Consider the following 57671-nt stretch of genomic DNA (forward strand, 5'->3'; position numbering starts at 1 on the left):
GCACGACCGAGGAACCCGACGTGGAAGGGCCGGCACAGACCGGCAGCCCCGCCATGCCCACGACCTCATCCCGACCCCAGCGACCGCCAGACCAACGGGCTCCGCTCAGCGTCGGTGGATCAGGGCTGACCCGGCGCGGCCCGGCGCGGGTGCGGGCGCTTGATCGCCACCGCTCCCCGTCGCACCGCCCCCAGGCACGACGCAGGGGCCCGGCGGAAGGCCCGAGCCCCTGCGTGCTGCGGGGCGCGCCTGACGGGCGCCGTCGTCAGCCGGCGATCTCGCCGAACTCCACCCGCTGGAAGGAGTTGTTGTTCTCGCCGTCGAACAGGTAGATGCCGATGTTCGCCGCCGACGGGTCGTTCTCGGCGTTGAACGGGCCGACGCCGGAGACCGCCTTGTACGTGATGTCCTTGCCGTCCTTGAGGAGCTTGGCGCACTCCTCGAAGCCGGTGCACTCGTCGCCGCCGTTGGCGCCGGAGACGGCGGCCATGTTCGCCTGGATGGTCGGGCCGTCGTTGCCCTTGCCACGCACCGCCGCCAGGGCGATGATCATGGCCGCGTCGTACGACTCCGCCGCGTAGTTGAAGTCCTTCAGGCTCGCGTCGACCTCCTTGAGCCGGCCGCGGAACTCCTCGCTCGGGAACACGCCGGGCTGGGTGCCCTGCGCACCCTCGAGGGTGCCGGGGTCGAAGTCCTCGCCGTAGTTCTGCATGTTGCCGTCGACGAAGTATGTCTTGGACATATCGAAGCCCTGGTTGACGAGCTCCTGGAGGATGAGCGGCGTCTGCGTGGTGAAGGCGATGATGGCGATGGCGTCCGGCTGGGTCGCCAGCACGTTGCCGACGATGGTGGAGAAGTTCTGCTCGGTGGGGTCGAACTCCTGCCCCACCTTGCCGTAGGTGACCGTGCCGCCGCCCTCCTCAACCACCTTCAGCACGACGTCGCGCAGCCCGGTGCCGTAGTCGTCGTTGAACACGAGGATGCCCACGTTGGCGGCGCCGTCGCTGATGATGAGGTTGCCGAGGACGTCGCCCTGGATGGTGTCCGGCGGGGCCGTGCGGAAGTAGAACTTGTCGTACCCCGACAGCTTCGCGACGGTGTTCGCCGGCGAGACCATGACGATCTGCGCGCCGACCACGTCGTCGATGACGTTCAGGGTGACCAGCGAGGAGGCCGCGCCGACGATGGCGTTGACCTTCTCACTAATCATCTCGGTGACTGACTGGGTGGACACCTGCGCGTTATCGGCGTCGGAGGAGTCCTTGTGGCTGACCTTCACATCGGCGCCGTTGACGCCCCCGGCCGCGTTGATCTCCTTGACGGCGAGGTCCACGCCGGCGATCTCGGGCGGGCCGAGCTGCGAGAGGGACCCGGTCTGCGGCAGCAGGGTGCCGATCAACAGCCCCCCGCCGGCCGGGTCGCCGCCGCCAGCATTGCCGCCGCCACCGGACCCGCACGCCGCGAGCGTCAGCGACACGGCCGCGACCACGGCCAGCGAGCGGAGGCCCGTCTTCGTCTGAGTCATGCCGTCTCCTTCGTCTCCCGAGTGCGGCGCGCGCCCGCGAGGCCCCTGCGCCCGTGCCGGGCCGGTTCGCCCGTGCGCGTCAACGTATTGACGACGCGTCCCCTTGTCAGGGGGATCCGGTCCGGTAATGTCACAGAACGGTCACGATTGTGACGCGCGTCACACGCGCGCCGGGTCGGAGCGATGAGGGAACGGCTTCGGTGCCGCTCGGTGCGACGGGGCGCGGAGAGGGGCGGCGTGGGCTCGGGTGGACGGCGTGGGGCAGGGACGCCTGGGGCCGGGGAGGCACGGCGACGGCCCGGTTCCGTGGGGAACCGGGCCGCGCGGGGGGACGCCGGGAGGCGTCCGGCCGTTACTTGGCGCCGACCTGCTCGATGACGGCGTCGGCGACCTCGCGCATCGTCAGGCGGCGGTCCATCGAGGTCTTCTGGATCCACCGGAAGGCCTCGGGCTCGCTGAGCCCCATCTTGGTCATGAGCAGACCCTTGGCGCGGTCCACGCGCTTGCGGGTCTCGAACTGCTCGGCGAGCGAGGCGACCTCGGCCTCGAGCGAGGTGATCTCCTGGTGGCGGGAGATGGCGATCTCCACCGCGGGCAGCAGGTCGGCGGGGGTGAACGGCTTGACCACGTAGGCCATCGCGCCGGCGTCGCGGGCCCGCTCGACGAGCTCCTTCTGCGAGAAGGCGGTGAGCATGACCACGGCGCAGGTGCGGTTGCCGATGATCCGCTCGGCGGCGGTGATGCCGTCCATGACCGGCATCTTGACGTCCATGACCACGACGTCGGGCTCGAGCTCGGTGGCCAGCGCGACAGCCTGCTCACCGTTGGCGGCCTCGCCCACGACGTCGAAGCCGGCCTCGGTCAGGCTCTCGACGATGTCCAGCCGGATGAGGGTCTCGTCCTCCGCGACGACCACGCGCCGGCGGACAGCCGGCTCCTCCTCGGCGCCAGCGGCCTCGGGGCCGGGCAGGTCGATGGGGACGGTGCCACCGTCGGGGGCGGTCGTCGTCTCGTCAGGGGCCTCGCTGCGCTTCTTCGTCGTCACGTGGGTCAGCCTATAGCGCCGGTCCCCGCGCGGGCCTGCGCGGACGCCGCCACGTGACGCGTTCAACAACGGCCGTGTGACGGGCGCGACAAGGTCGCGGTGCTCCCGGCGGGACTCGAACCCGCACGCCTCGCGGCGCCGCATTTTGAGTGCGGTGTGTCTGCCAGTTTCACCACAGGAGCTTCAGGCGGGCATCAGGTTACCGTGCCCGCGCGGGCGCCCCGGACGCCGTCCGGCGCAGCCTCGCGCGGCGCGCCGCGCGGGTCGTCGCGACTCAGGCGGGTGGTCCACCAGCCGCCCGTGACGGCAACACCCGCCCGCGGCGCGAGCGGTCGCTCGGCGGCCCGGAGGCGCGACGGCCGCCGTGGGCACCTCACCTACCCGGACGCGCAGCGGCGGGCGGCGCACCCGCGCCGCCCGCCGCCGGGACCGTCAGGCCTTGGTGTACGTCTCGCCGATCTTGTGCACGCGGATGGAGTTGGTCGAGCCGACCTTACCCGGGGGCATGCCGGCGACGATGACGACCCGGTCGCCCTCCTCGGCCAGCCCGGTGGTCTGCAGGAGCTGGTCGACCTGGTTGACCATGTCGTCGGTGTGGCTCACCGGGGGCACGGTGTAGGTCTGCACGCCCCAGCTGACCGCCAGCTGGTTGCGCACGTCGGTCGACGGCGTGAAGGCCAGCAGCGGGATGGGCGAGCGCAGCCGGGACATCCGGCGGGCGGAGTCGCCGGACTGGGTGAAGGTCACCAGGTACTTCGTCTCGAGCATCTCCCCGATGTCCGAGGCGGCCTTGGTGATGACGCCGCCACGGGTGTGCGGGCTCGAGCCCAGCGGGGCGATCCGCTCCCCGCCGTTCTCCTCGGTGTTCTCCACGATGCGGGCCATGGTGCGCACCGTCTCGATCGGGAAGTCCCCGACGGAGGTCTCGCCGGAGAGCATGACCGCGTCCGCGCCGTCGAGGATGGCGTTGGCGACGTCGGAGGCCTCGGCGCGGGTGGGCCGCGGGCTGTTGATCATCGACTCGAGCATCTGGGTGGCGACGATGACCGGCTTGGCGTTGCGCCGCGCGAGCTCGATGGCCCGCTTCTGCACCAGCGGCACCTGCTCGAGCGGCAGCTCGACGCCGAGGTCGCCGCGGGCGACCATGACGCCGTCGAACGCGTCCACCACCTCGACGAGGTTCTCCACGGCCTGGGGCTTCTCGATCTTGGCGATTACCGGGACCCGGCGCCCCTCCTCGTCCATGATCGCGTGGACGTCCTCGACGTCGGCGGCGGAGCGGACGAAGGACAGCGCGATCATGTCCGCGCCGATGTTCAGGGCCCAGCGCAGGTCCTCCTTGTCCTTCTCGGACAGGGCGGGCACCGACACGGCCACGCCGGGCAGGTTCAGCCCCTTGTGGTTGGACACCGGGCCGGGCACCTCGACCCTGGTGACGACGCGCGGGCCGTCCACCTCGAGGACGCGGACGGCGACCTTGCCGTCGTCGATGAGGATGCGGTCGCCGGGGTTGGCGTCGCCGGGCAGACCCTTGTAGGTCGTCGAGGCGATCTCGGCGTTCCCGGGGACCTCCTCGGTGGTGATCGTGAAGGTGTCGCCCTCGCGGAGGTTGACCTTGCCGTCGGCGAAGTTGCCCAGGCGGATCTTCGGGCCCTGGAGGTCGACGAGGACGGCGACGGCGCGGCCCGAGGCCTGTGCGGCGGCGCGGACGTTGCGGTAGACCGCCTCGTGCTCCTCGACGGCGCCGTGGGAGCGGTTGATCCGGGCGACGTCCATGCCGGCGTCCACCAGCTCCTGGACCTTCTCGGGGGACTCGGTGGCGGGGCCGATGGTGCACACGATCTTCGCTCTACGCATGGGCCCCAGCCTAGGGCCTGGCGGTCCCGGGCCGCCCGCGCGGGGTCCCAGTGGTGCCGCTCACCGGTGTGCTGCGCGGCACGGACGCCGACGGCCCGGCGACCCCGGATGACCGGGTGGCCGGGCCGTGGCGGGCGGCGCCGCGCGGGCGTCGCTCAGACCGAGACCGACACCGTCGAGGGCAGGATCGGGGCCGGAAGCTCCGTCTCCCCGCGCAGGTAGGCGTCGACGGCGGAGGCCGCCGACCGACCCTCGGCGATGGCCCACACGATGAGCGACTGGCCGCGTCCGGCGTCGCCGGCGACGTACACCCCCGGCACCGAGGTGGCGAAGGTCTCATCGCGCACGATGCGCCCGCGGGCGTCCCGCTCGACACCCAGCTGCTCGACCAGCCCGCCGGCCGGGACCCCGGAGAAGCCGAGCGCGAGCAGGACCAGCTGGGCGGGGATGATCCGCTCGGTGCCCTCGATGGGCACGGCCTGCCCCGAGGTGCGGTCGACGTCGACGAGGCGCAGGTGCGTGACCTGCCCCTCCCCCGCCGAGCCGTCGGAGAGGAGCTCGACCGTCGAGGCGCCGTAGGTGCGCTCGCCGTTCTCCTCGTGGGAGGTCGAGACGCGGTAGACCTTGGGGTAGGTCGGCCAGGGCTGGTTCGCCGGGCGCTCCTCCGGCGGGACGGGGTTGATGTCGATCTGGGTGATCGTGCGGGCCTGCTGGCGGGTGGCCGTGCCCAGGCAGTCCGAGCCGGTGTCGCCGCCGCCGATGATGACGACGTCCTTGCCGGTGGCGAGGATCTGGTCCGGCACCTCCTGGCCGGCGACCACCCGGTTGGCCTGGACGAGGTAGTCCATGGCGTAGTGGATCCCGCCGAGCTCGCGCCCGGGGACCGGCAGCTCGCGCGGCACGGTCGAGCCCATGGCGAGGATGACGGCGTCGTACCGCTCGAGCAGCTCCTGCCCGCTGAGCATGCCCTCGCCGCCGACGTCCACCGACGGGCGGAACCGGGTGCCCTCGGCCTCCATCTGGGCGATGCGCCGGTCGACCTGTGCGCGGGCCATCTTGAAGTCGGGGATGCCGTAGGTGAGCAGGCCGCCGATGCGGTCGTCGCGCTCGTAGACGGCCACGGTGTGCCCGGCCCGGGTGAGCTGCTGGGCGGCGGCCAGCCCGGCAGGGCCGGAGCCGATCACCGCGACGGTGGAGCCGGTGAGCCGCTCGGGGATAAGCGGCCGGATGAGGTCGCGGTCCCAGGCGTTGTCGGCGATGGACTGCTCGATGTTCTTGATGGTCACCGGGGGCTGGTTGATGCCCAGCACGCACGCCGTCTCGCACGGCGCGGGGCACAGCCGGCCGGTCCACTCCGGGAAGTTGTTGGTCGCGTGCAGCCGCTCGATGGCCCCGGCCCAGTCCTGGGTGCGGGTGAGCTCGTTCCACTCGGGGATGAGGTTGCCCAGGGGGCAGCCGTTGTGGCAGAAGGGCACGCCGCAGTCCATGCACCGGGCGGCCTGGCGCACGAGGGCCGGGGCGTCCTCCGCGCGGCGCTCGTAGACCTCCTTGTTGTCCATGATCCGCACCGGCACCGGCCGGCGGCGGGGCAGCTCCCGCTCGCGATGCTTCAGGAAACCCTGGGGGTCAGCCACGGGAAGCCTCCATGATGTTGGCCCACACGTCCGGCGAGCTCGGGTCGAGGCCGTCCTCGGCCGCCTTGACCAGGGCGGCGGAGACGGCGGCGTACTGGCGCGGGAGCACCTTGGTGAGGCGGGCGTCGAGGGTGTCGAGGTCCGCCAGCAGCTCGGCCGCCACGGCGGAGTCGGTCAGCTCCAGATGGCGGCGCAGCAGGTCGACGACGATCGCGTGGTCCTCGGCGTCCAGCGCGGACAGGATCAGCTCGCCGCCGGCCAGCGCCGGGGCGTTGACCTTGGCGGTGTCGAGGTCGAGGACGTAGGCGGTGCCGCCGGACATGCCGGCGCCCACGTTCCGGCCGGTGGGGCCGAGGATGAGCAGCGTGCCGCCGGTCATGTACTCGGCGGCGTGGTCGCCCACGCCCTCGACGACCAGCGTGGCCCCGGAGTTGCGGACCGCGAAGCGCTCCCCGGCCCGGCCGCGGAGGTAGATCTCCCCGGAGGTCGCGCCGTATGCGATGACGTTGCCCGCCACCACGTTGTCCTGGGCCGAGAAGACCGCCCTCTCGTCGGGGCGGACCACGATCCGGCCGCCGGAGAGGGACTTGCCGACGTAGTCGTTGGCGTCCCCCACCAGGCGCAGCGTGATGCCGCGGGGCAGCACCGCGCCGAAGGACTGGCCGGCCGAGCCGCGCAGGGTGATGTCGATGGTGCCGTCGGGCAGGCCCTCGGCGCCGTACCGCTTGGTCAGCTCGTGGCCGAGCATCGTGCCCACGGTGCGGTTGACGTTGCGCACGGGCAGGTCGGCCCGCACGTGCTCGCCGCCCTCCAGGGCGGGGCCGGCCAGGCGGATGAGCTCGTTGTCGAGCGCCTTCTCCAGCCCGTGGTCCTGGGCGCGTGCGTGGTGCCGCGCCGACCCGGGCCGGGGCTCCACCGGCGCGAGCAGCGGGCTGAGGTCGAGCCCGGAGGCCTTCCAGTGCTCCACCGCCTCGGCCGCGTCGAGCAGGTCGACCCGGCCGACGGCCTCGTCGATCGAGCGCAGGCCCAGGGCGGCGAGGAGCTCGCGCACCTCCTCGGCGATGAACTCGAAGAAGGTCACCACGTGCTCGGCCTTGCCGGTGTACCGCTTGCGCAGCTCGGGGTTCTGGGTGGCCACCCCCACCGGGCAGGTGTCCAGGTGGCACACCCGCATCATGATGCAGCCCTCGACCACCAGCGGGGCGGTGGCGAAGCCGAACTCCTCCGCCCCGAGCAGCGCGGCGACGAGGACGTCGCGGCCGGTCTTCATCTGCCCGTCGGCCTGGACGACCACCCGGTCGCGCAGGTCGTTGAGCACGAGGGTCTGCTGGGTCTCGGCCAGGCCGATCTCCCACGGGGCGCCCGCGTGCTTGAGCGAGGTCAGCGGCGCCGCGCCCGTGCCGCCGTCGTGCCCGGAGATCAGGACCACGTCGGAGTGCGCCTTGGCGACGCCGGCGGCCACCGTGCCCACGCCGATCTCGCTGACCAGCTTGGTGTGGATCCGCGCCGCCGGGTTGGCGTTCTTGAGGTCGTGGATCAGCTGGGCCAGGTCCTCGATCGAGTAGATGTCGTGGTGCGGCGGCGGGGAGATCAGCCCGACGCCGGGCGTGGAGTGCCGGGTGTGCGCCACCCACGGGTAGACTTTGTGCGCGGGCAGCTGGCCGCCCTCGCCGGGCTTGGCGCCCTGGGCGATCTTGATCTGGATGTCGTCGGCGTTGGTGAGGTAGTCCGCCGTCACGCCGAAGCGGCCCGAGGCGACCTGCTTGATGGCCGAGCGCCGCCGCGGGTCGTGCAGCCGGTCGGTGTCCTCGCCGCCCTCGCCGGTGTTCGACTTCCCGCCGAGGATGTTCATCGCGATCGCCAGGGTCTCGTGCGCCTCGGCGGAGATCGAGCCGTAGCTCATCGCGCCGGTGGAGAAGCGCTTGACGATCGCGCTGACCGGCTCGACCTCCTCCAGCGGCACCGGGGCGCGCTCGCCGGTCTTGAGCCGGAGCAGGCCGCGCAGCGTCATGAGGCGGCGGGACTGCTCGTTGACGCCCTCGGTGTACTTGCGGAAGACGTCGTAGCGGCGGGTCTTCGTGGAGTGCTGCAGCCGGAAGATCGTCTCGGGGTCGAACAGGTGCGGCTCGCCCTCGCGGCGCCACTGGTACTCCCCGCCCATGCGCAGCGTGCGGTGGGCCGGGGAGATGCCCGAGTGCGGGTAGGCGGTGGCGTGCCGGGCGGCGACCTCGGCGGCGATGACGTCGAGGCCGACGCCGCCCAGCGGGGTCGGCGTGCCGGTGAAGTAGGCCTCCACGAGGTCCTCGGACAGGCCGATCGCCTCGAAGACCTGCGCGCCGCGGTAGGAGGCCACGGTGGAGATGCCCATCTTCGACATGACCTTGAGCACGCCCTTGCCCAGGCCCTTGATGAGGTTCCTCACCGCCTGCTGCGGGGTCACCCCGCGCACGACGCCGGAGCGCACCAGGTGCTCGACGCTCTCCATGGCGAGGTAGGGGTTGACGCAGGCGGCGCCGTAGCCGATGAGCAGGGCCACGTGGTGGACCTCGCGGACGTCGCCGGCCTCGACGATGAGCGAGATCCTCGTGCGGGTGCGCCGGCGCAGGGTGTGGTGGTGCACCGCGGAGGTGAGCAGCAGCGACGGGATCGGCGCCAGCGCCGCGGTGGAGTCGCGGTCGGACAGCACGATGACGTTGTGGCCCTGCTCGATCGCGGCGTCGACCTCGGCGAAGATCTCCTCCAGCCGGGCGTGCAGGCCGGCGCCGCCGCCGGCGACCGGGTAGAGCCCGGCGATGGTCGCCGCGGAGAAGTGGTTCCCCTTCCGCGGGGTCTGGGCGATGTGCTTGATCTTGGCGAGCTGGTCGTTGTCGATGGTCGGGAAGGGCACGACGAGCTTGCGGGCGTGCTCGGGGCCGTCCTCCAGGATGTTCGGCTCGGGGCCGATCGCCCCGCCCAGCGCGGTGACGAGCTCCTCGCGGATGGCGTCCAGCGGCGGGTTGGTCACCTGCGCGAAGAGCTGGGAGAAGTAGTCGAACAGCAGGCGCGGCCGGGCGGAGAGCACCGCCACCGGGGTGTCGGTCCCCATGGAGCCGAGCGCCTCGGCGCCGGTGGCCGCCATCGGCGCGAGGAGGAGGCGCAGCTCCTCCTCCGTGTAGCCGAAGGTCTGCTGACGGCGGATCACCGAGAGCCGGGAGTGGTCGACGTGGTCGCGCTCGGGCAGGTCCTCGAGGTGGACCAGCCCCTCGTCCAGCCACTGCTGGTAGGGGTGCTGGTCCGCCAGGGTCCGCTTGATCTCCTCGTCCTCGACGATGCGGCCGGAGCCGGTGTCGACGAGGAACATCCGGCCGGGCTCGAGCCGGCCCTTGCGCATCACCCGCGCCGGGTCGAGGTCGAGGACGCCGGACTCCGAGGCGAGCACGACGAGCCCGTCGGCGGTGACCCAGTAGCGCCCGGGGCGCAGGCCGTTGCGGTCCATGACGGCGCCGATGAGGGTGCCGTCGGTGAAGGTCATCGCGGCCGGGCCGTCCCAGGGCTCCATAAGGGTGGACTGGTACTCGTAGAACGCCCGCAGCCCCGGGTCCATCGAGTCGTGGTTCTGCCACGCCTCGGGGATCATCATGAGCACCGCCTCGGGCAGCGCGCGGCCGGCCAGGTGCAGCAGCTCGAGCACCTCGTCGAAGGTCGCCGAGTCGGAGCCACCGGGGGTGCAGATCGGCAGCAGCGGCGCGAGGTCGCCGAGCGCGGCCGAGGCGAGCACGCCCTCGCGGGCGGCCATCCAGTTGCGGTTGCCGCGCACGGTGTTGATCTCGCCGTTGTGCGCCACCAGCCGGAACGGCTGGGCCAGCGGCCACGACGGGAACGTGTTGGTCGAGAAGCGCGAGTGGACCAGGGCCAGCTCGCTGGCGAAGCGCTCGTCGGAGAGGTCGGGGAAGAACGGGCGCAGCTGGCCGGTGGTGAGCATGCCCTTGTAGACGAGGGTGCGCGCCGAGAGGGAGGCGAAGTACAGGCCGAGCTCACGCTCGACCCGCTTGCGCACCCGGAAGGCGAGCCGCTCGAGGGCCAGGCCCGTGGAGGCGCCGTCGGCGAGGAACAGCTGCCGGAAGGTCGGCATGGTGGCCAGCGCGCTGGGACCGATCATCGACGCGTCGACCGGCACCTCGCGCCAGCCGAGCACGGCCAGCCCCTCCTCGGCGGCGATGCCCTCGATGCGGCGCACGGCCTCGGCCCGCTCGGTCTCCTCCGCGCCGGGCCCGGGCAGGAAGGCCGTGCCGACGGCGTAGGCGCCGGCCGCGGGCAGGTCGACGTCGACCACGGCGCGCAGGAAGGCGTCGGGCACCTGGGTGAGCAGGCCCGCGCCGTCGCCGGTGTTCTCCTCCGCGCCCACAGCGCCGCGGTGGTCGAGGTTGAGCAGGGCCGTCAGCGCCGCCTCGACGATGTCCCGCCCCGGGCTGCCGCGCAGGGTCGCGACGAAGGCCACGCCGCACGCGTCGTGCTCGTGGGCCGGGTCGTACAGACCGTGGCGGGCCCGGGTGTGAAACGGACTGGGCGCCTGAGCTGGTTCCATCCGCGTGTCGTCCTCACCGCGAAGACCCCTGACGGACCCCCGCATCGTCGAGCTGAGTGGTGGTTGGGTCGCCGTCGTCCCGATGGTGGCGCGATATTACTGCCTGATGACCAGGAGGTAACACAACGTGTCCACATTTTTGACACCGGGCCGCCCGCCGCCGCGGACGACGCGTCCAGACAAGCCGCGAGGATGGGGGCTGTCAAGTCGCACGGGCCCCCGACTGTCAACGTTGTCAGGCCCGTGGAGCGGCGCGTGGCCGCGGGTCACATCGACTGTCGCAGGGGCCGCGGGGCCTCGGGCTGTGAGGGCGTCGTGGGCGCGAGCGGGCCTGGGCACCTCCTCGAACTGCTGGGACCCGCGGTTACTCACTGGCGCCGCCGTGCCCGCTTGCCGTCCGGTACGACCCAACGCGCAGGCGTCGGCCGAGCCAGCAGGTTTCGCTCCTCGCGGGCGGCGTCACGGGCCGAACCACCGAGCCAGCAGGCCGCTCGACGCCGTCCGGGGCTGAACCAGCGAGTTGGCACGCCACTCGGGGCTGTCCGGGGCCAAACCAGCGAGGTGGGCAAGCCGTCCAGCGGTTTTGCGCCCAGGCAGCGTGTTCGCCGCCGCTTCCTCACCGCGGCGCGCCTACCTCCTGCGGACTGGCCCGAGCGGGCTGCGGTCTCAGCCGCGGCCGGAGACGTCCTCGTCGGCAGACGCCGAGGGGACGTCCTCGTCGGCAGACGCCGAGGGGGCGTGCTCCTCGCCCGGCGCTCGCGCGCCACCCGGTGCACCTGCGACCTGCCCGTCCACCTCCGCGCCAGGGACCGGTGCGGGCTCCGCGGCGACGGTGACGGTCGACGTGGGCTCCTGCCCGTCGTCGGTCCCGGCGACGGTGCCCTCGACCGGTTCCCGGCCCGGCAGCCACAGGCTCTCCGGCACCCCGCGGGTGCGCCGGCCGATGACCACGAAGAAGGCGAGGGCCACGAGGAAGATGAGGATCGACGTCCACACGTTCAGCCGCAGGCCGAGGACGATCTCGGCGGTGTCGATGCGCAGGTACTCGATCCACACCCGGCCCAGGGTGTAGAGCATGACGTAGAGCCAGAACACCCGGCCGTGACCCAGCCGGAACCGGCGCTCCGCCCACACCAGCACGCCGACCATGGCGAGGTTCCACACCAGCTCGTAGAGGAACGTCGGGTGGAACAGAGTGCCGGAGGGATACCCCGGGACGAGGTGGGCGTCGTCGATCCGCAGCCCCCACGGCAGGGTGGTGGCCTTGCCGTAGAGCTCCTGGTTGAAGTAGTTGCCCAGCCGGCCGATGGCCTGGGCGACGAGCAGCCCGGGCGCGAGGGCATCGGCGAACGGTGCCAGGCGCAGCCCACGGCGGCGCAGGCCCAGCCAGGCCCCCACCGCGCCCAGCGCGACGGCGCCCCAGATGCCCAGCCCGCCGTTCCAGATCGCGAAGGCGTTCCACGGGTTGCCGCCCGGGCCGAAGTACGGCTCCGGGGTCGTGACGACGTGGTAGAGCCGCGCCCCCACGATGCCGAACGGCACCATCCAGAACACCACGTCGATGGCGGTGTCCTTGGGGCCGCCCTTGGCGGTGTAGCGCCGGTCGAGGATCCACCAGGCCGCCACCCCGCCGAGCAGGATCGCCAGCGCGTAGGCTCGCACCGGCAGCGGGCCCAGCTGCCAGACCCCCTGGGGCGGGCTGGGCAGGGCGGCGAGGACGGCGGAGGTCAGCACGCGTGCAGACTATCCGCTCGCCACGCCCGCCCCCGCCGCCGACCGCCGCCGAGCGCTGTCAGCCGCCGTGCGCGCCGGTGGCCAGCTCCTCGGTGAGCGCGGTGAGGTCGCGCAGCCCGGCGGCGGTGTCGCCGTCGGGGCGCATGAGGGTCCGCACCAGCGCCGAGCCGACGATGACGCCGTCGGCGTACTGGGCGATCTCGGCCGCCTGCGCCCGGTTGGACACCCCGAGGCCCACGCACACCCGCGGCTCGCCGCCGGCCTCGCGGGTGCGGGCGACCAGCCCACGCGCGTGGGTGTCCACCGCGGTCCGGGCGCCGGTGACGCCCATGGTGGAGGCGGCGTAGACGAAGCCGCGGCAGGCGCCGGCGGTCAGCCGCAGCCGCGCGTCGGTCGAGCTCGGCGCCACGAGGAAGACCCGGTCGAGCCCGTGCGCGTCGGAGGCGGCGATCCACTCCCCCGCCTCGTCCGGGATCAGGTCGGGGGTGATGAGGCCGGCCCCGCCGGCCGCGGCGAGGTCGCGCGCGAAGCGGTCCACGCCGTAGCGGTACACCGGGTTGTAGTAGGTCATGACCAGCACCGCGGCGCCGGTCTGGGCGACCTGCTCGACGGCGCGCAGCACGTCGGCGGTGCGGGTGCCGCCGTCGAGCGCGGCCTGGGTGGCCCGCTGGATGGTCTCGCCGTCCATGCCCGGGTCGGAGTAGGGCAGCCCGAGCTCGATGACGTCGGCGCCGGCCGCGACGAGCTGGCGGGCGGCCCGGACGGAGGTGTCGACGTCGGGGAAGCCGACCGGGAGGTAGCCGACGAGGGCCGCTCCCCCGCGAGCCTTGGCAGCGTCGATCGCCGCCGCGGTCTTGGACGCGGTCGCCGCGCCGGTGGTCGTCATGCTCACAGCTCCACGCTCCCGGTGGCCTCGTAACCCGCACCGTCCACGGCGCCGGTCTTCGCCGCGTCCTCGGGCCCGGCGGCCTCCGGCACGGCGCCCTCGTGCTGGTCGGCGTCGAGGAGGTGGAACCAGGCCGCGGCCGTCTCCACGTCCTTGTCCCCGCGCCCGGAGAGGTTGACCAGGATGGTCGGGGCCGGCTGCCCGGCGGCCGCGGCCTCCTTTCCGATGCGGATGGCCCCGGCGAGGGCGTGGGCGCTCTCGATGGCCGGGATGATGCCCTCGGTGCGGCACAGCAGCCGGAACGCCTCCATGGCCTCGCTGTCCGTGACCGGCTGGTACTCGGCGCGGTGGATGCTGGCCAGCCAGGAGTGCTCGGGGCCCACGCCGGGGTAGTCCAGGCCGGCGGAGATGGAGTGGGACTCCACCGTCTGACCGTCCTCGTCCTGGAGCAGGAAGGTGCGCGCGCCGTGCAGCACGCCGGGGGTGCCGCCGGTGATCGAGGAGGCGTGCCGCCCGGTCTCGACGCCGTCACCGGCCGCCTCGAGGCCCACCAGGCGCACGCCGTCGTCGTCGAGGAAGGCGTTGAAGATGCCGATGGCGTTCGAGCCGCCGCCCACGCAGGCGCACACGACGTCGGGCAGCGCGCCCGTGAGGTCCAGCACCTGCTGGCGGGCCTCCTCGCCGATGATCTTCTGCAAGTCGCGGACCATCGCGGGGAACGGGTGCGGGCCCGCGGCGGTGCCGAAGATGTAGTTGGTGGTCTCCACGTTGGTCACCCAGTCGCGGAAGGCCTCGTTGATGGCGTCCTTGAGCGTCCGCGAGCCGGTGGCGACGCCGACGACCTCGGCGCCGAGCAGGCGCATGCGGGCGACGTTGAGCGCCTGGCGGCGCATGTCCTCCTCGCCCATGTAGATCGTGCACTCCAGGCCGAGCAGGGCGGCGGCGGTGGCGGTGGCCACCCCGTGCTGGCCGGCGCCGGTCTCGGCGATGACCCGCCGCTTGCCGACCTTGCGGGTGAGCAGCGCCTGGCCGAGGACGTTGTTGATCTTGTGCGAGCCAGTGTGGTTGAGGTCCTCGCGCTTGAGGATGACCCGCGCGCCGCCGGCGTGCTCGGCGAAGCGGGGCACCTCGGTGATGATGCTGGGCCGGCCGGTGTAGGTGCGGTTGAGGCGGTCCATCTCGGCGAGGAACGCCGGGTCGACCTTGAGCTCCTCCCAGGCGGCGGTGAGATCGTCGAGCGCCGCGACGAGCGCCTCGGCGACGAACCGGCCGCCGAAGTCGCCGAAGTAGGGGCCCGGAGCCTCGGCGAGGTGCTCGGGGAGCGTGACCGGCCGGGTGCTCTCGGTGTGCTGCTCGCTCACTTGCGCACCGCCCGCAGGGACGGGTGGGAGCCGGCGGCGACCATGTCGGCCACCGCCTGGCGGGGGTTGCCGGTGGTCACCAGCGCCTCGCCGACCAGGACCGCGTCGGCCCCGGCGCGGGCGTAGTCGAGCACGTCGTGCGGCCCGCGAACGCCGGACTCGGCGACCTTGATGACCCCGCTCGGCACGACGTCGACGACCTGGCTGAACACCGCACGGTCGACGGTGAGGGTGTGCAGGTTGCGCGCGTTGATGCCCAGGACCCGGGCGCCGGCGTCCAGCCCGCGCTGCGCCTCCTCGCGGTCGTGGGCCTCGACCAGCGCGGTCATGCCCAGGGAGTGGACCCGCTCGATCAGCGAGACGAGCACCTCCTGCTCGAGGGCGGCGACGATGAGGAGCACGAGGTCGGCCCCGAACGCCCGCGCCTCCCACACCTGGTAGGGGGTGACGACGAAGTCCTTGCGCAGCACCGGGATGTCCACCGCCGCGCGCACCGCGGCGAGGTCCTCCAGGGAGCCGCCGAAGCGGCGCCGCTCGGTCAGGCAGGAGATGACGCTCGCCCCGCCGGCCTCGTACTCCGCGGCGAGGCCCGCCGGGTCGGCGATCTCGGCCAGCGCGCCCTTGGACGGGCTCGAGCGCTTGACCTCCGAGATGATCGTCACCTCGCCGTGCTCGCCGCGCAGCGCGGCGACGCCGTCCTTCGCGCCCACCTGGCGCTGGGCCATCTCCTTGAGGACGTCCAGCGGACGCTGTGCCTCGCGCTCGGCGAGGTCCTCGCGGACCCCGGCGACGATGTCTTCCAGCACGGTCACGGTGCCGTCTCCCCTCGTTGTCGTCCCGCCCATGGTAGGCCGGGCCGCCGACACCCCCGGACGGCGTCCGCGGTGGGGGACGCCGGGCGCCGCGGTGGCGCTCCTTCCGGGGTGGCAGCTCCGCGGCCGGGCGACGGTCCCCGGGGACGGCGACGCCCCGCCCGGGGCCGGGCGGGGCGTGGCGCGGGGGGCGTCAGGTCGCGCGCGTCAGAGGGACTCGAGGCCGGAGGTCCCGTACGTGCCGAGGAAGGCCGCGAGCCCGATGATGACCACGATGCCCAGCAGGATCTGGACGGCACCGACGACGATCGCCGCGATCGACATGCCGCGGTTGGTCGCCTGGCCCGCGTTCGCGGCGCGCAGGCCGAGGATGCCGAGCACGAGACCGACGATGCCGCCGAAGCCGGCGATGACGTTGAGCCCGGGGATGAAGGAGCCCACGATGCCGACGATCGAGGCGATGAGCCCGATGGTGCCGAGGTTGTTCTTCTCCGCGGTCGGCCCGTACGCGCCCGCGCCGTAGGGCTGGCCGTACTGCTGCGCCGGGGAGGGCTGGCCGAAGCCGTCGCCGTAGGCCGGCTGCTGGGTGTACGCGCCGTATGCGGGCTGGCCGGACGCCGGCTGCTGGGCGTAGGCGCCGTAGGCGGGCTGGCCGGACGCCGGCGGCTGATCGTCGCGCGGCGCCTGCGGGATGCGCTGGCCGTAACGCGGTTCGTCGGAGGGCTGGTTCTCCCCCGCCATCAGGCGGAGTACCAGTCGCGCTGGTCGGTGTGCACGCCGGCGGTCGCCGGCTGGCCCAGCCCCATGCCGCGCATCACCAGGCTGAGGACGGCCCCACCGACGGTGAGGACGACCCCGACGATCACCACGACCTGGTTGCTCAGCATCAGGCCGAGGCCGGTGACCAGGAAGCCCAGGCACACGCACCACATGAGGACCCACGCGGCCTTCGTCCGGCCGTGGTTGGCGAACGGCGCGGCCGGGGGCAGCGTGTAGGTCTCCGGCTCGGGCGTCTGTGGCATGTCTTCTCTTCCCTTTCACGGGCTGTCAGCGGTATAGGGCTCACCCTAGCGGGAAAGCGCGGCTCCCCGCCGCGCCCGGCCACGCGCGCCCTCACGGCGGCGTGGCGCGAGCGTCGTCGTCAGCGGGGCGCCGGCGGCTCGTGGTCCTCGCCGGACGGGGCCTCGTCGCCACCGGAGGGGTCCTCGCCCCGGCCCAGGGCGTCCCAGTCGTCCATGGCCCGTGTCCGCGCGTCCCGGGCCGCGCTCGGGGCGGCGCCCGGGGCCGACGTCCCGGGCGCCGTCGTCCGCTCGAAGCGTCGTCCCCCGCTCTGCCAGGCCCGCCCGCGCACCAGCGTGAGCGCGCCCAGCACCGCCAACGCGGCGGCCACCACGAGCGCCGCCCAGGGCCAGGGGGTCACGTGGGCCGTGCCGGACAGCTGCGGCACGCCGCTGACCTGCGCGGCCTCGGCGAGGGCGGGCGCCGTCGGGTCCTGGAGGAAGCCGACCACCGCCGCCGCCACGAGCGCCGCGGCGCCGATCAGCACCACGCCGCCGACGGCGACGGCGACCCGGCGCCCGATCGCCACGGTCAGCGCGGCGGCCCCGACGACGAGCGCGGCCGCGGTCAGCGCCGGGGTGGCGCCCGCGCCGGTCACGCTCACCGGCCGGACGTCGATGACAGTGGCCACCTCCCCGCGCACCCACGGCAGCCCGCCGAGGGCGAGGAGCAGCACCGCGAGGCCGAGGGCGGCCAGCACCACCGCGCGGCGGGTGACCCGCCCCGGCGTCCCGCCCGGGCCCGCCGGCCCCGAGCCGGGCGCGGCGCCGGCGTCGGTCACGGCCGCGCCCCGGCGCGGTCGGCCAGCGGGCGCAGCCCGGCCGCCACCTGGATCGCGCGGACCGCCGCGGCGGCCTTGTTGCGGGTCTCCTCGTACTCGGTGGCGGGCACCGAGTCGGCGACGATCCCGGCGCCGGCCTGGACCGAGGCACGGTGGCCGCGGATGACGGCGGTGCGGATGGCGATGGCCATGTCGAGGTTCCCGGCGAAGTCGAAGTACCCCACCACCCCGCCGTACACGCCGCGGCGGGCCGGCTCGAGGGCGTCGATGAGCTCGATCGCCCGGGGCTTGGGCGCCCCGGAGAGGGTCCCGGCCGGGAAGGTCGCGGTGAGGCAGTCCAGCGCGCTCGTGGCGTCCCGCTGCCGGCCCTGCACGGTCGAGGAGATGTGCATGATGTGGCTGAACCGCTTGATCTCCATGAGCTCGACCACCTCGACGGTCTCCGGCCGGCACACCTTGGTCAGGTCGTTGCGGGCCAGGTCGACGAGCATGACGTGCTCGGAGATCTCCTTCGGGTCCGCCAGCAGCTCCTCGGCCAGGGCCCGGTCCTCCGCCTGGGTCGCCCCGCGCGGACGGGACCCGGCGATGGGGAAGGTCGTGACCGTGCCGTCCTGGACGTGCACGAGGGTCTCCGGGCTGGAGCCGACGACGGCGAACGTGCCGGCGGCGCCGCCCGAGGCGTCCTCGCGAGCCACGCCGTCGCCCGCCGGGCCGTCGGGGTCGGCGAGCTGGAGGTAGTACATGTACGGCGAGGGGTTGATGGTGCGCAGCACCCGGTAGACGTCGAGCGGGTCGGCGGCGCAGTCGATGTCCAGGCGCTGGGAGAGCACCACCTGGAAGACCTCGCCGTCGTAGATCGCCTGCTTGGCGGCGAGCACGGCGGTCTCGAAGTCCTCGCGCGGCGTCCGGAACCGCAGCTCCGGCTCCTCGGCCGCCACCCGCACGGCGGCGGCCGTGGTGGCCGGGCGCAGCAGCGCCGCCTCCATCGCGTCGAGCCGGGCGACGGCGTCGGCGTGGGCGGCGTCGACCCGCTGGGAGGTGTTGTCGAAGTTCACCGCGTTGGCGATGAGCCACACGGACCCGTCGTGGTGGTCCACCGCCGCCATGTCGGTGGCCAGGCACAGCGCCACCTCGGGGGTGTCGTGCTCCACGGGCGCCTGGGCGCGCAACGTCGGCTCCCACTGGCGCAGCACGTCCCAGCCCAGCGAGCCGACCAGCCCGCCCGTGAGCGGCGGCAGACCCGGGATGGCGGGGGTGGCCAGCTCGGCGAGCGCGGCGCCGAGGACGTCCAGGACCGGCCCGGCGGCCGGGATGCCGACGGGGACGTCGCCGTGCCACACCGCGTGTCCGTCCCGGCTCGTCAGGGTGGCCCGGGAGGCGGCGCCGACGAAGGACCAGCGCGACCACGCGCCGTCGTGCTCGGCGGACTCGAGGATGAAGGTGCCCGGGCGCCCGCCGGCCAGCTGGCGGTACAGGCCCACGGGGGTGACGTCGTCGGCGAGGAGGCGGCGGACCACCGGGATGACCCGCCGGTCGGCGGCCATCTGCCGGAACTCGGGCAGGGTGGGCCAGGTCTCGCCCCACTCCACCCGGGGGGTGCTCAGGTAGGTGGTCTCCGTGCTCATGCGTCCGCCTCCGCGACGACGGCGCCGAGGTCGCCGCCGGCCTCGAAGCAGGTGCGGGTGCCGGTGTGGCAGGCGGGCCCGACCTGGTCGACCCGGACCAGCAGGGTGTCGCCGTCGCAGTCCAGCGCCACGGACTTCACGTGCTGGGTGTGCCCGGAGGTGTCCCCCTTGCGCCAGTACTCCTGCCGCGAGCGCGACCAGTACCACGCGCGCCCGGTGGTGAGGGTGCGGGCGAGCGCCTCGTCGTCCATCCAGCCAACCATGAGCACCTCGCCGGTGTCGTGCTGCTGGACGACGGCGGCGACGAGGCCGTGGTCGTCGCGCTTGAGGCGGGCGGCGATGGCGGGATCGAGGGAGGTCTGCACCGCTCGATCTTGCCACGCGGGCGCGCCGCGGCGCCGACGCCGTCCGCGCCGGGAGGCTACGCCGTCTGGGTGACCCAGGAGCGGTGCATCCGCGCGTACGTCCCGCCGGCGGCCGCCAGGTCGGGGTGGGTGCCGACCTCGACGACGCGCCCGTCGTCGACCACGACCACGAGGTCGGCGCTCTCGGCGGTGGCGAGGCGGTGCGCGACCGTCACCGACGTGCGCCCGGCGGTGAGCCGGTCGAGCGCGCGGCTGACCCGGGTCTCGGTGGCCGGGTCGACGGCGGAGGTGGCCTCGTCGAGCAGGAGGACGCCCGCGCCGGCGAGGTAGGCGCGGGCGAGCGCGACGAGCTGGCGCTCCCCCGCCGACAACGACTCCCCGCGCTGGCCGACCGGGGTGTCCAGGCCGGCGGGCAGCGTGTCCGTCCACGCCTCCAGGCCCAGGGCGGCGACGGCGTGGCGCACCCGGTCGGGGCCGGCGGGCGCGGGCCCGTAGGCGATGTTCTCCGCCAGGGTGCCGTCGAAGAGGAAGCCCTCCTGGGGCACGAGCACCACCCGGGCGCGCAGGTCGCGCAGGGCCAGGTCGCGCAGGTCGACGCCGTCGAGGAGCACCCGCCCGGCCGTGGGGTCCATGAGCCGGGCGAGGAGCTTGACCAGGGTGGTCTTCCCCGAGCCGGTGCGACCGACGACCGCCACCCGCGCGCCGGCGGGGATGACGAGGTCCACGCCGTGGAGCACCTCGGGACCGCCGGGGTAGGCGAAGCGGACCCCGCGCAGCTCCAGGCGGCCCGGGCCGGGCGGCGCCGTGGTGGGCCGGACCGGGTCGGTGACCTCGGCGGGGGTCTCGAGCACCGCGATGACCCGGCGCCAGCCGGCGACGGCGTTCTGCAGCTCGTTGAGCATCTCGGTGGCGTTCTGCACCGGCCCGGTGAACATCTGGACGAGGAAGAGGACGGCGAGCAGCGCGCCGACGCTCAGCTGCCCGGCCGCGCCGAGCAGGGTGCCCGCGACGACGACGGCGGCCAGGGCCACCCCGGAGAGCACCACCCCGGAGGAGAACGCCAGCGACACCCGGGTCTGCGCGCGCACCGCCGCGCCGCGGTGGGCGCGCACCGCGTGGTCGATGCGCCGCTGGGTGCGCCGCGCCGCCCCGTAGGCGCGGATCGTCTCGGCGCCGACCACGGACTCGCCGACCGCGGCGAGCATCGCGCCCACCCGGACCCGCACCTCGGCGTAGGCGGCGGAGATGGCCCGCTGGGCGCGGGGGGCCAGCACGGCCATGGGGGCGAAGCACAGCCACACGAGCAGGGCCAGCCGCCAGTCGTACAGGACCATCGCGACGGTGGCGAGCAGCAGCTGGGCGGCGTTGAGCAGGAGCGTGAGCCCGCCGCGCTGGACGAAGGTGGAGATGGTGTCGACGTCGGAGGTGACCCGGGAGACCAGGGCGCCGCGCCGCTCGGCGGACTGGGTCAGGGCCGAGAGGTCGTGGACGTGGCGGAAGGTCCGCACCCGCAGCTGGGCCAGGCCCCGCTCGCTGGTGCGGTACAGCCGCACGTTGACCAGGGCGCTGGCCTGCCCGGTGAGGAGCAGGACGGCGAGGCCGACGGCGCACACCGCCAGCACGCGCCCGACGTCGGGCCCGCCGGGGGCGAGGACGCCGTGGTCGGTGGCCTGCTGGATGGTCACCGGCACGACCATCCGCCCGGCCGTGGCGACCAGGGCGAGCAGCACCGTGGCGGTCAGGCCGTCGGTCAGGGCCGGGGAGAGCTGGACGCCGCGCCGGACGGTGCCGACGACGCCGAGGTCGCTGGCGGAGGAGATCCGGGCGCTCACCGGGCCCCCTCCCGAGCGCCGGCGTCGGCGTCGGCGTCGGCGTCGGCCTCCAGGGCGGCCTCGGCGGCCCGCCGGGCGTAGGCGGTGACCAGGTCGCGGTAGCCGGGGTCGCGGGCGACGAGGTCGGCGTGCCGGCCGGCGTCGACCACGCGGCCGGCGTCGAGGTGGACGATCTCGTCGGCGAGCGCGATGGTCGCCGGCCGGTAGGCGACCAGCAGCACCGTGCACCCGCCCACCCCGCGCAGCCCGGCGAGGATCTCCTGCTCCACCACGGGGTCGACGGCGGAGGTGGCGTCGTCGAGGACGAGCAGCCGGGGGCGGCGCACGAGCGCCCGGGCGAGGGCCAGGCGCTGGCGCTGCCCGCCCGAGAGGGTGGCGCCGCGCTCGCCCACCACCGTGTCCAGGCCGGCGGGCAGCGCCCGGACGAAGCCCTCGGCCCGCGCGGTGCGCAGCGCCGCCCACACCGCGGCGTCGTCGAACCGGCCGGCGTCCTCGAGGGTGACGTTGCCGCGCACGGTGTCGTCGAAGACGAAGGTCGACTGGCCGACGAGGGCCACCGCCGCCGTCCGGGCGGCGGGGTCGAGGTCGCGGGCGTCGGTGCCGTCGAGCAGGACCCGGCCGCCGGTGGGGTCGAGGAGGCGGGCGACGACCGCGGCGAGGGTGGACTTGCCGGCGCCGGTGGCGCCGACGAGGGCGACGGTGCGGCCCGCGGCCGCGTGCAGCGAGACGTCGTGGAGGAGGTCGACGACCGGTGCGGGTCCGTCGGGCGCCGGCGGCGCGCCACCACCGGTCGGCGCGCCGGCGCCGCCGTCCGCCCGGTGCCCGGGCCCGGCGAGGTCCTCGGGCCGGGCGCCGCGCAGCCGCGCCGGCACGGTGACGGTGACGCCCTCGAGCCGCAGGTCCACGGCGCCGTCGCCGGGGAGCGCGGCGCGGCCGGACGCCTGGGCCCCGGTGGCGTCGATGACCCGGGCGATGCGGTCGTAGCCGACCAGCGAGCGGGGGATCTCGCCGAGCAGGAAGCCGATGGCCCGCACCGGCATCGTCATGACGGTGAGCAGGTAGGCGATGGTGACCACGTCGCCGGTGGCGGCGAGGCCGGCGCGCACCCGCCAGGCGCCGACCGCGACGACGGCGAGGGTGGCCGCGGAGGGCAGCAGCTCGACCACGGGGTCGAACACGGACCTGATGCGGCCCATGGCGATGTTGGCGTCGCGCAGCGCCGCGGTGCGGTCGGCGAAGCGGGCCTCCTCGATGTCCGCGGTGCCCAGGGACTTCACGAGCAGCGCCGCGTCGAAGCTCTCGTGGGCGACGTCGGCGACCTCGGCGCGCAGGCGCTGGGCGCCGGCGGCCGCCGGGGCCATCCGCCGCCGGTAGACGCCGTTGGCGAGGACGACCAGCGGCAGCACGCCCACCCCGACCACGCCGAGGACCGGATCGACGGCGATCATCGCCACCGCGGCGACGACCAGCATGACCGCCACCCCCAGCGCCCACGGGAAGACGAAGAACACGCCGGCGGCGGCCTCGGCATCGGCGTTGGCGTTGGAGAGCAGCTGGCCGGTGGGGTGGCGGCGGTGCCAGCTCATCGGCAGGCGCAGGTACTGGCGGGTCACCCGCAGCCGGTGCGCCGCCTGCACCTCGTAGGCGGCCCAGCCGGCGTAGATGCGGCGGAGCGCGACGCCGACGGCGGTGAGCACCCCGACGAGCAGGAGCAGGCCGCCGGCGGCCCACAGGGGGCCGGCGTCGACCTGACCGGTGGTCAGCGCCGGGACGACGACCCGGTCGGTGACCCGGCCGAGCATCCACCCGGAGGCGACGGTGCACACCCCGTACAGGGCGGCGCCGAGGGCGGCGAGGGCCGAGGTACGGCGCGAGTCGAGGACGCCGCGCGCGATCAGCGCCGCCCCGCGCCGCAGCGCGCCACCCGGCAGCGCGTACGCCCGGCCCGGCGGCGAGACGTCGACGTCGTCGCGAGCGGTCATCTGGTCACCAGACGTCAACGTCGCCACGACCGGTCGGTCCGCCGTCTGACATCCCCGTCCTCACGCGTCGACGTCCTCACGGGCGGCGACCGTCGGGCCGCTCCAGCGCAGGAACCGCTCGACGGTCTCCGCCCGCCCGACGACGTCGACGTCGGCCGCCTCGACGCGCCCCGAGGCGTGCAGGGCCAGCTCGACCGGGTCACCGGCGACGACCACGGCGTCGGGCGCGCGCCTGGCCACCCGCCGGGGACCGCCCGGGACCGCCTGCACGACGCCGACCGGGCTGCGCCGGTAGCCCAGCCGCGCCAGCGGGGCCAGCTCGGCCCAGATCGCGCGCACCTGGTCCGGGGGCAGCACACGCGGGTCGACCGGACCGCGACCGCGGCGCACGTCCTCGTGGTGGATGACGTACTCCACGTGGTGCGCGCGGTCACCGGCCCAGCCCACCGGGTTCCGCGGCGACATGCCCGCGGCGAAGGTCTCCAGCAGGGCGGCGTACCCGGCCGGGGTGCGGGCCTGCTCGACGAGCCGGCCCAGGAACCGCTCCCGGCCCGGGCGCGGCCGGGCGATGACGTCGGCGGCCTGACGCAGCGGATGGTGCTCGCGCTGGACGAGGTGCGCGAGCAGGTGCCGCACGGTCCAGCCCTCGCACAGGGTGGGCGCGTCGGGATCGGCGCGGCGGAACGTCTCCACGAGCGCGGCGCGCTCGGTCTCCATCCAGGTCACGAGCCCTCCGTCGGTGTGCGAACCGCTGGTCTGCCGGTCACAGTCTGCCGCGAGAAACCCGGACCGCCACCGGCGGTCGGCCAGGGGCGGCGCGCCCACCCCTCGGCGGGCGCCGGGCGCGGCTGGCCGGGGCCGCGGTCAGCGCACCGCGATGCCGCGCGCCCGCATGTCTGTCTTGACCTCGCCGATCGTCATCGTGCCGAAGTGGAACACCGACGCCGCGAGCACCGCGTCCGCGCCGGCCTGCGCCGCCTGGGCGAAGTCCGCGACCTTGCCCGCCCCGCCGGAGGCGATGAGGGGCACCCGCACCTCCCGGCGCACGTCGCGGAGCATGGTCAGGTCGTAGCCGTCCTTGGTGCCGTCGGCGTCCATGGAGTTCAGCAGGATCTCCCCGGCGCCGAGCTCGGCGCCGCGCGCGGCCCACTCCACCGCGTCGATGCCCGTGCCCCGGCGCCCGCCGTGCGTGGTCACCTCGTACCCGGAGGGCGTGCGGGTCTCCCCGGTGACCCGGCGGGCGTCGACGGACAGCACGAGGACCTGGCTGCCGAAGCGGTCGGCGATCTCGCTGATGAGCTCGGGCCGCGCGATGGCGGCGGTGTTCACCCCCACCTTGTCCGCGCCGGCCTTGAGGAGCCGGTTGACGTCCGCGACCGCGCGCACCCCGCCGCCGACGGTCAGCGGCACGAAGATCTGCTCCGCGGTGCGGGAGACCACGTCCATCGTCGTCTCCCGGTCCTCCGCCGAGGCGGAGACGTCGAGGAAGGTCACCTCGTCGGCGCCGTCCTGGTCGTACCGGTAGGCCAGCTCCACGGGGTCACCGGCGTCGCGCAGGCCCTGGAAGTTCACGCCCTTGACCACCCGGCCACCGGCGACATCGAGGCACGGGATGACCCGGACCGCCACACTCATCCTGCTGCTCCTTCGTCCCGGGCGGGAATTGCCGACAGGAGCGAGGTTAGCCGCCCGGTAGCGTCGGGCGTCATGACCGCCCCCACACCGGCCGCCGGCGGCCGCCCGGCCGCGCCCTCCGAGGCCGCGGCGGCGGTGGCCCGCCTGGTGCTCGACGCGCTGCCCGGCCACCGCGGCCCGGGGCCGTTCGTGCTCGGCATCGACGGGCGCTCCGGCTCGGGGAAGTCCGACCTTGCCGCGGCGGTCCTGCCGCTGCTGCGCGCCCGCCTGGGCGACGACGCCGTCGCCGGGCTGGCCCTCGAGGAGGCCTACCGCGGTTGGCACGGCCTCGCCGCGGGGGTCGAGGCGGTGACCGCCGGGGTGCTCGCGCCGCTGGCGCAGGGCCACCCGGGCGCAGTGACCCGCTACGACTGGGTGACCGGCACCCTCGACGGCGATCTCGTCGTGCCCGCCCCCGGCGCGCCGATGCCGCGCGTGCTGGTCGTCGAGGGCTGCGGCGCCGGCTCCGCGGCGTGCGCCCCGTTCGTCCACCGGCTGGTGTGGCTCGAGGCGCCCGAGGCGGTGCGGCGCCGCCGGGCGATGGCCCGGGACGCGAGCAGCTGGACGCACCTGTGGGCGGCGTGGGAGGCCCAGGAGCAGGCGTTGCTCGAGGCGCGCGACGTGCGCGCGGCCGCCGACCTCGTGGTTCGAACCGGATAACGGCGGCGCGCCGGGCCGACCTGGCGGGGGGCGACGCCGCCCCAGGCTGTGATCCCCTCCGGTCGCTCGGCGTCCGGCCGCGGGTACAGCAGCCAGTTCACCGGGACGGCGAGCAGGTCGGCGCCCTGCAGGGCGACCTGGCGGACCCACTCGGGGAACTCGACGTCGGGAACGACGGCGGCGGCGGTCCGCCCGCCCTCGCCCCCCGGCGTCCGACACCGCCGACGCATCCGCCGCACTTTTCCACAGCAGGGACGCGCTCCCCGACGCGTGTCGGCGGGGTCGGCTAGCGTTTAGCACATCAGTTCGACGCGGATCTGAGGGGGGGTGGGAGCAATGACCGCACAGCAGGCCGACGATCCCACCGCGCGGCGTGTGGGGCAGGACGGCCCCGCGACCACCCCCGCCCGTGTGTCGGATCCACGTGGCGGTCAGCGCCGCACCCGCGCCATGTCACCAGTTCGCCTGTTGGAGACCCTCGGTGTGGCCGTTGACGGCCTGACGAAGGGCGCGCCCGGCCCTGCCGCTATCGAGTGGGAGCAGCGCGAGCGCGAGGCCGTCATCTCGGGTCTGGACTCGGCGATCCAGTCTCTGACGCTGTACCGAGGCCAGATACTCCTCGCCCACAAGGAGGACGGCAGGTGGGGCACCGCGCTCGACAGGGAGTTTGCCGACTGGCGCTCCCGGTCCACCGGCTCCGGCCGCGGACCGGCGGTCGGTGAGCTTCAGATCGCCGAAGGCTTGCAGGCCATGCCCGACGTCGCCGATGCCGTGGCTGGCGGTGACCTCACGATCGAGCACGCGCGGGCACTGACCCGGCTGCGCGCCACGGCGTCCGAAGAGGTCAAGGCCGCCCTCGAGAGCGGCGCCGCCGGCAATCTCCTCGAGAAGGCCAAGAACCTCAGCGCCCCGGAGCTCGCCCGGGAGGCCAAGAAGGTCGCGGCCGCGATCGACGCCCAGGCCGCCCAGGAGAGCTACAGCGCCGTGTGGCGCCGGCGCGCGGTCTCGACCCACCGTTCGGCCGGCGGTAGAGCCGGGCAGTGGTTCCTCGACGACATCGGCGGGACCATCGTCGAGACCGCTCTGGACGCCATCGTGGGAAAGCCGGCCAAGGACGACGACCGCACCCGTGAACAGCGGCGAGCGGACGCGCTCGTCACCATGGCGTCTCGGGTGCTGCAGGTCGGCGCCGACCGGAACGGTGCACAGATCCGGCCACACCTCGCGTTGATCGTCACCGAGGAGACGTGGGACGCGACGCTGCGCCGTCGGCAGGCCATCGAGGCGGCCGACCAGCGCGCGGTCGATGCTGCCGCCGGCTGGCAGGGTGGGACATTCGTCCTCGACGCAGACGGTCTGCCCCTGGCGGAGGGGACGCTCGGAGCTGAGGGGATGCTCGGGGCGGACGACCGCGCCTGCCGACCGCCGCGGCGCGTGGTCCTCGACGACCTGCCGCCCCTGCCCAATGTGCCGCCTGCCGAGCTGGAGGACGGCTCGCTAGTTCCCGGGACCGAGCTCGAGCGGACCCTGTGCGACTGCGAGGCGACTCGGATCGTGATGGACGCCGCCTCGGTCCCGCTCGACGTCGGTCGCACCGAGCGGCTGTACAACCGTGAGATGCGCCGCGCCGTGACCACCCGTGATCGGCACTGCCAGTGGCCGGGATGCGCGATCCGCGCCGGGTGGTGCGAGGTGCACCACGTGTGGTTCTTCGCCGACGGCGGCCCGACCTCGCTGTGCAACGGGTGCACCCTGTGCGTGTATCACCACCACCGGGTCCATGAGGAGCACATCCGCATCACGATCCTCGCCAGCGGCTTCGACTTTCACTATCGGGACGGGCGCCACCTGGGAACCACGACCCGACCACCGGGGCCTGGCCGGGGCCGTCCCGCGACGATGCCGGCCACCGACGACGCCCTGACGCCGGCGCGCACCACCTGCCATGACCCGCTCGTCGCCTCCTGGCCGCCCGATCTCTCGCAAGCCCGGCGCGGGGCCCCGACCGCCGGGCCCTCGACCACGGCGGACGCCCCCGTGGCGACGTCCGCCGCGGGGACGAACGGCGTGCGGGAGAGTCGCCCAGGGCCCGGGCTGCCGCAATCCGGCTCACCACCGGGACCACAACCGGCGGCTCCACCACAACCGGCGGCTCCACCGGGACCACAACCGGGGGCTCCACCGGGACCACAACCGGGGGCTCCACCGGGACCACAACCGGGGGCTCCACCGGGGGCTCCACCGGGACCACAACCGGGGGCTCCACCGGGGGCTCCACCGGTTCCGTCGCCGACGTGGCACCTTGACGGCCCGGGGACGGAGCCCACGACCGGTGCCCCACCCGCCCTCTGGGACCTCGAGATCCCGCCAGGCCAGAGCGCATCACCGCCGTTCTGATCTGCAGTCGCCGACTCTGACGCGCAGTCGCCGGCGCGCGGCCCCGCGGCCGCTACATGGTCGCGGGGCCGCGCGCCTCGCTGCGTCCACGACCCTCACGGTCGCGCCCCGACGCCATCACGCGCGGAACGGTCGGCCGGACGGTTTCCGCGCGGACCCGCGCCCCGGCAGGTCAGTCCTGCCCGGAGCCGCTCGTCGCGGGCGGCACCACCGAGGCGTCCTGCCCGCCGGAGACGGCGAGGATGTCGACGACGAGCACGAGGGTGTCGGTGCCGCGGGCCTGCGCGGGCGGGATGACGAGCAGCACCTGGGAGCCGACGGTCTGGTCGAGCAGCCCGTCGCGCAGCCCGGGGATCGTCTCGTCGAGCTTGAGGGTGCGCGGCACCTTGCCCGCCGCCCAGGTGGAGTCGTACGGCTCGCCGGACTCCCACGCCACCCCGGTGTACTGGACGGTGACGTCCTGCCCGGGGCGCACCTGCGCGCCGTCGCCGCGGATCAGCGGCTGGACGACGAGCTCGCCGGGCGGGTCGGCCTGCGGCACGGTGATCGACGGCGTGCCGTCCTCGGCCACCTCGACGGCGGGCAGCCCCTCGGCCGGGGTGACCGGCTCGCCGCGGGCCCGGGTGTAGCGCACGTCGATGACGAGCACGAGCATCCGGTCGGTGCCCTTCTCGTGCACCGGCTGGCGCACGAGCAGTCGGCTGCCCTCCCGGGCGCCGACGAGGACGGGGTAGAGGTCCTCCCCCACGTCCTCCTTGGTGAGCATGAGGGTGCGCACCTCGCCGACCTGGCGGTTGTCGACCAGCTCGCCGTCGGCGCCGTCGTAGGCGGTGAGGGTGAGCACCACCGGCCCGCCGTCGGCGAGCTCGCGCCCGTCGCCCTCGATGAGGGTCTCGACCGAGGACTCGGTCAGCGGCAGCGGCGGGCGGAAGGTCACCACGGGGATGGAGCCGAACGTCCCCGTGACGCTCACCTCCGGGGTCGTGTCCCCCTGGGCCTTCTTGTTCCCCGGCGTGCACGCGCCGAGCAGGACCAGGGCCAGCACCGCGGCGAGCCACGCCGCGAGGACGCGCGGGGCCCGCACGGCCCGGGTCGATGAACGCTTCACGCAAGGCAGCCTACGTCGCCGCCGGCGGCGTCCGGCCCGGGCGTCCGGCCCGGGTGTCCGGCCCGGGCGTCCGGCCCGGGCGTCCGGCCCGGGCGTCCGGCCCGGGCGTCCGGCCCGGGTGTCCGGCGCCACGGGCGCGTCGGGCGGTCGCGCACCGCCGCGGCCGCCGGGCTCAGCGCTGCAGGGCCGCCATGAGGGCGTCGACCCGCTCGTCGACGGGGGCGAAGGGGTCCTTGAGCACCACGGTGCGCTGGGCGGCGTCGTTGATCTTCAGGTGGACCCAGTCCACTGTGACGTCGCGGCGGCGCTCCTGGGCGCGGGCGACGAACTCCCCGCGCAGCCGCGCCCGGGTGGTGGCCGGTGGGGTCTCGACGGCGGCCGCGACCTCCTCGTCGGTGGTGAGCCGGGCCATGAGCCCGCGGCGGGCGAGGCTGGTGGCCAGGCCCCGGGTGGGCGAGATGTCGTGGTAGGCCAGGGAGAGACGCGCCACGCGCGGGTCGTCCAGGGCGAGGGTGTGGCGGGCGCGGTAGCGCTCGATGAGCCGGCCCTTGATCGCCCAGTCCAGCTCGGTGTCCACCAGGGTGGGGTCCTGCTCGCGCAGCGCCCGCAGCCCCCGCTCCCACAGCTCCAGCACCCGGCGCTGGACGGCGGTGAGCTCCGCGGTCAGCCCCTCGGCGTCGAGGTAGCCGGTCACCCGGGCGAGGAACTCCTCCTGGATGGCCAGGGCGCTCATCCGCCGGCCGCTGGTCAGCTCGACGGGGAGGGTGGCGGTGGTGTCGTGGGAGATCTCACGGATGGCGCGCATCGGCTCGGCGAGGGCGAGGTCGCGCACCCGCACGCCGTCCTCGAGCATGCCGAGGAGCAGGTCGGTCATGCCGACCTTGAGCATCGTCGTCGTCTCGGCCACCGACGAGTCGCCGACGATGACGTGCATGCGGCGGTAGAGGTCGGCGTCGCCGTGCGGCTCGTCGCGGGTGTTGATGATGGGCCGCGAGCGGGTGGTCGCCGAGCTCATCGCGTCCCACATCTGGTCCGCGCGCTGGGAGAAGGCGTAGGTCGCCCCGCCCCCGGCACGGGGGCGCAGGTGCCCGGCGCCGGTGAGGATCTGGCGGGTGATGAAGAACGGCACGAGGGCGTCGCCCATGGCCTGGAAGTCGCGGCGCCGCCGCACGAGGTAGTTCTCGTGGCAGCCGAAGGAGTTGCCGGCGGAGTCGAGGTTGTTCTTGAACAGGTGGATGGTGCCGGCCACCCCCTCCTGCTCGAGCAGGGCGTTGGCCTCCTCCACCATGCGGTCGAGGATCGCCTCGCCGGCGCGGTCGTTGGCGACCAGCTGGCGCACGTCGTCGCACTCGGCGGTGGCGTACTCCGGGTGCGAGCCGACGTCGAGGTAGAGCCGGGCCCCGTTGCGCAGGAACACGTTCGAGGACCGGCCCCACTGGACGACCTTGCGGAACAGGTACCGGGCGGCGTCGTCGGCGCTGACCGGGGGGTGCGGCGCTGCGCCGGCCGCCGGGGGCGGCGCGGCGCAGGTGATGCCGTACTCGGTCTCGACGCCGAAGATGCGCCTGGCGGTCACTGGCCGCCCTTCTGCACGAAGCCCTGGACGAAGGTCTCGGCGTTGGCCTCGAGCACGGAGTCGATCTCGTCGAGCAGGTCGTCGACCTGCTGGGTGCGGGCCTGCGCGGCGACGGCGATCGGCGGGTCCGGCTCGATCCCCGGGTCGTCGCGGCGGGTGGTGTGGCGCTGCTCCTGCTGTGGCATGACGGTGCTCCCTCCTCTTGCTTCGATCCTACGGTCAGCCGCGCCCGGGGTGACCGGGTCGTCCGGCGGTCAGCGCCTCGAGCAGCTCGGCGGCGGTGCCGGCGCGCTCGAGCAGCGCGCCGACGTGGTGGCGGGTGCCGCGCAGCGGGTCGGTCATCGGCACCCGGACGAGGTGTTCGTGGCCGGGCAGGTCGAGGACGACCGACTCCCAGCTCGCCCCGGCCACCTGGCCGGGGTAGCGGGCCACCACCTGGCCGCGGAACCAGGCCCGGGTGTCGGCCGGCGGGGTGTGCTCGGCCGCCGCCACCTCGGGGTCGGGGACCAGGCGCTCGACCCGGCCGGCGGCGACGAGCCGGTTGAAGATCGACCGCTCCGGGCGCAGGTCGGACCACTGCAGGTCCAGCGCGGCGAGCTTGGGGTGGTCCCAGGGCAGGCCGCCACGCCGGCGCATGCCGTCGAGGAGCTCGAGCTTGGCGACCCACTCCACCTCGGCGGCGGCGCCGGCGGGGTCGCTGGCGAGCCGGTCGAGCACGCCGGCCCACCGCTCGACGACGTCGCGGGTGGCCTGGTCGGTGCGTCCGGCCTGGGCGAGGGCGTCGGCGACCACGTGCAGGTAGACCCGCTGGATCTCCAGGGCGGTCAGCTCCCGCCCGTCGGCGAGCGTGAGGCGGTGGGTGAGGGTGAGGTCGTGGCTGACCTCCCAGGTCTCCCCCACCGGGTTGGCGAGCATGAGCGCGTCGAGCTCGAGGGGCACCGCGCCCTGCTCGAGCAGCCACAGCACCAGGGACGTCGTGCCCATCTTGAGATAGGTGGAGACATCCATGAGGTTGGCGTCCCCGCCGATGACGTGCAGCCGCCGGAACCGGCCGGCGTCGGCGTGCGGCTCGTCGCGGGTGTTGATGATGGGCCGGTTGAACGTCGTCTCCAGGCCGACGTCGTTCTCCACGTAGTCGGCGCGTTGGGAGATCTGGTACCCGGCCCGCTCGCTGCGCTGGCCCAGCCCCACCCGGCCCGCGCCGCAGAAGATCGGCCGGGTGACGAAGAACGGGGTGAGGTAGCGGATGATGTCGCCGAAGTTGACCTCGCGGCTGACCAGGTAGTTCTCGTGGGTGCCGTAGGCGGCGCCCTTGCCGTCGACGTTGTTCTTGTACACGACGACCTCGGGCATGCCCGGCGAGTGGCGCAGGGCGTCCATGGCGCCGCGCATGACCAGCTCGCCGGCGCGGTCCCAGCGCACCGCGTCCAGCGGGTTGGTGACCTCGGGGCTGGAGTACTCCGGGTGGGCGTGGTCGACGTACAGCCGCGCCCCGTTGGTGAGCACCGCGTTGGTGGCGGTGGGCAGGGCCAGCTCGGCCGGTGTGGGCCGGCGCAGGGTGGTCGTGCGCACGCCCGGCCCGGCCCCGCCGGGCGGGGCCGCCTCCGGCGCCGGGGCGTCCTCCTCGGACGGGGCGGGGTGCTCGGGGTCGTCGGTGAGCTGGGACGGGTGGGCGCTGGCGCGGTCGAGCCGGAAGCCGCGGGCGTCGGCCAACGGGTCCTCGCCCGCGTAGTCCCAGCGCACGTGGCCGCCGCGGCCGGCGCTGCCGGGGGCCCCGGCGTAGGCGGCGACCACGTGGGCCGACAGCACCATCGGGTTGGAGCCGGGGTTGCCCGGCTCGATGATCCCGTACTCGGTCTCGATGCCCATCGGGCGGTGGACGCTCATGCCCGCGCCCTCACAGGTACCCGCCGGCGGGGGTGACGGTGTCCACGTCCCGCCCGCCCACGCGTGCCCCGGCCGCGGCGGCGCCGGCCACCGTCGTCGCCGGCGCCTCCCCGGCGCCGGGGCCGACGACGGGGACGGCGACCCCGGCGTCCTCCGGGCCGCCCTCCCCCGGCTCCCGGCCGGCGAGGGTGCGGATGTAGGTGATCCGCTCGCCCTTCTTGCCGCTCACCCGCGCCCAGTCGTCGGGGTTGGTGGTGTTGGGCAGGTCCTCGTTCTCGCGCATCTCCGCCGCCAGGGCGGTGAGCAGGTGCTCGGTGCGCAGGCCGCGCCCGCCGGTGGCCAGCAGGTCCTTGATGGCCCGCTTCTTGGCCCGGTCGACGATGTTGGCGATCATCGCCCCGGACGCGAAGTCCTTGAAGTACAGCACCTCCCGGTCGCCGCTGGCGTAGGTGACCTCGAGGAACTCGTTCAGCGGCTCGGTGGCGTACAGCGCCTCCACCACCGCCTCGATCATCGCCGCGACGGTGGCGGCCGGGTCCTCGCGGTGGGCGGCGAGCTCGTCGGCGTGCAGCGGCAGGTCCGGCGTGAGGTACTTCGCGAAGATCTCCCGCGCCCCGTCGGCGTCGGGCCGCTCGATCTTGATCTTCACGTCCAGCCGCCCGGGCCGCAGGATCGCCGGGTCGATCATGTCCTCGCGGTTCGACGCGCCGATGACGATGACGTTCTCGAGCTTCTCCACGCCGTCGATCTCGCTGAGCAGCTGGGGCACGATCGTCGTCTCGACGTCGGAGGAGACCCCGGTGCCGCGGGTGCGGAAGAGGGACTCCATCTCGTCGAAGAAGATCACGACCGGGATGCCCTTGGCCGCCTTCTCCCGGGCGCGGGCGAAGATCACCCGGATCTGCCGCTCGGTCTCCCCGACGTACTTGTTGAGCAGCTCGGGGCCCTTGATGTTGAGGAAGTAGCTGCGCGGCGAACCGGTGTCGGCCTCGGCGCCCCGCTCGGCGCGCCGCCGGGTGGCGGTGGTGGCCAGGGAGGTGGCCACCGCCTTGGCGATGAGGGTCTTGCCGCACCCGGGCGGGCCGTAGAGCAGCACCCCCTTGGGCGGCTTGAGGCCGTGCTCGCGGTAGAGCTCGGGGTGCAGGAACGGCAGCTCGACGGTGTCGCGGATCTGCTCGATCTGCGGGCCCAGGCCGCCGATGTCGGAGTAGTCGGTGTCGGGGACCTCCTCGAGGAGGAGCTCCTCGACCTCCGAGCGCACGACCCGCTCGGTGACGAACCCGGTGCGCATGTCCGCCGTCAGCGCGTCGCCCACCCGCACGTGGGTGGCCAGCAGCGGGCCGGCCAGGCGCATGACGCGCTCGTCGTCGGTTCGGGCCAGGACCAGCACGCGGTCGCCGTCGAGCACCTCCTTGACCGTGACGATCTCGCCGGTGGTCTCGAACGTCCCGGCGCCGATGATCAGGAGCTGCTCGTTGAGGCGCAGCTCCTGGCCGGGGCGCAGCGCGCCGAGCGGGACGGCGGCGGAGACGGCCAGGCGCATCTTGCGCCCGGCGACGAACACGTCCGCCTCGCGCTCGTCCAGGTGCGCGGCGACGAACGTGCCGTAGGAGCCCGGCGGCTTGGAGATGGAGTCGAGCTGGTCCTGCAGCTGCACCAGCCGTTGGCGCGCGGCGTCGAGCGCCTGCGCCAGGCGCTCGTTCTTGCCGGCGAGGGAGATCGCCTGCTGCTCCAGCTCGCGCGCGCGGGCCTCGCTGTAGCGGTCCGCATCTGCCATGACGGTCCCTTCCTGTCTCGAGCCCCTCCAGCGTAGGGGCCGCCGCCGACACCGCGATGCGCCGTCCGCGGGACGGCCCGCACCGGCCGCCCCAACCGGGGCGTTGCGGGGCATCCCGGGCGCGATTACTCCTCGGGGTGGCGCAGCAGGTCCGCGCCGGCCTCCGGGCGCACGCCGGGCTGCGAGGCCATCCCGCTCTGCTCGATCTCGGCGCGGCGGTGGATGTCCCGGCGCACCCGCCGCACCTTCTTGTCGGAGATGGTCCGCTCGCCGAGGTCCTCCGGCGCCCACTCGCCGTCGGCGGAGTAGGCGCCCTTGGCCGGGCGGCGGGTCCGCTGCGGCGGGGTGGTGCGCGGGGCGAGGCGGCGGGTGGTGACGAGGAAGCCGGTGTGCCCGATCATCCGGTGGTCCGGGCGCACCGAGAGCCCCTCGAGGTGCCAGGTGCGCACCATCGACTCCCAGGCCTGCGGCTCGGTGAACCGCTCGGTGGCGCGGGCGTCCTCGGCGAACCGGCTGAGCTGGGTGGTGGTGGCCACGTAGGCGATCAGCAGCCCGCCGGGCACGAGGGCCTCGGCGACGACGTCGAGGTTCTCCCAGGGGGCGAGCATGTCGAGGACCACCCGGTCGACGCTGCCGGGCTCGACGGCGTCCGGCAGCACGTCGGCGAGGTCACCCAGCCGCAGGTCCCAGGCGGGGTGGGCGCCGCCGAACCAGGAGTCGACGTTGCCGCGGGCGATGTCGGCGAAGTCCTCGCGCCGCTCGACCGAGAGCAGGTGGCCGCGCTCGCCGACGGCGGAGAGCAGGCTCATGGTCAGCCCGCCGGAGCCCACGCCGGCCTCGACCACCCGGGCGCCGGGGAAGATGTCGCCCATCTGGACGATCTGCCCGGCGTCCTTGGGGTAGACGACGGTGGCGCCGCGGGGCATGGAGAGCACGTAGTCGCTGAGCAGCGGGCGCAGCGCGAGGAGCTGGTGGCCGGTGGCCGTGGTGAGCACGGTGCCCTCGGGCCGGCCGATGAGCTCGCTGTGCCGGAAGGACCCGCGCTGGCTCTGGAAGTAGCCGTCGTGGGTGAGCAGGATCGTGTGCAGCCGGCCCTTGGAGTCCGTCAGCTGCACCCGCTCCCCGGCGCGCAGGGGCCCGCGGCGCCGGGCCGGGCCGTGGGGCAGGTCGTCGGTCGAGGTGGTGGTGCGCGCGTCGGTCACGTGGGCCGAGTCTACGGGCCGCCCCGCCGGTGTCGGGGGCCGGGCGCGCGGGACCCCGGGGGACGGGGCTCCCCGGGGCCCGGCGCTCAGCGCGCGGCGCGCTGGAGGTAGCCCGCGACCCGGGCGACCTCGACCACCCCGGCCACCTGGTCGCCGTCGAGCAGCACCACCACCGGGCCGTGGTGCTGGGCGCGGGCGACGGCGGCGAGGGCGTCCGCGCCGCGCAGGTCGTGCACGAGCTGCTGGGGCGCCAGGGCGCGGGAGACCGCGGTCAGCGGGGTGGTCGCCCGCAGCTCCGGCGGCACCTGGCGCAGCGCCTCGGGGTCGAGCAGGGCCACCGGGCGGCCGGCGTCGAGGAGGACGACCGCGCTCTCCCCGCGGCCGGCCAGCGCGGCGTGCAGGTCGGGCAGGCCGGCGTACGCGGGCAGCGTCAGGGCCGGGGTGGCCAGCGCCCGCAGGTCCAGGTTCCGGGCGGACCGCTGGACGCCGGCGGCGCGGAGCGACTGGCCGGCGGCCGTCCACAGGAAGGAGCCGAGCAGCGCCACCCACACGACGGTGGTCAGCGACGGCTGCCGGCCCTGGACGAACGGCACGAGCACGAAGTAGACGGCGACGCCGACGACGACGAGCCGCCCACCCCAGGCGGCGATCACGGTGCCGCGGGTGCGGTCCCCGGTCAGGGCCCACACGAGCGCCTCGAGGACCTTCCCGCCGTCGAGGGGCAGCCCGGGCAGGAGGTTGAAGGCGGCCACGAACGCGTTGGAGATCAGCGCCGCGAGCAGCACGAGCATGACGGTGGGCCCGCCGGAGACCGTGTGCACGGCGAGCCAGGCCAGCCCGGCCAGGGCCGCGTTGGCCGCGGGGCCCGCGGCCGAGACGAGGGCCGACGCGCCCGCGGTGGCCAGCTCCCGGTCGAACGCGGTGTGCCCGCCCCAGAAGGTCAGGACGTACTCGCGCGGCGGGGCGCCGAAGCGCCGGGCGGTCAGGCCGTGGGCCAGCTCGTGCAGCAGGACCGAGACGAACAGCATGACCACGAAGGACAGCGTGGTGAGCACCACGGTGCCCCACGACGCCAGCGGGACGAGGCGGCGCACCAGCGGGAAGTACAGGGCCACGAGGACGGCGGCGATGAGCAGCCAGGACGGCGCGAGCACCACGGGGGTGCCGCCGACGGTGCCGAGCACCCACCCGGAACGCGTGCGCGTGCCCGGTCGAGGGGCGGGGGCCGGTCCGGTGGGGCTGGTCACCCTGCCACCCTACGGGCCCGCGCCCACCGCGCCGCCGTCCACAGCCGGTGCGCGGGGATGTCGGCGGCGGCGGTTACGGTGCACGCATGCTCGATCAGTCCGCCGCCACCCTCACCGCCGACGCCGCAGATGCGCAGCCGCTCGCCCCGGACGCCGCCCGCGCGGCGACCCTCGTGGACACGCCCGCGCCGGACGCGGCGACCCCGGACGCGGCGACCCCGGACGCGGCGGCGCCGGCGCGGCGGCGGGCGGCGCTGTCCCCCTCCCGGGCGAAGGACTACATGCAGTGCCCGCTGCTGTTCCGCTTCCGCACCGTCGACCGGCTGCCCGAGCCGCCCAGCCCGGCCGCGGTCAAGGGATCCCTGGTGCACGCCGTCCTGGAGCACCTCTTCGACCTGCCGGCGGCGCAGCGCACCGAGGACTCGGCGCACCGGCTGCTGGACCCGCAGTGGACCGAGCTGCAGGCCCGCCGGCCCGAGGTGCTCTCGATGTTCACCGGACCCGAGGACCTCGGCGGCTGGCTCGCCCAGGCCCGCAGCCTGCTCACCCAGTACTTCCAGATGGAGAACCCCCGGCGGCTGGAGCCGGCCGAGCGTGAGCTGCTGGTGGAGACCGAGCTGCGGTCGGGGGTGCTGCTGCGCGGCTTCGTCGACCGGATCGACGTCGCCCCGAACGGTGCCGTCCGCGTCGTCGACTACAAGACCGGCAAGTCGCCGCGGCCGCGCTTCGCCGACAGCGCGCTGTTCCAGATGCGGTTCTACGGGCTCATGCTGTGGCGGCTGCATGGCGTGGTGCCCGCCCGGCTCCAGCTCGTCTACCTCGGGGACGGGCGCACCCTGGCGCACGACCCGCAGGAGGTCGAGCTGGTGGCCCTCGAGCGCGAGCTCGACGACCTGTGGCGCACCATCGCCGCCTCCGCCCGCACCGGGGACTTCGCGCCGAAGACCTCCCGCCTGTGCGACTGGTGCAGCTTCCAGGCGCACTGCCCCGCCTTCGGCGGCGTGGTCCCGGAGCTGCCGGCGGACGGCGTGGCGCACCTGCTCTCGGTGCAGGCCGGCTGACCCGCCCGCTCCACGCGCGGCGGGCTGCCCCGCCGGCGGTGGCCGGGCTACCGCAGCGCGGCGGGCTCGAGCGCGTCGACGACCTCGCCGGCCGCCACGCGCGCGAGCAGCTCGAGGTCGGCGTCGGCGAGGCTGGCGAGCCGGCTCAGCCCCGGCCGCGGCTCCACCGGCAGCATGAGCGGGACGGCGATGGTCCGGGCGCCGGACGCCAGGGCCGCGGTGACGCCGGTGGGCGAGTCCTCGACGGCCACGCACGCCGCCGGGTCCACCCCGAGGCGCTCGGCCGCGGTGAGGTAGGCCTCGGGGTGCGGCTTGCCCCGGGTCACCTGGTCGCCGGTGACGACCTCGGCGAACGTGCCCGCGGGTGCGGCGGAGACGACGGCGTCGGCGAACGAGGTCCACGACATCGTCACCAGGGCGCACGGCACCCCGGCGTCGCCGAGCGCGGCGAGCAGCTCGCGGGCCCCCGGCCGCCACGGCGCGCCGTGCGCCCGCACCCGCGCGATCACCCCGTCGAGCAGCTCGGCGACGATCTCCTCCTCCGTGCCGGGCAGGCCGGTCTGGGCCTTCATGATCGCCGCGGAGGTGCGCAGGTCGTTGCCGACGAGCTGCAGCGCCTGCTCGTGCGTCCAGCTGCCGCCGTGGCGGACGACTAGCTCGGTCTCCGTGGCCATCCAGTACGGCTCGGTGTCGACGAGGGTGCCGTCCATGTCCCACAGGACGGCGGCGGGAAGGGGCGGGGTCAGCACCCCCCGAGGCTACCGGCCCGCCCGGCGTCGCCCGGCGCCCGGCCGCCGCGCGGCCTCGCGCCCCCGGGCCGCCGCCCGCCTGGGGCGTCGTCACGGCTCTGGCCCGCGCACCCGCGCGGGTGAGACCAGCCCGGACGACGTGGGAACCGGGCCCCGAACCGGCCACCCGGCCTCAGCACCTCGGACGCCCGAGAAGGGCGGTGCCTCACAACCCCGGGTTGAGAGACGCGCTTTAGGGTGGGCACATGACGAGCTCTCACGACGACGGCACCCCCGCCCCGGACACGGCCCCCGAGCCGGCCGACCGGGAGGTCCCGCCCGCCCTGCTGCTCGCCGCGTTCGAGGGCTGGAACGACGCCGGCGGCGCCGCGACGCAGGCGCTCGAGGTCGTCGCCGAGGCCTGGGACGCCGAGGTCGTCCATGACGTGGACCCCGAGGACTACCACGACTTCCAGGTCAACCGGCCCCAGGTGGGCGTCGACGAGGACGGCCGACGCACCCTGACCTGGCCGAGCACGACCATCTCGGTGGCCCGCACCCCGGTCACCGGCCGCACCATCGTCCTCGTCCAGGGCGTCGAGCCCTCGTTCCGCTGGCGCGCCTACTGCGAGGAGATCCTCGACGTCGCCCAGGGGCTCGGCGTGGGCACCGTCGTCGGCATCGGCGCGCTGCTCGCGGACGTGCCCCACTCGCGGCCCATCCCGGTCCAGACCACCTCCAACGACGCGCAGGTCCAGGCGCTGCTCGGGGTGGAGGGCTCGGACTACGAGGGGCCCTCCGGCATCGTCGGGGTGCTCGTGCACCAGGCCGCCGAGCGGAACCTGCACACGCTGAGCGTGTGGGCGGCGGTTCCGCACTACGTGGCGCAGCCGCCCTCGCCCAAGGCGACCCTGGCCCTGCTGCTGCGCCTCGAAGAGCTCGTCGGTGAGCCGCTGCCGGTCGGGGAGCTGCCCGACGACGCCCGCGCCTGGCAGGCCGGCGTGGACGAGCTGGCCGGGCAGGACCCGGAGGTGGCCGAGTACATCCACCAGCTCGAGGAGGCCAAGGACACCGCCGACCTGCCCGAGGCCAGCGGCGAGGCCATCGCCCGCGAGTTCGAGCGGTACCTGCGCCGGCGCGACATCCGCCGCGACAAGGGCGAGAAGGGCGACCCCGGGCCGGCGGGCCTGTAGCGGGCCCGCGTTCCCCCGGGCCGGCGGGCCTGTCGCGGGCCCCCGCGTTCCCCCGGGCCCGCGGGCGGGTCTGTCGCGGGCCCGCGCCCTTGCTGCACGGCGGCCCCTACCGGGGGCGCCGCCCTACCGGGTCGTCAGAGGGCCACGCCGAGCAGCGCGTCGACGGTGCGCCGGGCGAGCTCCGCTCCGCCGACGTCCGCCGCACCGGGCGCCAGGGCCGCGTCGACCCACCGGTCCATCGCCGCCAGCGCCGTCGGGGCGTCGAGGTCGTCCGCCAGGGCCGCGCGCACCTCGGCGAGCAGGTCCTCGGCCGCCGGGCCGCCGTCCCCGGTCATGGCCTGGCGCCACCGGGCCAGCCGCTCGGTGGCGGCCGCGAGGTCGGCGTCGGTGTACTCCCAGCTGTCGCGGTAGTGGTGGGCCAGCAGCACGAGCCGGACCGCCATGGGGTCAGCACCCCCGGCCACCAGCTCGGAGACGAGCACGAGGTTGCCCCGGGACTTGCTCATCTTCTCGCCCTCATAGGCCACCAGCCCGCCGTGCGCGTGGAGCAGCACGGGCGCGGGGGTGTGCTGCAGGACCCGCAGGTGCGACTCGCTCATCTCGTGGTGCGGGAAGACGAGGTCGCGGCCCCCGCCCTGGACCTCCACCACGGGGCCAAGATGGTGCAAGGCGATGCATGCACACTCGATGTGCCAGCCGGGCCGGCCCCGCCCGAGCGACCCGCCGTCCCAGTCCGGCTCGCCCGGGCGTGTGCGCCGCCACAGCAGCGGGTCCAGCGGCTCGTGCTTGCCGGGACGGTCGGGGTCGCCGCCGTTGTCGGCGAACACCCGGCGCATCTGCTCCGGCTCGAGCCCGGCGCCGGTGCCGAAGAGCGGGTCGGCGGCGAGGTCGGCGTAGACGTCGCCGAGCTCCGGCTCCGTCCCGCCGGCGCCCTCGGGCAGGGCCACGCGGTAGGCGCTGCCCTCGGCGACCATGCGCTCCACGGCCTCGACGACCAGGGGGATGGCCTCGACGGCGCCGACGTAGTGGTCGGGCGCCACCACGCGCAGCGCCGTCATGTCCGAGCGGAAGAGGTCCGTCTGGCTGTCGGCGAGCTCGCGCCAGTCCTGGCCGTTCTCCGTGGCGCGCTCGAGCAGCGGGTCGTCGACGTCGGTGACGTTCTGGACGTACCGCACCTCCCGCCCGGCGTCGCGCCAGGCGCGCACGAGCAGGTCGAAGCCGACATAGGTGTTGGCGTGGCCGAGGTGCGTGGCGTCGTAGGGCGTGATCCCGCAGACGTACAGGGTCGCGGGGCCCTCGGGCCGGGTGGGGGCCGGGGCGCCGGCGAGGGTGTCATACAGGTGCACCTGGGCACCGTGTCCGGGAAGGGCGGGGATGTCGGGCGAGGTCCAGGCATGCACCCCCCGACCTTAACCGGCGCGCGAGGGTCCCCTGCGCCGGGGACATCTGACGGCACAATGCGGCCATGGCGCTCCTCTGGTCCTCGGCCGCCGGGCGGCACCTCACCCCGGTCACGCTGGCTTCCGACGAGGACCGGGAGGCGGTGCGCCGCGCCCTCGGCACCACCACCAGCACCAGCACCAGCACCAGCACCCTCACTTGGGTGCACGTGACGCCCGACGCCCCCGACGAGCTGACGGCCCTGCTCGAGGTGTGCGGCCTGCCGGCGGGCCTCGCCGCGCACCTGCTCCACCAGCGCGACCACCACGGCGGCGCCGGCGTGGTCGCCGACGGCGTGCTCGTCCCGCTGGGCCTGCTCCGCTTCGAGGCCGGGACCGCCGAGGTCGAGGTCGACCGCCTGGCGTGCCTGTGCGTGCCGGGGCTGGCCATCACCGTCGGCCGGGACGGCGACGTCGTGCGCGACGTCGGGGAGGCGCTGCCCGGCGACGCCACCCAGGGCTCGCTCGGCGTGCTGACGGCGGCCGCGACGGTGGCGGGCCGGCGCGCGGTCGACGCCGAGATCGGCCTGGCCGACGCCGTCGCCAAGGTCGAGCAGGCCGTCTTCGGCGCGGGCTCGACGGACCCGGCGCAGGTGATCTACCGGCTCAAGCGCGAGCTCGCCGAGGCCCGCCGCGCGCTGACGCCGATGGTGACCCGGCTCGGCGCCCTCGACGACGAGGACCTCCCGCCGGCACTGGGGACGGTCTCCCGGCGGACCCTGCACCGCCTCGCCGCGGCCCTGCGCCGCACCGCCGACCAGGTGGACGGACAGGACCGGCTCCTCGGCGACCTGCTCACCGTCCAGCTCACCCTGGTACAGGTCCGCCAGAACGCCGACATGCGTCGCATGGCCGCCTGGGCCGCGCTCATCGCGGTGCCGACCATGGTGGCCGGCGTGTACGGCATGAACTTCCGGCACATGCCCGAGCTGAGCTGGCCCTACGGCTACCCGGCGGTCCTGGCGGTGCTGGTCGTCGCCGTCCTCGTGCTGCGCCGGCTGTTCAAGCGCTCGGGGTGGATGTAGCCCGGCTCAGCCGGCCGGCGTCACCACCGCCGACGTCGCCTCGACGACCCCGGTCAGCAGCAGGACGACGACCACCGCGGCCAGCGCGAGCCGGTAGATCACGAACGGCAGGTAACTGCGGGTGGAGACCAGCTTGAGGAACCAGATGATGACGACGTAGCCGACGACGAAGGCCACGAGGGTGGCGAGCAGCGTCGGCCCCGGGTCCACCCCGCCCTCGAGCCCGTCGGTGAACAGCTTGTAGAAGCCCGAGCCCAGCACCGCCGGGATCGCCAGCAGGAACGAGTACCGGGCCGCGGCCTCGCGGGTGTAGCCCATGAGCAGCCCGGCGGTGATGGTGCCGCCCGAGCGGGAGACGCCGGGGATCAGCGCCAGCGCTTGTGCGAAGCCGAAGAGCACGGCGTCGCGCCACGTCATGTGCTCGAGCAGCTTGGTGCGCCGGGAGGTGGCGTCGGCGATCCCGAGCAGGACGGCGAAGACCGACAGGGTCACCACGGTGATCCAGAGGTTGCGGAAGGTGGTGTCGATGGCGTTCTGGAAGAGGACGCCGAGGACGACGATCGGCACGGAGCCGACGATGACGAACCAGCCCATGCGGGCGTCGGGGTTCGAGGTCGGCACGGTGTTCTTCCACGGGCCCACCGGCAGCGCCCCGAACCACGCCTTGATGATCCGGACGATGTCCCGGCGGAAGTACAGGACGACCGCCGCCTCGGTGCCGATCTGGGTGATGGCCGTGAACGCCGCCCCCGGGTCGGCGCCCATGAGGTCCCCGACGATGCGCAGGTGCGCGCTCGAGGAGATGGGGAGGAACTCGGTGAGGCCCTGCACGAGCCCGAGGATCACTGCTTCCAGCCATGTCACGGTCGGTCACCCTACGACACTGCTCTGGCGACGGACCGGCCGTCGTGACGGAAGTGTCGCAGGTCACGCAGGTCACGCGGGCCACCGCGCCGGGCGCCCCGCGGCCACCGCGCCGCCGCCGAGGCACCGCGCCCGGTCGCCCGGCCGCCGCGGCGCCGGGCGCGGGCACCACACTGCCGGTCCCGGCCGATACCGTGACCCCATGCAGCAGCGCAGGGTCGGTCGCACAGGGCTGACGGTCTCCGACGTCGGGCTGGGCACCATGACGTGGGGCCGGGACACCGACGAGCACGAGGCCGCCGAGCAGCTCGAGGTCTTCCTCGACGCCGGCGGCTCGTTGGTCGACACCGCCGCCACCTACGGCGACGGCGCCGCCGAGGAGGTCATCGGGGCCCTCCTGGCCAGCGCCGTCGACCGGGACGACGTCGTGCTGGTCTCCAAGGCCGGGGTGCGCACCCGCCGCACGGGCGACGGCGGCGGCGTCGTCGACGCCTCGCGCGGCAGCCTGCTCGACACCCTCGACGCGTCGCTGGCCCGCCTCGGCACCGATCACCTGGACCTGTGGCTGGTGCAGTCCCCGGACCCGGCGACCCCGATCGAGGAGACCGTCGGCGCCCTGGAGCACGCCGTCCGCACCGGACGGTGCCGGTACGTGGGCCTGTCGAACTTCCCGGCGTGGACGACGGCGCAGGCCGCCACGCTCCTGGCCGCCGGCGGCCCGCTGGGCCCGGGCGCGCCGGGGCTGGCCGCCGTCGAGGTGGAGTACTCGCTGCTGCAGCGCGGGATCGAGCGCGAGCTGGCACCGGCCGCGCGGGCGCTGGGCGCCGGGGTGCTGGCGTGGTCGCCGCTGGGGCGCGGGGTGCTGACGGGCAAGTACCGCCACTCGGTCCCGGCGAGCTCACGGGCGGCCTCACCGCACCTTCGTGGCTTCGTCGAGCCCTACCTCAACGACCACGCGCACGGCGTGGTCGAGGCGGTCACCACCGCGGCGTCGGGCCTGGGCCGCACCCCGCTGGAGGTCGCGCTCGCGTGGGTGCGCGACGCCCCCGGGGTGTGCTCGGCGATCGCCGGCGCGCGCACGGCCGGTCAGCTGCGCGGGGTGCTCGCCGCGTGCGACCTCGCGCTGCCCGACCCCATCCGGGCGGTGCTGGACGAGGTCACGAGCCCGGAGCTGGGCTACCCCGAGCGGTTCTGACCGGGGAACCCCGCCGGGCCCGGTCGCGAGCCGGCCGCGCTGGCCCGGGTCGACGAGCCGACCGGACTACTCCTCGTCGGTGAACTCCTCGAGGTCGTCCTCGTCGAGCTCGCCGTCCTCGTCGTCGTACTCCTCGTCGTCCTCGTCGGAGTAGATGTCGAACGGCGTGTCGACCCCGAAGCCGGTGAACAGGGCGTCGTCGTAGGTGTCGAAGGCGTCCATGAGGGTGTTCGCCGCCGCCACGACGGCCGGGGCGTCGCTGTCCTGCGCCGCGGCGACCGCGTCGTAGTGTGCCTCGAACGCGGCGATGAGTCGGTCGAGCGCAGCACGGGGGTCGATAGCCATGTCGCTGAGCCTAGCGCCCGTCCAGGGGTGGCACAGCCCGTCACTGACCTGCGCGGACGGCGAACAGCGCCTCCCACACAGGTGTTGCTGACTACCATCCGAGGACGACCGGAGGGAGCATATGGGGATGCCGAGCATGGACCACGCGTTCGCGTCGCGCCGGGGCAACCGGAACGCGACGTACTACGAGTACCGCACCGTCACCCTCCCGGCGTCGGTGGACCGCGGCGACGTGCGCCGGCTGCTCACCGACGAGGCCGAGTACGGCCGGTGGGAGCTGGCCCGGACGCGTGTCTACGTCGGCGGGGCCCGGAAGGTCTGGCTGCGGCGCAAGGCGATGCAGGTGGCCAGCACCCTCTGACCCCGGGGGCTGCACGTCCGCCGGGCGCGGGTGGTTGCGCGCGGAGGACGGCACCCGCGCCCGCGCGCAGGCGAGGCACGGCGCCGGGGGGCTCAGCAGGTGCGCAGCAGCCGCTCGAGCACCCGGGTGCCGAACTGCAGCGCGTCGATCGGCACCCGCTCGTCGACGCCGTGGAACATGCCCGGGAAGTCCATGTCCGCCGGCAGGCGCAGCGGGACGAAGCCGTAGCCGGTGATCCCCAGCCGGCCCAGCGCCTTGTTGTCGGTGCCCGCCGAGAGCATGTAGGGCAGCACCTGCGCCCCGGGGTCGAACGCGTCGACCGCGGCGATCATCGCGTCGACGAGGTGCCCCTCGAACGGCGCCTCGATCCCGGCGTCCTCGTGCAGGGCCTCGATCCGCACGCCCGGCCCGGCCAGCTCCGCGATCATCGCCCGGGCCGCGGCCTCCTCCCCCGGCACCGGCCGCAGGTCGACGGCGCCGCTGGCGGCGCCGGGGATGACGTTGGCCTTGTACCCGGCGTTCAGCTGGGTGGGGTTGGCACCGGTGCGCAGGGTGGCGCCGACGAACTTCTTCGCCGGGCCGAGCGCGTCGACCAGCCGCGCGATGCCCTCTGGGTCCTCCGGGTCGAAGGTGGTGCCGGTCAGCTCCGCCACCCCGGTCAGCAGCTGGCGCACCGTCCCGGTCAGGTGCATGGGCCAGGCGTGCGCGCCGATGCGGTGGATCGCGCCGGCCAGGCGGGTCACCGCGTTGTCCTCGTTGACCTGCGAGCCGTGGCCCGCCGTCCCCTCGGCCAGCAGCCGCAGCCACGCCAGGCCCTTCTCCGCCGTCTGGAGCAGGTACACCCGCCGCCCGTCGATCTCCACGGAGTACCCGCCGACCTCGCTGATCGCCTCCGTGGCGCCGGCGAAGACCTCCGGGCGGTGGTCGACCAGCCAGTGCGCGCCGAAGTGGCCGCCGGCCTCCTCGTCGGCGAGGAACGCCACGACCAGGTCGCGCGCCGGCCGCCACCCGGTGCGGCCCATGTCGCGCACGAGCGCGAGGATCATCGCGTCCATGTCCTTCATGTCCACGGCGCCGCGGCCCCACACCATGCCGTCGCGGATCTGCCCGGCGAAGGGGTCCACCGACCAGTCGGCCGCCTCGGCGGGGACGACGTCGGTGTGCCCGTGCACCACCAGCGCCCCGCGGTCCGGGTCGGTGCCGGGGATGCGCAGCAGCACGCTGGCCCGGCCCGGCGCGGACTCGACCAGCTCGGGGTCCCAGCCGACCTCGGTGAGCAGCCCCATGACGTGCTCGGCCGCCGCCCGCTCCCCCGGGCCCGACCCGTCGCCGTAGTTGGAGGTGTCGATGCGGATGAGGTCCCGGCAGATGCCGACCACCTCGTCCTCCGGGCGCGGCGTCGCGGGCCCCTCCGGGCGGGTGGTGGCGGGCGAGGCGGTGGGGGCGGGCTCGGCACTCATGCCGCCAGGCTACCCACCGGCCCGCCCGCAGGACGGACGCCCGCCCGGTGGCGGAGAATCGAGCCCATGGACCTCAACAGCGACGTCGGCGAGTCCTTCGGCTCCTGGACGATGGGCGACGACGAGTCGATCATGCGCGTCGTCTCGAGCGCGAACGTGGCCTGCGGCTTCCACGCCGGCGACCCGGTGGTGGCCCGCGCGACGTGCGCGGCGGCCGCCCAGGAGGGCGTCACGGTGGGGGCGCACGTGTCCTACCGGGACCTGGCCGGGTTCGGCCGGCGGTTCATGGACGTCTCCCCCGCCGAGCTGACCAACGACGTCATCTACCAGATCGGCGCGCTGCAGGCGATGGCCGCCGCCGCCGGGACCACCGTGCGCTACGTCAAGCCCCACGGCGCGCTGTACAACACCATCGCCAAGCACGAGCAGCAGGCCCGCGCCGTCGTCGAGGCGATCCGCACCGTGGACGAGTCCCTGCCGATCCTCGTGCTGCCGGGCAGCGTCATCCAGCGCGAGGCCGAGGCGGCGGGGCTGCGCGCGGTCGTCGAGGCGTTCGCCGACCGGGCGTACAACGCCGACGGCTCGCTGGTCTCCCGCCGGCTCGAGGGCTCGGTCATCCACGACCCCGAAGCGGTCGCCGCCCGGGTGGTCCAGATGGCCACCGACTCGACGGTGGAGACCCTCGACGGCCAGACGATCGGCGTCGACGCCGAGAGCGTCTGCGTGCACGGCGACACCCCCGGCGCCGTCGCCATCGCCACCGCCGTGCGCGCCGCCCTGGAGGACGCGGGCGTGCCGGTGACGAGCTTCCTGTGACCGGCCCGCCCCGGCGCCACGTCCGCCCGGTCGGGGACCGGGCGGTGCTCGTCGAGTGCGAGAACCTCCAGGAGGTCATCGACCTGCACGCCACCCTGCAGCGCACCCCGCTGCCGGGCCAGCGCGACGTCCTGGCCGCCGCGCGCACCGTCATGGTCGTGGCCGCGACCCCCTCCGCGGTGGCGCGGCTGGCCCGGGACGTCGCCGAGGTGGCCGCGGAGCCCGGCGGCACCCGGGAGGGCCCGCTCGTCGAGCTGGACACGGTGTACGACGGCGAGGACCTCGCCGCGGTGGCCGAGCTGACCGGGCTGAGCCCGGAGGGGGTGGTGCGGGCGCACACCGGGCAGGTGTGGACGGCCGCCTTCGGGGGCTTCGCCCCCGGGTTCGCCTACCTCGTCGGGGAGAACCACGACCTGGACGTGCCCCGCCGGGACACCCCGCGCACCGCCGTGCCGGCTGGGGCGGTCGCCCTCGCCGGCGGGTTCTCCGCCGTCTACCCGCGCGAGTCCCCCGGCGGCTGGCAGCTCATCGGCCGCACCGGGGAGCGCATGTGGGACCTCGCCCGCCCCGAGCCGGCGCTGGTCCGGCCGGGCACCCGGGTGCGTCACCGGGCCGTGCGGGAGGTCGTCGCCGCGCCGGGTTCCGCCGCGACGGCGGGACCGGACGCGACGCCCGACGACGCGCCCACGGGAGCCCCGCGCGCCCGCTCCACGCCCCCCGATGCCGTGGCCGACGCCCCCGCCGGCGGCGCCCTCGTCGTGGAGGCCCCGGGGCTGCAGAGCCTCGTCGAGGACCTCGGCCGCCCGGGCTACCTCGACCTGGGCGTGTGCCCCTCCGGCGCGGTCGACCGGGGGGCGGCCGTGCGCGCCAACCGGCTGGTCGGCAACCCCCGCGACGCGGCGGTCCTCGAGACGGTGCCGGGCGGGCTGCGGCTGCGGGCCGACGGCGAGCAGGTGCTCGCCGTCACCGGGGCGCCGGCCGCGCTGAGCGTCGAGGGCGACGACGGCGCGCGCCGCCCGCCCACCGACGCCCCGTTCGCGCTGCGCGACGGGGAGGTCCTCGCCCTCGGCCCCCCGCGCGCCGGGCTGCGCGCCTACGTCGCCGTGCGCGGCGGCCTCGACGTCGCCCCGGTCCTGGGCAGCCGCGCGACCGACACGATGTCCGGGCTGGGTCCGGCCCCGCTCGAGGCCGGCGCGGTGCTGCCGGTCGGGGCGCCGCACCCGGGCGCCGTCGTCGCGGCGCCGGACCCCGCGCCGGCGTGGCCCGACGGGCCTGTGACGGTCGCCGTCGTCCCCGGTCCGCGGCAGGACTGGTTCGCGTCCGACGCCCTGGCCTCGCTGTGCCGGCAGCGCTGGGCGGTGACCGACCGGTCCAACCGGGTCGGGCTGCGCCTGGACGGCGAGCGCCTCGCGCGCACCCGCACCGAGGAGCTGCCCAGCGAGGGCACCGTCGCCGGCGCCGTGCAGGTGCCCGCCTCCGGGCTGCCGGTGGTGTTCCTCGCGGACCACCCCACCTCCGGCGGCTACCCCGTCATCGCCGTCGTCCGCACCGCCGACCTCGACCGGCTCGCCCAGGTGCGGCCGGGCGACCTGCTGCGGTTCGTCCCCGCCCCACCGTCCTGAACCGCCCGCGAAAGGAGCCCCGTGCGCAAGGTCCTCATCGCCAACCGCGGCGAGATCGCCCTCCGCGTCGTCCACGCCTGCGCCGACGCCGGGCTCGCCTCGGTGGCCGTCTACGCCGACCCCGACGCCGCCGCACCGCACGCCCTGCTGGCCGACGAGGCCTACAACCTGCCCGGCTCCGGCGCGGGCGAGACGTACCTCGACATCCCCCGCCTGCTGGACGTGGCCCGCCGCAGCGGTGCCGACGCGGTCCACCCCGGCTACGGGTTCCTCGCCGAGAACGCCGACTTCGCCCAGGCCGTCCTCGACGCCGGGCTGACGTGGGTGGGCCCCTCGCCCGAGGCGATCCGGGTGCTCGGCGACAAGGTCTCGGCGCGCGAGCTGGCCCGCCGGGCCGGCGCGCCGCTGGTGGCCGGCAGCGATGGTCCCGTCCCCTCGGCCACCGAGGCGCGCCGGTTCGCCGAGGAGCACGGCGTGCCGGTGGTCATCAAGGCGGCCTTCGGCGGCGGCGGCCGCGGCATGCGGGTGGTGCGCCACCTCGACGACGTCGAGGACGCCTTCGCCTCGGCCCAGCGCGAGTCCCGGGTGGCCTTCGGTCGTGACGAGTGCTACATGGAGCGGTTCCTCGACCGGCCCCGGCACGTCGAGGCCCAGGTCCTGGCGGACACCCACGGGACCGTCGTGGTGCTCGGCACCCGGGACTGCTCGCTGCAGCGGCGCCACCAGAAGCTCGTCGAGGAGGCGCCGGCCCCGTTCCTCACCGAGGACCAGCGCCGGCAGGTCCACGAGGGCGCCCGCGCCATCTGCGCCGCGGTCGGGTACGTGGGAGCGGGGACGGTGGAGTTCCTGCTCGGCGCCGGGGGCGAGCTGACGTTCCTCGAGGTCAACACCCGCCTGCAGGTCGAGCACCCGGTCACCGAGGCCACCACCGGCATCGACCTGGTCCGCGCCCAGTTCGCCGTGGCCGACGGCCAGCCGGTGCCGGTCCGCACCGACCCCGAGCCCGCCGGGCACGCCATCGAGCTGCGCATCAACGCCGAGGACGTCGGCCGCGGGTTCCTGCCCGCGACCGGCACGATCACCACGTTCGTCGCCCCCAGCGGGCCGGGGGTGCGCCTGGACACCGGGGTGCGGCAGGGCTCGGTGGTCTCCCCGCACTTCGACTCCCTGCTCGCCAAGGTCATCGTGCACGGCCGGGACCGGCAGGAGGCGCTGCGCCGGGCACGCCGGGCGGCGAACGAGATGGAGATCGGCGGGGTGGCCACGGTGCTGCCCTTCCACCGGGCCGTCCTGCGCGACCCGGACTTCTCCGCCCCGGACCGGCTCGGCGTCCACACGACCTGGATCGAGCACGAGTTCGCCGAGCGGGTCGCGGCGGACCCGGCCTTCCACGACGCCGCCCCCGCCGGCCGGCGGCGGGTGGTCGTCGACGTCGACGGCCGGCGGGTGGTGCTCGGGCTGCCCGCGGACCTGCTCGCGGGGCTGGCCGCGAGCGGCGGGGACGGCGCCGGGACCGACGACGGCGCGGCGGCCCCGGCGGACGCGGCCGCGCTGACCGCGCCGATGGGCGGCACGGTCGTGCGGTGGCTGGTCGAGCCCGGCGAGCAGGTCGCCCGGGGCGACGCCGTCGTCCTGCTGGAGGCGATGAAGACCGAGACCCGGCTGGTGGCCCACCGCGACGGCGTCGTCGAGCCGCGGGTGGCGGCCGGGGAGCACGTGGACACCGGCGCCACGCTCGCGGTCATCGAGGCCTGAGCGCCGGGCGGCCCGGCGGCGGCGCCCGGGTCCGCTCAGCCCGCCGCCAGCCGCGGCCCGATGACGTCCCGGAAGGCGGCGACCTCCGCGACCGGCAGGGCGTACCCGGTGGCCTCGGTGTGGGCCGGGAAGAGGAAGACGTGGTCCGCCCCGGTCTCCGCCCGCGCCCGCAGCAGCCGCTCGGCGCAGTGCTCGGCCGGGCCGAACAGCCCCAGCGCGTCGCACACCCGGGCGGCGAGCGCGGGCGAGAGGTCCTCGGGCCGGTGGTCCTCCGGGATGTCCAGCCCGGCGAGGCGCAGCCAGTGCAGGTTGGCGGGGCTGGGGTAGGCGAGGAAGGGCCGGCCGGGCCGGAACCAGCGCCGTGGCCACGCCAGCGCCTCCTCGAACGGCGCGACGGCGGTGGGGACGATGAGGATCTCCTCCAGCCCCGCCGGGTCGCGTCCCGCCCGCCGCGCGCCGGCGGCCACGTGGGCGCGGGCGGCCGCGACCGCCCGCGGGTCGAGCCCGACGAGCATGAGCACGCCGTCGGCGACCTCGCCGGCAAGCTCGAGCATCCGGGGCCCGGCGGCGAGGACGAGCACCCGGGCGGGCGGCGCGGCGGCGTTGTTCATGCGCAGCTCGTGCCCGTCGAGGCTGGCCGTCTCGCCGGCGAGCAGGCGCCGCACGGCGGTGACGACCTCACCGAGGTAGGCCCGGCGCGCCTGCGCCCGCCCGGCCCGCTCCACCGACAGGAAGCCGGGGGCGAGGGTGAGCAGCACCCGCCCGGGGGCGATCTCGGTCAGCGCGTTCGCGGTGGCGGCGAGCACCAGCGCGTGGCGGGTCAGCGGGTTCGTCGTCGCCGGGTACAGCTCCAGGCGGGAGGTCGCCGCGGCCGCGAGCGCGAGGGTGACGTAGACGTCGCGGCCGGAGTGGTGGTGGTCGTGGATACCGACGCCGTGGAGGCCCGCCCGCTCGCACCCGACGACGAAGTCGACGACCTCGGGCACCGGGCGCCCGACCGGCACCCGGAGGTCGACGGCGATCACGGCACCGCTCGGGCGACGGTGGTCACGGCCCGGTACCGGGCGACGGCGGTCACGGGACCTGGTAGGCCGAGTCCCGCACGTCGGTGACGAGCATGTGCCCCGGCGCGTGCCCGATCGCCAGCGGCGGGCGGGACTCCATGACGGCGGCCTGTGGGGTGACCCCGCACGCCCAGAACACCGGCAGCTCCCCGGGGCCGATCGTCACGGGGTCGCCGAAGTCGGGCGCGTCGAGGTCGCGGATGCCCAGCGCCCCCGGGTCGCCGACGTGGACCGGGGCGCCGTGGACGGCCGGGTAGCGGGAGGTGACGCGCACGGCGTCGGCCACCTGACCGGCCGGGATCGGGCGCATGGAGACCACCAGCGGCCCGGACAGCGCCCCGGCGCTCGCGCAGCGGCGGGCGGTGCGGTACATCGGCACGTTGGCGCCCTGCTCGATGTGGGCGATGCGGATGCCGGCCTCCTGCAGCGCGGTCTCGAAGGTGAAGCTGCACCCGACGAGGAAGGCCACGAGGTCCGCGCGCCAGTGCTCGCGCGCGTCCGGGGTGTCGGTGACCTTCTCGCCGTCGGCGTAGACGGTGTACAGGGGCAGGTCGGTGCGCACGTCCCCGCCGGCGAGCAGCGGCCCGGCGACCTCGCCGGCGTCGAGGACCCCGAGCACCGGGCAGGGCTTGGGGTTGCGCTGGGCGAAGAGCAGCATGTCGAAGGCGTACTCGCGGGGCACGGCGATGAGGTTGGCCTGGGCGTAGCCGCGCGACCACCCGGCGGTGGGCGTGACGAGCCCGGCCCGGAAGCGGGCCCGGGCCTGGGCAGGGGTGAGCCGGGCGGCGTCGGCCAGGTCGGGGGCGAGGGTCGGGGAGGTCACGCGATCACGTCCACAGCGCGGAGATGCCGGCGAAGGAGTTGTAGCCGAAGTACAGGGTGAGCAGCCACGCGAGCACCCCGAGCACCAGCAGCCAGCGCGGGTAGCGATAGCCGCGCAACAGGTCCCGGCGCCGCCAGGCCACCCAGAGGATGACGGCGAAGCCGATGGGCAGGATCAGCCCGTTGAAGGCGCCGGCGAAGATGAGCAACGCCGAGGGGGCCTGACCCACGACGACGAAGACGACGGCGCTGACGGCGATGAACAGGCAGGTGAGGAGACTGCGGGTGCGGGGGCTGGCCGTGGGTTTCGTGACAAACGTGATGGAGGTGTACGCCGCGCCGATCACCGAGGTGATCGAGGCGGCCCAGAGGACCACGCCGAACAGCCGCATGCCCAGCTCACCGGCCGCGACGCCGAAGGCCTGGGCCGCAATGTTCTCTCCCACGAGCTTCGCCCCGCCGGCGACGACGCCGAAGATCGCCAGGAAGAGCAGGAACCGCATGAGACCGGTGATGATCACGCCCATGACCGAGCTGCGGCTGATGTACCTGACGCTGTCCGGGCCGCGGACGCCGGCGTCGATCATGCGGTGCGCCCCCGCGTAGGTGATGTACCCGCCCACCGTCCCGCCGATGAGGGTGGTGATCACGAAGAAGTCCACCCGCTCCGGAGCCACCATGTTCTTCAGCGCCTCGCCGACCGGCGGCCCGGACTCGATGGCGACGTAGAGCGTCAGCAGGATCATCAGCGCCCCGAGCACCACGACGATCCGATCCATGGCGATGCCGGCCCGGCGGCTGAGGAACACCGCGATGGCGATCACGGCGGTGATCACCCCGCCGGCCGTGGTGTTCAGCCCGGTCGTCGCGTTGATGCCGAGCCCGCCGCCGGCGGTGTTGCCGATGTTGAAGACCAGCCCGCCGGCGAAGACGAGGACGGCGAGCACCACCCCCACCCCGGGCAGCACCCGGTTGCCGAGCTCGTTCGCGCGCAGGCCGGTGATCCCGATGACCCGCCAGACGTTGAGCTGGACGCAGATGTCCACGACCACCGAGGCGAGGATCGCGAAGGCGAACGCCGCACCGAGCTCGACGGTGAAGTTCGCGGTCTGGGTGATGAAGCCGGGGCCGATGGCGCTGGTGGCCATGAGGAACATGGCCCCGAGCAGCCCGGTGCGGTGCGTCCGGGAGATGCGGGCGGGTGCGTCGGCGGGCTGGGCCATGGAAACCCCCTGGGCACGCGGTTCGCCGTGGGCGCGGCGCCCCGGGGCGGGCACCGGCGGGCCGGCACGCCGTCGCCGGCCCGCCTCCATCATGGGACGGGCGGCACGGGTCGGCACGCGGGCCGACGGCGCAGCCCGGGTCGCGCCGTCGGGCCCGGCCCGGTCGGGGGCCCGGCCCGGTCGGGGCCCTGGCCCGTCAGTCGGTCAGCCCCCGGCGCACGAGCAGCGGGTCGATGCGGGCGTCGCGCCCGCGCAGGTCCCGGAAGGACTCGAGCGGGTCCTGGGAGTACCCCCGCGAGAGCAACGCCTCGCGGAATCGCTGCCCGGCGGCGCGGTTGAGGCCGCCGTCGTCCGCGCGGGCGTGCTCCTTGAACCACTCGACGGTGTCGGCGTCGAGCACCTCGGACCAGATGTAGGAGTAGTAGCCGGCGTCGTAACCGCCGCCGAAGGTGTGGTTGAAGTAGGTCGAGCGGTAGCGCGGCGGCACGAGGTCGAGGTGCACGCCCGCCCGCTCCAGCGCCTCCCGCTCGAACGCCTCGACCTCGCCGGGCTCGGCGGGCACCTGCCCGGGGACGACCTGGTGCCAGGCCTGGTCGAGCAGGGCGGCGCCGAGGTACTCGGTGGTCGCGAAGCCCTCGCCGTAGCTGCCCAGCGACAGCACCTTCTCGAGCAGCTCGGCCGGCAGCGGCTCGCCGGTGGCGTGATGGCGGGCGAAGCGGGCGACCACCGAGGGGTGGGTCATCCACATCTCGTTGACCTGGGAGGGGTACTCGACGAAGTCGCGCGGCACGGCGGTGCCGGACAGCGACGGGTAGCGCACGTCGGAGAACAGGGCGTGCAGGGCGTGGCCGAACTCGTGGAAGCAGGTGCGCACCTCGTCCCACGTCAGCAGCGTGGGCTGGCCGGGCGGCGGCGGGGTGACGTTGAGGTTGTTGACCGCCACCGGACGCTCGGCGAGCAGGTCGGACTGGTCGACCAGGCTGTGCATCCACGCCCCGCCGCGCTTGCCCGGCCGGGCGTAGTAGTCGCCGACGAACAGGCCCAGCCCGCGGCCGTCCTCCTCGCGTACCTCCCACACCCGCACGCCGTCGGCGTAGCCGGGCAGGTCCGGCCGCGGGTGGAAGGTGAGCCCGTAGAGCCGGTGCGCGGCGTAGAAGACCCCGTGCTCGACCACCCGGCCGAGCTCGAGGTAGGGGCGCAGCACGTCGTCGTCGACCGAGAAGCGCTCCTTGCGCAGCCGCTCGGCCTCGTAGACCCAGTCCGACGCCGCGAGGGCCCCGGCCCGGGCGGCGGGGTCCGCCTCGCGCGCGGCCTGCAGCTCGGCGGCCTCGCGCCGGGCGTTGCGCACCGCCGGCGGGGCGAGGCGGGCGAGCATCTCGTTGACCGCCGTGGCGCTCCCCGCGGTGTTGTCCTCGACGACGTAGGCGGCGTGGTGCGGGTAGCCGAGCAGCTCGGCCCGCTCGGCGCGCAGCCGGGCGATCTCGAGCAGGGTGGCCCGGGTGTCGGAGGCTGGGTCCACCCCCGTGCCGCGGGTGCGGGAGGCCTCCAGCAGGCGGGTGCGCAGCCCGGGGTCGGCGGCGCGGGCGAGCAGCGGCTGCTGGGTGGGCAGCATGAGCGGGATGAGGTACCCGCCGCCGGGCATGGTCAGGGTGGAGCCGGCCCGGTCGGCGGCGGCGCGGGCGAGGGCGGCGACGGTGCCCTCGTCGAGGCCGGCGAGCTCGGCCGGGTCCTCGACGCGGACGGCGCCGGCCTCCATGGCCTTGACCACCCGCTGCGAGAACTCGGTCTCCGACGTCACGATGCGGGCGTTGAGCGCGCGCAGCCGCTCCTGCTGGTCGTCGTCGAGCCGGATGCCGGCGCGGACGAAGTTCTTGCGGTAGGTGTGCAGCAGCCAGGACGTCTCGGCGTCGAGGTCGAGCAGCGCCGCGGCGTGCGCGAGCGACTCCAGCCGGTCGTAGATGCGCCGGTCTAGCCAGAAGGCGTCCCCGTGCGCGGCCAGCAGCGGAGCGACCTCGGACTCCAGGGCGTGGATCTCGTCCCCGCCCACGGCGCTGACCAGGGTGTGGAAGACGGTCATCGCCCGGCGCAGCAGCCGCCCGGACCGCTCGACGCGCTCGAGGGTGTTGGCCACGTCGGGCACGGCGGCGTCCGTGGCCACCGCCTCCCACTCGGCGCGCTGGCCGGCCATGCCGGCGACGATGGCCGGGCGCAGGTGCTCGATCCGCACGGCGCGAAAGTCCGGCAGCCCGTAGGGCAGCGGAGACGGCGCGGCGAATGGATTGGCGGCGTCGAGCAGGGCGTCCCCGACGTGCGCGGAGGTCTCAGGCATGCCGCTCATTGTGCCCCCCGCGCGCTGGGCCGCTCCCATGTCGCGCTGTCACGGTCTCGAATGTGCGACCGCCCGTGCCGCGACGCGGCGCCCGGGTGAGAAGAACCGTCAGCCGCTCAGCGACCACCGCCGGGCCGATAGCCGCGCCGGGCGAGCACGCCGGCGATGTCCGGCGGGAAGAACCCCGGGCCCTTGAGCACCTTGCCGTCCTCGCGGTAGATCGGCCGGCCGTCGGCGCCGAGCTTGGACAGGTTGGACGCCTGGATCTCGGCGAGCACCTCGTCCAGCGCGATGCCGCACTCCAGCGCCATGCCGTAAACCACGTACGTCAGGTCGCCCAGGGCGTCGGCCGCCTCGACGGTGTCCCGGGTCCCGTCGTCGGCCGCGACCGCCCGGGTGAAGGCCGCGGACATCTCGGCGCCGGCCGCCTCGCCGTAGACCGCCTCGACGAGCTCGGCGAGCTCCTCGGCCACCAGCGCCATGCGCATGTGGACCCGGTCGCGGTCCACGCTCGGCGGGTCGGTGACCACCGGCAGGTGGTAGGTGTCGTGGAACTGGCGCACGAGCGCCTCGGGGTCGCGCGGGTCAGCCGCGGCGCCCGGGTTGGGCGTGGCGTGCGCCGTCGTCGGGGCCGCGGCGCCGGTGGGCCCGTCCCAGGCGGCGACGGGTTCGCGCGGGTCGTCGCGCTGGATGGTGCCGATCCAGCCGTCCGCCCACGTGCCCCGGCGGGGGTTGAGGGCGCGCACGGTGCCCTCCTTGCGCACGCCGTTGCGCCAGGCGAGCTTCCAGGAGGGCCAGTTGTCGACGTCGGCGCGCCAGCCCACGGTGTGCAGGCCGAGCCGGTCGAAGGCCGCGTCGAGGACGACGCCGACCGCACGGGTCATGACCCCGCGGCCGCGGGCGTCGGCGGCGAGCCAGTAGCCGAGCTCGCCCTTGCCGTCGGCGACCTCGTGCAGGCCCACCATGCCCACGAGCTGCGCGGCGCCGTCGGTCACGGTGCGCACGGCCCACGTGGGCGAGCCGGCGCGCCAGCCGTCCGGGACCACGCCGGTGACGAAGCGCTCGGCGTCGGCCCGGGTGTACGGGCTGGGCACCGTCGTCCACCGCTGGATGTCGACCTCGGCGCAGACCGCCGCGATGCGGTCGACGTCGTCGGCGGTGGGGACGGACAGCAGGAGCGTGCCGTCGGACGAGCGCAGCGCGAAGGGTTCCATACCCCCGACGTTACCGGGGCGGGCGGCCACGCCCGCCTGCCCGCCGCCCTCGGCCCCGCCCGTGCCGGGGCGCCGGGCGGGCCGCGGCGGGGCCGCCGCGGGGGGTCGCGGACCGGCGGCCAACCGGGGCTGTGGGGTCGGTCACTTCGGGGTCGTTCCGGGCCTGACGGGTTCGGAGGCGCCCCTCGGGCCGTGCTATCTTTTACGACGTTGCCCGGGAGGGTGGCGGGGCCGGAGGCCACGCCAGACCGGCCGGCAGCACCACCTGTCCGGGTGGCGGAATAGGCAGACGCGCTAGCTTGAGGTGCTAGTGCCCTTTATCGGGCGTGGGGGTTCAAGTCCCCCTCCGGACACTCGTTGAGACAGCGACGATCAGGGCCCCCGACGTGCGGATGCACGGCCGGGGGCCTTGCTCGTCTCCGGCTCGGCGCCCGTCGCGTCGACCAGCAGCGGCAGCCGCAGCTCGAACACCGCGCCGGGGCCCGCGGCGTCGGCCAGCACGAGGGACCCGCCGTGCGCGGCGGCGATGGCGCGGCTGATCGCCAGCCCGAGCCCGCTGCCGCCG

General features: G+C 75.0%; 45 protein-coding genes, 2 tRNA genes and 1 pseudogene (1 of these 48 running past the window's edge). 11 read left to right on the forward strand and 37 right to left on the reverse strand.

Features of this window, described 5'->3' with window-relative positions:
* Window positions 1-265 precede the first annotated feature (265 nt).
* From GD880_RS17535 to hisF, 19 genes are all read right to left on the reverse strand, one after another.
* On the reverse strand, window positions 266-1525 hold the full coding sequence (locus GD880_RS17535) for an ABC transporter substrate-binding protein (RefSeq protein ID WP_152232909.1): 1260 nt from the start codon (window positions 1523-1525) through the stop codon (window positions 266-268).
* A 352-nt stretch (window positions 1526-1877) separates the two neighbouring features.
* The gene (locus GD880_RS17540; RefSeq protein WP_425552151.1) at window positions 1878-2579 is read right to left on the reverse strand and encodes an ANTAR domain-containing response regulator; all 702 of its coding nucleotides are present in this window, start codon (window positions 2577-2579) and stop codon (window positions 1878-1880) included.
* Window positions 2580-2670: 91 nt separating this feature from the next.
* Window positions 2671-2752 (reverse strand) — tRNA-Leu (locus tag GD880_RS17545).
* Between the two features lie 250 nt (window positions 2753-3002).
* Window positions 3003-4427 carry a pyruvate kinase gene (gene pyk / locus GD880_RS17550; RefSeq protein WP_152232910.1) on the reverse strand — a complete coding sequence of 475 codons (1425 nt, stop codon included), beginning with the start codon at window positions 4425-4427 and terminating at the stop codon, window positions 3003-3005.
* Window positions 4428-4582: 155 nt separating this feature from the next.
* A complete protein-coding gene (locus tag GD880_RS17555) occupies window positions 4583-6061 on the reverse strand; it encodes a glutamate synthase subunit beta (protein WP_152232911.1) in 1479 nt (492 codons plus the stop codon).
* Window positions 6054-10625, reverse strand: coding sequence for a glutamate synthase large subunit (gene gltB / locus GD880_RS17560; RefSeq protein ID WP_152232912.1), 4572 nt, complete (start codon window positions 10623-10625; stop codon window positions 6054-6056). The genes GD880_RS17555 and gltB overlap by 8 nt, the downstream gene beginning before the upstream one ends.
* Window positions 10626-11291: 666 nt before the next feature.
* Window positions 11292-12356 carry a prolipoprotein diacylglyceryl transferase gene (gene lgt, locus GD880_RS17565; RefSeq protein ID WP_152232957.1) on the reverse strand — a complete coding sequence of 355 codons (1065 nt, stop codon included), beginning with the start codon at window positions 12354-12356 and terminating at the stop codon, window positions 11292-11294.
* A 61-nt stretch (window positions 12357-12417) separates the two neighbouring features.
* Window positions 12418-13245, reverse strand: coding sequence for a tryptophan synthase subunit alpha (trpA, locus tag GD880_RS17570; protein WP_152232913.1), 828 nt, complete (start codon window positions 13243-13245; stop codon window positions 12418-12420).
* Between the two features lie 2 nt (window positions 13246-13247).
* Complete coding sequence (gene trpB, locus GD880_RS17575; protein WP_152232914.1) at window positions 13248-14606, reverse strand: tryptophan synthase subunit beta; 1359 nt, start codon at window positions 14604-14606, stop codon at window positions 13248-13250.
* Window positions 14603-15418 (reverse strand): indole-3-glycerol phosphate synthase TrpC, encoded by an 816-nt coding sequence (trpC, locus tag GD880_RS17580; RefSeq protein ID WP_152232915.1) that lies wholly within the window; start codon window positions 15416-15418, stop codon window positions 14603-14605. Before trpC ends, trpB begins: the two co-directional genes overlap by 4 nt.
* A gap of 207 nt (window positions 15419-15625) precedes the next feature.
* A complete protein-coding gene (locus tag GD880_RS17585; protein WP_152232916.1) occupies window positions 15626-16159 on the reverse strand; it encodes a DUF4190 domain-containing protein in 534 nt (177 codons plus the stop codon).
* Complete coding sequence (locus GD880_RS17590; protein WP_152232917.1) at window positions 16159-16440, reverse strand: HGxxPAAW family protein; 282 nt, start codon at window positions 16438-16440, stop codon at window positions 16159-16161. The genes GD880_RS17585 and GD880_RS17590 overlap by 1 nt, the downstream gene beginning before the upstream one ends.
* A gap of 119 nt (window positions 16441-16559) precedes the next feature.
* A complete protein-coding gene (locus GD880_RS17595; RefSeq protein WP_152232918.1) occupies window positions 16560-17258 on the reverse strand; it encodes a Trp biosynthesis-associated membrane protein in 699 nt (232 codons plus the stop codon).
* Window positions 17255-18883 carry an anthranilate synthase component I gene (locus GD880_RS17600; protein WP_152232919.1) on the reverse strand — a complete coding sequence of 543 codons (1629 nt, stop codon included), beginning with the start codon at window positions 18881-18883 and terminating at the stop codon, window positions 17255-17257. The genes GD880_RS17595 and GD880_RS17600 overlap by 4 nt, the downstream gene beginning before the upstream one ends.
* Window positions 18880-19248: a phosphoribosyl-AMP cyclohydrolase gene (gene hisI, locus GD880_RS17605; protein WP_152232920.1), complete on the reverse strand. Its 369-nt coding sequence runs from the start codon at window positions 19246-19248 to the stop codon at window positions 18880-18882. Before hisI ends, GD880_RS17600 begins: the two co-directional genes overlap by 4 nt.
* 56 nt (window positions 19249-19304) lie before the next feature.
* The gene (locus GD880_RS17610; protein ID WP_152232921.1) at window positions 19305-21080 is read right to left on the reverse strand and encodes an ABC transporter ATP-binding protein; all 1776 of its coding nucleotides are present in this window, start codon (window positions 21078-21080) and stop codon (window positions 19305-19307) included.
* Window positions 21077-23062, reverse strand: coding sequence for an ABC transporter ATP-binding protein (locus GD880_RS17615; protein WP_152232922.1), 1986 nt, complete (start codon window positions 23060-23062; stop codon window positions 21077-21079). The genes GD880_RS17610 and GD880_RS17615 overlap by 4 nt, the downstream gene beginning before the upstream one ends.
* A gap of 60 nt (window positions 23063-23122) precedes the next feature.
* Window positions 23123-23779, reverse strand: coding sequence for a TIGR03085 family metal-binding protein (locus tag GD880_RS17620; protein WP_226909793.1), 657 nt, complete (start codon window positions 23777-23779; stop codon window positions 23123-23125).
* Between the two features lie 147 nt (window positions 23780-23926).
* Window positions 23927-24697, reverse strand: coding sequence for an imidazole glycerol phosphate synthase subunit HisF (gene hisF / locus GD880_RS17625; protein WP_152232924.1), 771 nt, complete (start codon window positions 24695-24697; stop codon window positions 23927-23929).
* A 72-nt stretch (window positions 24698-24769) separates the two neighbouring features.
* Between hisF and GD880_RS20490 the strand changes: the two genes are divergently transcribed.
* Window positions 24770-25396: a nucleoside/nucleotide kinase family protein gene (locus tag GD880_RS20490; protein WP_193314590.1), complete on the forward strand. Its 627-nt coding sequence runs from the start codon at window positions 24770-24772 to the stop codon at window positions 25394-25396.
* Window positions 25397-25879: 483 nt separating this feature from the next.
* Complete coding sequence (locus tag GD880_RS20495) at window positions 25880-27793, forward strand: HNH endonuclease (RefSeq protein WP_193314591.1); 1914 nt, start codon at window positions 25880-25882, stop codon at window positions 27791-27793.
* Window positions 27794-27965: 172 nt separating this feature from the next.
* On the opposite strand, the gene GD880_RS17650 is transcribed toward GD880_RS20495, so the two are convergent.
* The 7 genes and pseudogenes from GD880_RS17650 to GD880_RS17680 all read right to left on the reverse strand — a co-directional run bounded on the left by GD880_RS17650 (window position 27966) and on the right by GD880_RS17680 (window position 36590).
* A complete protein-coding gene (locus GD880_RS17650) occupies window positions 27966-28901 on the reverse strand; it encodes an FKBP-type peptidyl-prolyl cis-trans isomerase (protein ID WP_152232925.1) in 936 nt (311 codons plus the stop codon).
* 172 nt (window positions 28902-29073) lie between these two features.
* Window positions 29074-30477, reverse strand: a complete 1404-nt coding sequence (gene pafA / locus GD880_RS17655) for a Pup--protein ligase (RefSeq protein ID WP_152232926.1) — start codon at window positions 30475-30477, stop codon at window positions 29074-29076.
* Complete coding sequence (locus GD880_RS17660; RefSeq protein WP_152232927.1) at window positions 30474-30662, reverse strand: ubiquitin-like protein Pup; 189 nt, start codon at window positions 30660-30662, stop codon at window positions 30474-30476. The genes pafA and GD880_RS17660 overlap by 4 nt, the downstream gene beginning before the upstream one ends.
* A gap of 34 nt (window positions 30663-30696) precedes the next feature.
* Window positions 30697-32364 (reverse strand): depupylase/deamidase Dop, encoded by a 1668-nt coding sequence (gene dop, locus GD880_RS17665; protein WP_152232928.1) that lies wholly within the window; start codon window positions 32362-32364, stop codon window positions 30697-30699.
* Window positions 32365-32521: 157 nt separating this feature from the next.
* A pseudogene (gene arc / locus GD880_RS17670) lies at window positions 32522-34255 on the reverse strand (proteasome ATPase); the annotation flags it as partial.
* 11 nt (window positions 34256-34266) lie between these two features.
* Window positions 34267-35343, reverse strand: a complete 1077-nt coding sequence (locus tag GD880_RS17675) for a tRNA (adenine-N1)-methyltransferase (protein ID WP_226909790.1) — start codon at window positions 35341-35343, stop codon at window positions 34267-34269.
* A gap of 86 nt (window positions 35344-35429) precedes the next feature.
* Window positions 35430-36590 carry a site-2 protease family protein gene (locus GD880_RS17680; protein WP_152232930.1) on the reverse strand — a complete coding sequence of 387 codons (1161 nt, stop codon included), beginning with the start codon at window positions 36588-36590 and terminating at the stop codon, window positions 35430-35432.
* Between the two features lie 86 nt (window positions 36591-36676).
* On the opposite strand from GD880_RS17680, the gene GD880_RS17685 reads away from it, so the two are divergent.
* Complete coding sequence (locus tag GD880_RS17685; RefSeq protein WP_193314592.1) at window positions 36677-37651, forward strand: RecB family exonuclease; 975 nt, start codon at window positions 36677-36679, stop codon at window positions 37649-37651.
* A 47-nt stretch (window positions 37652-37698) separates the two neighbouring features.
* On the opposite strand, the gene GD880_RS17690 is transcribed toward GD880_RS17685, so the two are convergent.
* Entirely contained in the window at window positions 37699-38400 is a 702-nt protein-coding gene (locus tag GD880_RS17690; protein ID WP_264372299.1) for an HAD family hydrolase, read from the reverse strand.
* A gap of 245 nt (window positions 38401-38645) precedes the next feature.
* On the opposite strand from GD880_RS17690, the gene GD880_RS17695 reads away from it, so the two are divergent.
* Window positions 38646-39572 carry a PAC2 family protein gene (locus tag GD880_RS17695; protein WP_152232931.1) on the forward strand — a complete coding sequence of 309 codons (927 nt, stop codon included), beginning with the start codon at window positions 38646-38648 and terminating at the stop codon, window positions 39570-39572.
* Between the two features lie 134 nt (window positions 39573-39706).
* Here the strand turns inward: GD880_RS17695 and mshC are convergent, their stop codons facing one another.
* Window positions 39707-40972 carry a cysteine--1-D-myo-inosityl 2-amino-2-deoxy-alpha-D-glucopyranoside ligase gene (mshC, locus tag GD880_RS17700; RefSeq protein WP_152232932.1) on the reverse strand — a complete coding sequence of 422 codons (1266 nt, stop codon included), beginning with the start codon at window positions 40970-40972 and terminating at the stop codon, window positions 39707-39709.
* A gap of 65 nt (window positions 40973-41037) precedes the next feature.
* On the opposite strand from mshC, the gene GD880_RS17705 reads away from it, so the two are divergent.
* Complete coding sequence (locus GD880_RS17705; protein WP_152232933.1) at window positions 41038-42036, forward strand: CorA family divalent cation transporter; 999 nt, start codon at window positions 41038-41040, stop codon at window positions 42034-42036.
* A 6-nt stretch (window positions 42037-42042) separates the two neighbouring features.
* Here the strand turns inward: GD880_RS17705 and GD880_RS17710 are convergent, their stop codons facing one another.
* Complete coding sequence (locus tag GD880_RS17710) at window positions 42043-42900, reverse strand: undecaprenyl-diphosphate phosphatase (protein ID WP_152232934.1); 858 nt, start codon at window positions 42898-42900, stop codon at window positions 42043-42045.
* A 202-nt stretch (window positions 42901-43102) separates the two neighbouring features.
* Here GD880_RS17710 and GD880_RS17715 point away from each other — a divergent pair, with 202 nt between their 5' ends.
* Window positions 43103-44095, forward strand: coding sequence for an aldo/keto reductase (locus GD880_RS17715; protein ID WP_152232935.1), 993 nt, complete (start codon window positions 43103-43105; stop codon window positions 44093-44095).
* A 66-nt stretch (window positions 44096-44161) separates the two neighbouring features.
* Here GD880_RS17715 and GD880_RS17720 read toward each other — a convergent pair whose 3' ends face one another.
* Window positions 44162-44440, reverse strand: coding sequence for a DNA primase (locus GD880_RS17720; protein WP_152232936.1), 279 nt, complete (start codon window positions 44438-44440; stop codon window positions 44162-44164).
* A gap of 136 nt (window positions 44441-44576) precedes the next feature.
* On the opposite strand from GD880_RS17720, the gene GD880_RS17725 reads away from it, so the two are divergent.
* Window positions 44577-44801, forward strand: coding sequence for a DUF5703 family protein (locus GD880_RS17725; RefSeq protein WP_152232937.1), 225 nt, complete (start codon window positions 44577-44579; stop codon window positions 44799-44801).
* A 92-nt stretch (window positions 44802-44893) separates the two neighbouring features.
* Here the strand turns inward: GD880_RS17725 and GD880_RS17730 are convergent, their stop codons facing one another.
* A complete protein-coding gene (locus GD880_RS17730) occupies window positions 44894-46261 on the reverse strand; it encodes a M20/M25/M40 family metallo-hydrolase (protein ID WP_152232938.1) in 1368 nt (455 codons plus the stop codon).
* Window positions 46262-46327: 66 nt separating this feature from the next.
* Between GD880_RS17730 and GD880_RS17735 the strand changes: the two genes are divergently transcribed.
* From GD880_RS17735 to GD880_RS17745, 3 genes are read left to right on the forward strand one after another with little or no spacing between them, the layout of a single operon-like run.
* Window positions 46328-47077, forward strand: a complete 750-nt coding sequence (locus GD880_RS17735) for a LamB/YcsF family protein (protein ID WP_152232939.1) — start codon at window positions 46328-46330, stop codon at window positions 47075-47077.
* On the forward strand, window positions 47074-48699 hold the full coding sequence (locus GD880_RS17740) for a 5-oxoprolinase subunit B/C family protein (RefSeq protein ID WP_152232940.1): 1626 nt from the start codon (window positions 47074-47076) through the stop codon (window positions 48697-48699). The genes GD880_RS17735 and GD880_RS17740 overlap by 4 nt, the downstream gene beginning before the upstream one ends.
* Before the next feature lie 21 nt (window positions 48700-48720).
* Window positions 48721-50454, forward strand: a complete 1734-nt coding sequence (locus tag GD880_RS17745) for an acetyl/propionyl/methylcrotonyl-CoA carboxylase subunit alpha (RefSeq protein ID WP_152232941.1) — start codon at window positions 48721-48723, stop codon at window positions 50452-50454.
* A 35-nt stretch (window positions 50455-50489) separates the two neighbouring features.
* On the opposite strand, the gene GD880_RS17750 is transcribed toward GD880_RS17745, so the two are convergent.
* The 5 genes from GD880_RS17750 to GD880_RS17770 all read right to left on the reverse strand — a co-directional run bounded on the left by GD880_RS17750 (window position 50490) and on the right by GD880_RS17770 (window position 57106).
* Window positions 50490-51479, reverse strand: a complete 990-nt coding sequence (locus tag GD880_RS17750) for an LLM class flavin-dependent oxidoreductase (protein ID WP_152232942.1) — start codon at window positions 51477-51479, stop codon at window positions 50490-50492.
* Window positions 51480-51528: 49 nt separating this feature from the next.
* Window positions 51529-52314 (reverse strand): putative hydro-lyase, encoded by a 786-nt coding sequence (locus GD880_RS17755; RefSeq protein ID WP_152232961.1) that lies wholly within the window; start codon window positions 52312-52314, stop codon window positions 51529-51531.
* 31 nt (window positions 52315-52345) lie between these two features.
* Window positions 52346-53563 carry an NRAMP family divalent metal transporter gene (locus tag GD880_RS17760; protein ID WP_226909792.1) on the reverse strand — a complete coding sequence of 406 codons (1218 nt, stop codon included), beginning with the start codon at window positions 53561-53563 and terminating at the stop codon, window positions 52346-52348.
* A gap of 196 nt (window positions 53564-53759) precedes the next feature.
* On the reverse strand, window positions 53760-55892 hold the full coding sequence (locus GD880_RS17765) for a M3 family metallopeptidase (protein ID WP_152232943.1): 2133 nt from the start codon (window positions 55890-55892) through the stop codon (window positions 53760-53762).
* Between the two features lie 116 nt (window positions 55893-56008).
* On the reverse strand, window positions 56009-57106 hold the full coding sequence (locus GD880_RS17770; RefSeq protein WP_152232944.1) for a bifunctional GNAT family N-acetyltransferase/nucleoside triphosphate pyrophosphohydrolase family protein: 1098 nt from the start codon (window positions 57104-57106) through the stop codon (window positions 56009-56011).
* Window positions 57107-57373: 267 nt separating this feature from the next.
* Here GD880_RS17770 and GD880_RS17775 point away from each other — a divergent pair.
* Window positions 57374-57459, forward strand: a tRNA-Leu gene (locus GD880_RS17775).
* A gap of 19 nt (window positions 57460-57478) precedes the next feature.
* On the opposite strand, the gene GD880_RS17780 is transcribed toward GD880_RS17775, so the two are convergent.
* A protein-coding gene (locus GD880_RS17780; RefSeq protein WP_152232945.1) for an ATP-binding protein crosses the window boundary here: on the reverse strand, window positions 57479-57671 show its end. 1220 nt of this gene lie beyond the right edge of the window; 193 of the gene's 1413 nt are visible here — the last part of the coding sequence; its start codon lies beyond the right edge, outside the window; the stop codon is at window positions 57479-57481.

This window comes from Georgenia ruanii (genome assembly GCF_009193175.1).
GTDB classification, from domain to species: Bacteria; Actinomycetota; Actinomycetes; order Actinomycetales; family Actinomycetaceae; genus Georgenia; species Georgenia ruanii.

Excerpts from the sequence above, each read along its gene's own strand:
- GD880_RS17535 (WP_152232909.1), bottom strand. The coding sequence starts at position 1,525 with ATGACTCAGACGAAGACGGGCCTCCGCTCGCTGGCCGTGGTCGCGGCC.
- pyk (WP_152232910.1), bottom strand. The coding sequence starts at position 4,427 with ATGCGTAGAGCGAAGATCGTGTGCACCATCGGCCCCGCCACCGAGTCC.
- gltB (WP_152232912.1), bottom strand. The coding sequence starts at position 10,625 with ATGGAACCAGCTCAGGCGCCCAGTCCGTTTCACACCCGGGCCCGCCAC.
- trpA (WP_152232913.1), bottom strand. The coding sequence starts at position 13,245 with ATGACGACCACCGGCGCGGCGACCGCGTCCAAGACCGCGGCGGCGATC.
- GD880_RS17585 (WP_152232916.1), bottom strand. The coding sequence starts at position 16,159 with ATGGCGGGGGAGAACCAGCCCTCCGACGAACCGCGTTACGGCCAGCGC.
- GD880_RS17590 (WP_152232917.1), bottom strand. The coding sequence starts at position 16,440 with ATGCCACAGACGCCCGAGCCGGAGACCTACACGCTGCCCCCGGCCGCG.
- GD880_RS17600 (WP_152232919.1), bottom strand. The coding sequence starts at position 18,883 with ATGAGCACGGAGACCACCTACCTGAGCACCCCCCGGGTGGAGTGGGGC.
- GD880_RS17615 (WP_152232922.1), bottom strand. The coding sequence starts at position 23,062 with ATGACCGCTCGCGACGACGTCGACGTCTCGCCGCCGGGCCGGGCGTAC.
- GD880_RS17620 (WP_226909793.1), bottom strand. The coding sequence starts at position 23,779 with ATGGAGACCGAGCGCGCCGCGCTCGTGGAGACGTTCCGCCGCGCCGAT.
- hisF (WP_152232924.1), bottom strand. The coding sequence starts at position 24,697 with ATGAGTGTGGCGGTCCGGGTCATCCCGTGCCTCGATGTCGCCGGTGGC.
- GD880_RS20490 (WP_193314590.1), top strand. The coding sequence starts at position 24,770 with ATGACCGCCCCCACACCGGCCGCCGGCGGCCGCCCGGCCGCGCCCTCC.
- GD880_RS17660 (WP_152232927.1), bottom strand. The coding sequence starts at position 30,662 with ATGCCACAGCAGGAGCAGCGCCACACCACCCGCCGCGACGACCCGGGG.
- dop (WP_152232928.1), bottom strand. The coding sequence starts at position 32,364 with ATGAGCGTCCACCGCCCGATGGGCATCGAGACCGAGTACGGGATCATC.
- GD880_RS17685 (WP_193314592.1), top strand. The coding sequence starts at position 36,677 with ATGCTCGATCAGTCCGCCGCCACCCTCACCGCCGACGCCGCAGATGCG.
- GD880_RS17695 (WP_152232931.1), top strand. The coding sequence starts at position 38,646 with ATGACGAGCTCTCACGACGACGGCACCCCCGCCCCGGACACGGCCCCC.
- GD880_RS17705 (WP_152232933.1), top strand. The coding sequence starts at position 41,038 with ATGGCGCTCCTCTGGTCCTCGGCCGCCGGGCGGCACCTCACCCCGGTC.
- GD880_RS17715 (WP_152232935.1), top strand. The coding sequence starts at position 43,103 with ATGCAGCAGCGCAGGGTCGGTCGCACAGGGCTGACGGTCTCCGACGTC.
- GD880_RS17720 (WP_152232936.1), bottom strand. The coding sequence starts at position 44,440 with ATGGCTATCGACCCCCGTGCTGCGCTCGACCGACTCATCGCCGCGTTC.
- GD880_RS17725 (WP_152232937.1), top strand. The coding sequence starts at position 44,577 with ATGGACCACGCGTTCGCGTCGCGCCGGGGCAACCGGAACGCGACGTAC.
- GD880_RS17730 (WP_152232938.1), bottom strand. The coding sequence starts at position 46,261 with ATGAGTGCCGAGCCCGCCCCCACCGCCTCGCCCGCCACCACCCGCCCG.
- GD880_RS17735 (WP_152232939.1), top strand. The coding sequence starts at position 46,328 with ATGGACCTCAACAGCGACGTCGGCGAGTCCTTCGGCTCCTGGACGATG.
- GD880_RS17760 (WP_226909792.1), bottom strand. The coding sequence starts at position 53,563 with ATGGCCCAGCCCGCCGACGCACCCGCCCGCATCTCCCGGACGCACCGC.
- GD880_RS17765 (WP_152232943.1), bottom strand. The coding sequence starts at position 55,892 with ATGCCTGAGACCTCCGCGCACGTCGGGGACGCCCTGCTCGACGCCGCC.
- GD880_RS17770 (WP_152232944.1), bottom strand. The coding sequence starts at position 57,106 with ATGGAACCCTTCGCGCTGCGCTCGTCCGACGGCACGCTCCTGCTGTCC.